This is a genomic window from Arthrobacter sp. 210 2, assembly GCF_059093025.1.
Genome location: NZ_JBNHIE010000003.1, coordinates 1 through 54,643, shown reverse-complemented (window position 1 = coordinate 54,643; position 54,643 = coordinate 1). Strand labels below are relative to the sequence as shown.

The 54,643-nt window shown below is 66.1% G+C and carries 57 protein-coding genes (1 of these 57 cut by a window edge); 33 read left to right on the top strand and 24 right to left on the bottom strand.

The window, feature by feature from the left end:
- The 7 genes from AC5RWA_RS07530 to AC5RWA_RS07500 all read left to right on the top strand — a co-directional run.
- Positions 1–827, top strand: partial view of an MFS transporter gene (locus AC5RWA_RS07530; protein ID WP_494057125.1) — the 3' portion only. The gene continues 460 nt to the left of window position 1, outside the view; only the last 827 of its 1,287 coding nucleotides appear in the window; its start codon lies off the left edge, out of view; it ends in the stop codon at positions 825–827.
- Positions 828–964: 137 nt separating this feature from the next.
- Positions 965–1,573, top strand: coding sequence for a TetR/AcrR family transcriptional regulator (locus AC5RWA_RS07525; protein ID WP_494057124.1), 609 nt, complete (start codon positions 965–967; stop codon positions 1,571–1,573).
- A gap of 288 nt (positions 1,574–1,861) precedes the next feature.
- Positions 1,862–3,061, top strand: coding sequence for an NAD(P)-dependent malic enzyme (locus AC5RWA_RS07520; protein WP_494057123.1), 1,200 nt, complete (start codon positions 1,862–1,864; stop codon positions 3,059–3,061).
- A 97-nt stretch (positions 3,062–3,158) separates the two neighbouring features.
- Positions 3,159–3,662, top strand: coding sequence for a DUF456 domain-containing protein (locus AC5RWA_RS07515; RefSeq protein WP_079597996.1), 504 nt, complete (start codon positions 3,159–3,161; stop codon positions 3,660–3,662).
- Positions 3,663–3,701: 39 nt separating this feature from the next.
- Entirely contained in the window at positions 3,702–4,076 is a 375-nt protein-coding gene (locus tag AC5RWA_RS07510) for a nuclear transport factor 2 family protein (protein WP_494057122.1), read from the top strand.
- Between the two features lie 49 nt (positions 4,077–4,125).
- Entirely contained in the window at positions 4,126–5,208 is a 1,083-nt protein-coding gene (locus tag AC5RWA_RS07505; RefSeq protein ID WP_494057121.1) for a permease, read from the top strand.
- A 25-nt stretch (positions 5,209–5,233) separates the two neighbouring features.
- The gene (locus AC5RWA_RS07500; RefSeq protein WP_494057120.1) at positions 5,234–6,001 is read left to right on the top strand and encodes a TIGR03943 family putative permease subunit; all 768 of its coding nucleotides are present in this window, start codon (positions 5,234–5,236) and stop codon (positions 5,999–6,001) included.
- A gap of 8 nt (positions 6,002–6,009) precedes the next feature.
- Here the strand turns inward: AC5RWA_RS07500 and AC5RWA_RS07495 are convergent, their stop codons facing one another.
- On the bottom strand, positions 6,010–6,216 hold the full coding sequence (locus AC5RWA_RS07495) for a hypothetical protein (protein WP_494057119.1): 207 nt from the start codon (positions 6,214–6,216) through the stop codon (positions 6,010–6,012).
- A 155-nt stretch (positions 6,217–6,371) separates the two neighbouring features.
- Here AC5RWA_RS07495 and AC5RWA_RS07490 point away from each other — a divergent pair, with 155 nt between their 5' ends.
- Complete coding sequence (locus tag AC5RWA_RS07490; protein WP_494057118.1) at positions 6,372–7,349, top strand: hypothetical protein; 978 nt, start codon at positions 6,372–6,374, stop codon at positions 7,347–7,349.
- On the opposite strand, the gene AC5RWA_RS07485 is transcribed toward AC5RWA_RS07490, so the two are convergent.
- Positions 7,346–7,993: a LysE family translocator gene (locus AC5RWA_RS07485; RefSeq protein WP_079597990.1), complete on the bottom strand. Its 648-nt coding sequence runs from the start codon at positions 7,991–7,993 to the stop codon at positions 7,346–7,348. The genes AC5RWA_RS07490 and AC5RWA_RS07485 overlap by 4 nt on opposite strands.
- 107 nt (positions 7,994–8,100) lie before the next feature.
- On the opposite strand from AC5RWA_RS07485, the gene AC5RWA_RS07480 reads away from it, so the two are divergent.
- Complete coding sequence (locus tag AC5RWA_RS07480) at positions 8,101–8,556, top strand: Lrp/AsnC family transcriptional regulator (RefSeq protein ID WP_079597989.1); 456 nt, start codon at positions 8,101–8,103, stop codon at positions 8,554–8,556.
- 44 nt (positions 8,557–8,600) lie between these two features.
- On the opposite strand, the gene AC5RWA_RS07475 is transcribed toward AC5RWA_RS07480, so the two are convergent.
- A complete protein-coding gene (locus tag AC5RWA_RS07475; protein ID WP_494057117.1) occupies positions 8,601–9,071 on the bottom strand; it encodes an Lrp/AsnC family transcriptional regulator in 471 nt (156 codons plus the stop codon).
- Between the two features lie 317 nt (positions 9,072–9,388).
- On the opposite strand from AC5RWA_RS07475, the gene gluQRS reads away from it, so the two are divergent.
- From gluQRS to AC5RWA_RS07460, 3 genes are all read left to right on the top strand, one after another.
- Positions 9,389–10,267, top strand: coding sequence for a tRNA glutamyl-Q(34) synthetase GluQRS (gene gluQRS, locus AC5RWA_RS07470; protein ID WP_494057116.1), 879 nt, complete (start codon positions 9,389–9,391; stop codon positions 10,265–10,267).
- Between the two features lie 77 nt (positions 10,268–10,344).
- Positions 10,345–10,560 (top strand): transcriptional regulator, encoded by a 216-nt coding sequence (locus AC5RWA_RS07465; RefSeq protein WP_079597986.1) that lies wholly within the window; start codon positions 10,345–10,347, stop codon positions 10,558–10,560.
- A 62-nt stretch (positions 10,561–10,622) separates the two neighbouring features.
- A complete protein-coding gene (locus tag AC5RWA_RS07460) occupies positions 10,623–11,276 on the top strand; it encodes an HD domain-containing protein (protein WP_494057115.1) in 654 nt (217 codons plus the stop codon).
- Here AC5RWA_RS07460 and AC5RWA_RS07455 read toward each other — a convergent pair.
- A complete protein-coding gene (locus AC5RWA_RS07455; protein WP_494057114.1) occupies positions 11,254–12,507 on the bottom strand; it encodes a low temperature requirement protein A in 1,254 nt (417 codons plus the stop codon). The genes AC5RWA_RS07460 and AC5RWA_RS07455 overlap by 23 nt on opposite strands.
- A gap of 18 nt (positions 12,508–12,525) precedes the next feature.
- The gene (locus tag AC5RWA_RS07450) at positions 12,526–13,842 is read right to left on the bottom strand and encodes an ATP-binding protein (RefSeq protein WP_079597983.1); all 1,317 of its coding nucleotides are present in this window, start codon (positions 13,840–13,842) and stop codon (positions 12,526–12,528) included.
- A 215-nt stretch (positions 13,843–14,057) separates the two neighbouring features.
- On the opposite strand from AC5RWA_RS07450, the gene ggt reads away from it, so the two are divergent.
- The gene (gene ggt, locus AC5RWA_RS07445; protein WP_494057113.1) at positions 14,058–15,926 is read left to right on the top strand and encodes a gamma-glutamyltransferase; all 1,869 of its coding nucleotides are present in this window, start codon (positions 14,058–14,060) and stop codon (positions 15,924–15,926) included.
- A gap of 107 nt (positions 15,927–16,033) precedes the next feature.
- On the opposite strand, the gene AC5RWA_RS07440 is transcribed toward ggt, so the two are convergent.
- The 4 genes from AC5RWA_RS07440 to AC5RWA_RS07425 are packed head-to-tail and all read right to left on the bottom strand — an operon-like array spanning position 16,034 to position 20,809.
- Entirely contained in the window at positions 16,034–17,545 is a 1,512-nt protein-coding gene (locus tag AC5RWA_RS07440) for an amino acid permease (protein ID WP_494057112.1), read from the bottom strand.
- Positions 17,546–17,555: 10 nt separating this feature from the next.
- Positions 17,556–18,971 (bottom strand): aspartate ammonia-lyase, encoded by a 1,416-nt coding sequence (locus tag AC5RWA_RS07435; RefSeq protein ID WP_494057111.1) that lies wholly within the window; start codon positions 18,969–18,971, stop codon positions 17,556–17,558.
- Positions 18,972–18,977: 6 nt separating this feature from the next.
- The gene (locus AC5RWA_RS07430) at positions 18,978–20,036 is read right to left on the bottom strand and encodes an asparaginase (protein ID WP_494057110.1); all 1,059 of its coding nucleotides are present in this window, start codon (positions 20,034–20,036) and stop codon (positions 18,978–18,980) included.
- Between the two features lie 23 nt (positions 20,037–20,059).
- Complete coding sequence (locus AC5RWA_RS07425; protein WP_494057109.1) at positions 20,060–20,809, bottom strand: FadR/GntR family transcriptional regulator; 750 nt, start codon at positions 20,807–20,809, stop codon at positions 20,060–20,062.
- A gap of 172 nt (positions 20,810–20,981) precedes the next feature.
- Here AC5RWA_RS07425 and AC5RWA_RS07420 point away from each other — a divergent pair, with 172 nt between their 5' ends.
- On the top strand, positions 20,982–21,248 hold the full coding sequence (locus AC5RWA_RS07420; protein ID WP_494057108.1) for a helix-turn-helix transcriptional regulator: 267 nt from the start codon (positions 20,982–20,984) through the stop codon (positions 21,246–21,248).
- Entirely contained in the window at positions 21,245–22,489 is a 1,245-nt protein-coding gene (locus AC5RWA_RS07415; protein ID WP_494057107.1) for a type II toxin-antitoxin system HipA family toxin, read from the top strand. The genes AC5RWA_RS07420 and AC5RWA_RS07415 overlap by 4 nt, the downstream gene beginning before the upstream one ends.
- Positions 22,490–22,498: 9 nt before the next feature.
- On the opposite strand, the gene AC5RWA_RS07410 is transcribed toward AC5RWA_RS07415, so the two are convergent.
- The 3 genes from AC5RWA_RS07410 to AC5RWA_RS07400 form a co-directional block, all read right to left on the bottom strand.
- Positions 22,499–23,449 (bottom strand): hypothetical protein, encoded by a 951-nt coding sequence (locus AC5RWA_RS07410; protein ID WP_494057106.1) that lies wholly within the window; start codon positions 23,447–23,449, stop codon positions 22,499–22,501.
- Between the two features lie 9 nt (positions 23,450–23,458).
- A complete protein-coding gene (locus AC5RWA_RS07405) occupies positions 23,459–24,076 on the bottom strand; it encodes a uracil-DNA glycosylase family protein (protein ID WP_079595033.1) in 618 nt (205 codons plus the stop codon).
- 153 nt (positions 24,077–24,229) lie between these two features.
- Positions 24,230–25,867: an HNH endonuclease gene (locus tag AC5RWA_RS07400; protein WP_494057105.1), complete on the bottom strand. Its 1,638-nt coding sequence runs from the start codon at positions 25,865–25,867 to the stop codon at positions 24,230–24,232.
- Between the two features lie 314 nt (positions 25,868–26,181).
- Between AC5RWA_RS07400 and AC5RWA_RS07395 the strand changes: the two genes are divergently transcribed.
- Positions 26,182–26,694, top strand: coding sequence for a hypothetical protein (locus AC5RWA_RS07395; RefSeq protein WP_494057104.1), 513 nt, complete (start codon positions 26,182–26,184; stop codon positions 26,692–26,694).
- Positions 26,695–26,733: 39 nt separating this feature from the next.
- Here the strand turns inward: AC5RWA_RS07395 and AC5RWA_RS07390 are convergent, their stop codons facing one another.
- The 6 genes from AC5RWA_RS07390 to AC5RWA_RS07365 all read right to left on the bottom strand — a co-directional run bounded on the left by AC5RWA_RS07390 (position 26,734) and on the right by AC5RWA_RS07365 (position 32,586).
- Positions 26,734–28,212 carry an amidohydrolase gene (locus AC5RWA_RS07390; RefSeq protein ID WP_494057103.1) on the bottom strand — a complete coding sequence of 493 codons (1,479 nt, stop codon included), beginning with the start codon at positions 28,210–28,212 and terminating at the stop codon, positions 26,734–26,736.
- Entirely contained in the window at positions 28,209–28,592 is a 384-nt protein-coding gene (locus AC5RWA_RS07385; RefSeq protein ID WP_494057102.1) for an RNA-binding S4 domain-containing protein, read from the bottom strand. The genes AC5RWA_RS07390 and AC5RWA_RS07385 overlap by 4 nt, the downstream gene beginning before the upstream one ends.
- Positions 28,593–28,639: 47 nt before the next feature.
- A complete protein-coding gene (locus AC5RWA_RS07380) occupies positions 28,640–29,767 on the bottom strand; it encodes a sulfite oxidase (RefSeq protein WP_494057101.1) in 1,128 nt (375 codons plus the stop codon).
- A 121-nt stretch (positions 29,768–29,888) separates the two neighbouring features.
- Positions 29,889–30,749 (bottom strand): SDR family oxidoreductase, encoded by an 861-nt coding sequence (locus AC5RWA_RS07375; RefSeq protein WP_494057100.1) that lies wholly within the window; start codon positions 30,747–30,749, stop codon positions 29,889–29,891.
- A gap of 4 nt (positions 30,750–30,753) precedes the next feature.
- A complete protein-coding gene (locus tag AC5RWA_RS07370; RefSeq protein WP_494057099.1) occupies positions 30,754–31,758 on the bottom strand; it encodes an aldo/keto reductase family protein in 1,005 nt (334 codons plus the stop codon).
- 27 nt (positions 31,759–31,785) lie between these two features.
- Entirely contained in the window at positions 31,786–32,586 is an 801-nt protein-coding gene (locus AC5RWA_RS07365; RefSeq protein WP_494057098.1) for a hypothetical protein, read from the bottom strand.
- Positions 32,587–32,716: 130 nt separating this feature from the next.
- On the opposite strand from AC5RWA_RS07365, the gene AC5RWA_RS07360 reads away from it, so the two are divergent.
- Entirely contained in the window at positions 32,717–33,115 is a 399-nt protein-coding gene (locus AC5RWA_RS07360) for a YchJ family protein (protein WP_494057097.1), read from the top strand.
- 42 nt (positions 33,116–33,157) lie between these two features.
- Here AC5RWA_RS07360 and AC5RWA_RS07355 read toward each other — a convergent pair whose 3' ends face one another.
- From AC5RWA_RS07355 to AC5RWA_RS07345, 3 genes are all read right to left on the bottom strand, one after another.
- Entirely contained in the window at positions 33,158–33,979 is an 822-nt protein-coding gene (locus tag AC5RWA_RS07355) for a hypothetical protein (protein WP_494057096.1), read from the bottom strand.
- A 64-nt stretch (positions 33,980–34,043) separates the two neighbouring features.
- The gene (locus tag AC5RWA_RS07350; RefSeq protein ID WP_494057095.1) at positions 34,044–36,059 is read right to left on the bottom strand and encodes an acyl-CoA dehydrogenase family protein; all 2,016 of its coding nucleotides are present in this window, start codon (positions 36,057–36,059) and stop codon (positions 34,044–34,046) included.
- Between the two features lie 61 nt (positions 36,060–36,120).
- Positions 36,121–36,423, bottom strand: a complete 303-nt coding sequence (locus AC5RWA_RS07345; protein ID WP_494057094.1) for a hypothetical protein — start codon at positions 36,421–36,423, stop codon at positions 36,121–36,123.
- A gap of 230 nt (positions 36,424–36,653) precedes the next feature.
- Between AC5RWA_RS07345 and AC5RWA_RS07340 the strand changes: the two genes are divergently transcribed.
- The 5 genes from AC5RWA_RS07340 (at position 36,654) to AC5RWA_RS07320 (ending at position 44,344) form a co-directional block, all read left to right on the top strand.
- A complete protein-coding gene (locus AC5RWA_RS07340) occupies positions 36,654–38,111 on the top strand; it encodes a DUF3375 family protein (RefSeq protein ID WP_494057093.1) in 1,458 nt (485 codons plus the stop codon).
- Complete coding sequence (locus tag AC5RWA_RS07335) at positions 38,104–39,102, top strand: DUF4194 domain-containing protein (protein WP_494057092.1); 999 nt, start codon at positions 38,104–38,106, stop codon at positions 39,100–39,102. Before AC5RWA_RS07340 ends, AC5RWA_RS07335 begins: the two co-directional genes overlap by 8 nt.
- Positions 39,099–42,560, top strand: coding sequence for an ATP-binding protein (locus AC5RWA_RS07330; protein ID WP_494057091.1), 3,462 nt, complete (start codon positions 39,099–39,101; stop codon positions 42,558–42,560). Before AC5RWA_RS07335 ends, AC5RWA_RS07330 begins: the two co-directional genes overlap by 4 nt.
- Positions 42,561–43,019: 459 nt before the next feature.
- Positions 43,020–43,511 carry a hypothetical protein gene (locus AC5RWA_RS07325; RefSeq protein WP_494057090.1) on the top strand — a complete coding sequence of 164 codons (492 nt, stop codon included), beginning with the start codon at positions 43,020–43,022 and terminating at the stop codon, positions 43,509–43,511.
- Positions 43,512–43,645: 134 nt separating this feature from the next.
- Positions 43,646–44,344, top strand: a complete 699-nt coding sequence (locus tag AC5RWA_RS07320) for a hypothetical protein (protein WP_494057089.1) — start codon at positions 43,646–43,648, stop codon at positions 44,342–44,344.
- 69 nt (positions 44,345–44,413) lie between these two features.
- Here AC5RWA_RS07320 and AC5RWA_RS07315 read toward each other — a convergent pair whose 3' ends face one another.
- Positions 44,414–44,908: an FBP domain-containing protein gene (locus tag AC5RWA_RS07315; protein WP_494057088.1), complete on the bottom strand. Its 495-nt coding sequence runs from the start codon at positions 44,906–44,908 to the stop codon at positions 44,414–44,416.
- A gap of 350 nt (positions 44,909–45,258) precedes the next feature.
- Between AC5RWA_RS07315 and AC5RWA_RS07310 the strand changes: the two genes are divergently transcribed.
- From AC5RWA_RS07310 to AC5RWA_RS07285, 6 genes are all read left to right on the top strand, one after another.
- Entirely contained in the window at positions 45,259–46,350 is a 1,092-nt protein-coding gene (locus tag AC5RWA_RS07310; RefSeq protein WP_115525859.1) for an iron-siderophore ABC transporter substrate-binding protein, read from the top strand.
- 10 nt (positions 46,351–46,360) lie between these two features.
- The gene (locus tag AC5RWA_RS07305; RefSeq protein WP_079599111.1) at positions 46,361–47,440 is read left to right on the top strand and encodes a FecCD family ABC transporter permease; all 1,080 of its coding nucleotides are present in this window, start codon (positions 46,361–46,363) and stop codon (positions 47,438–47,440) included.
- A 23-nt stretch (positions 47,441–47,463) separates the two neighbouring features.
- Positions 47,464–48,537, top strand: coding sequence for a FecCD family ABC transporter permease (locus AC5RWA_RS07300; RefSeq protein WP_494057406.1), 1,074 nt, complete (start codon positions 47,464–47,466; stop codon positions 48,535–48,537).
- 1 nt (position 48,538) lies between these two features.
- A complete protein-coding gene (locus tag AC5RWA_RS07295) occupies positions 48,539–49,354 on the top strand; it encodes an ABC transporter ATP-binding protein (RefSeq protein WP_494057087.1) in 816 nt (271 codons plus the stop codon).
- A complete protein-coding gene (locus AC5RWA_RS07290; protein ID WP_494057086.1) occupies positions 49,351–50,391 on the top strand; it encodes a siderophore-interacting protein in 1,041 nt (346 codons plus the stop codon). Before AC5RWA_RS07295 ends, AC5RWA_RS07290 begins: the two co-directional genes overlap by 4 nt.
- Before the next feature lie 262 nt (positions 50,392–50,653).
- Positions 50,654–51,499, top strand: a complete 846-nt coding sequence (locus AC5RWA_RS07285) for an SGNH/GDSL hydrolase family protein (RefSeq protein ID WP_494057085.1) — start codon at positions 50,654–50,656, stop codon at positions 51,497–51,499.
- On the opposite strand, the gene AC5RWA_RS07280 is transcribed toward AC5RWA_RS07285, so the two are convergent.
- Positions 51,496–51,783, bottom strand: a complete 288-nt coding sequence (locus AC5RWA_RS07280) for a YciI family protein (protein WP_079599115.1) — start codon at positions 51,781–51,783, stop codon at positions 51,496–51,498. The two genes, AC5RWA_RS07285 and AC5RWA_RS07280, sit on opposite strands and share 4 nt — an antisense overlap.
- 58 nt (positions 51,784–51,841) lie before the next feature.
- On the opposite strand from AC5RWA_RS07280, the gene AC5RWA_RS07275 reads away from it, so the two are divergent.
- The 5 genes from AC5RWA_RS07275 (at position 51,842) to rpsN (ending at position 54,132) form a co-directional block, all read left to right on the top strand.
- Positions 51,842–52,321 (top strand): MarR family winged helix-turn-helix transcriptional regulator, encoded by a 480-nt coding sequence (locus tag AC5RWA_RS07275; protein ID WP_079599116.1) that lies wholly within the window; start codon positions 51,842–51,844, stop codon positions 52,319–52,321.
- 45 nt (positions 52,322–52,366) lie between these two features.
- Entirely contained in the window at positions 52,367–53,155 is a 789-nt protein-coding gene (locus AC5RWA_RS07270; RefSeq protein ID WP_494057084.1) for an SGNH/GDSL hydrolase family protein, read from the top strand.
- Positions 53,156–53,420: 265 nt separating this feature from the next.
- Entirely contained in the window at positions 53,421–53,657 is a 237-nt protein-coding gene (gene rpmB / locus AC5RWA_RS07265) for a 50S ribosomal protein L28 (protein WP_015938871.1), read from the top strand.
- Positions 53,657–53,824, top strand: coding sequence for a 50S ribosomal protein L33 (gene rpmG, locus AC5RWA_RS07260; protein ID WP_013602737.1), 168 nt, complete (start codon positions 53,657–53,659; stop codon positions 53,822–53,824). The genes rpmB and rpmG overlap by 1 nt, the downstream gene beginning before the upstream one ends.
- Positions 53,825–53,826: 2 nt before the next feature.
- A complete protein-coding gene (gene rpsN, locus AC5RWA_RS07255; protein WP_009358853.1) occupies positions 53,827–54,132 on the top strand; it encodes a 30S ribosomal protein S14 in 306 nt (101 codons plus the stop codon).
- A 252-nt stretch (positions 54,133–54,384) separates the two neighbouring features.
- On the opposite strand, the gene AC5RWA_RS07250 is transcribed toward rpsN, so the two are convergent.
- The coding region (locus AC5RWA_RS07250) for a hypothetical protein (RefSeq protein WP_494057083.1) at positions 54,385–54,643 on the bottom strand (259 nt) is incomplete at its 5' end.

Below are 54,643 nucleotides of genomic sequence, written 5' to 3'. Positions count from 1 at the left end.
TCCCGGACCGGGTGCCGGTGCTGCAGCGCGGCGGAGTGGGGGGACTTGCGGCCCTGGGTCAAACAGCGGGCATCCTCCTGGGCGCAGTCTTCGGGGCGGTGGTGTCGGGAAACTATATGGTGGGGTACGCCCTGTGTGCTGCCGCCCTGGTGTTCTCGGTGCTGCCGTACTTGTTCCACCGGAATGATCCGCCACTGCCCAGGGAGCTCCGGCCGGCTTTCTCATGGGGCAGTTTCCTGCGCGGCTTCTGGATCAGCCCGGCCCGTCATCCGGACTTCGCGTGGGCATGGCTCACCCGCTTCCTGGTTAACGTCTGCAACCAGCTGACCATTGTGTACCTGATCTTTTTCCTCAGGGACGTCCTCAAGCTTGAGAACCCGGCGCTGGGAGTCCTGATCCTGACCGGCATTTATGCGGCGTTGGTGATGGTTACTGCGGTGATCGCGGGGCCATGGAGCGACCGGCTAGGCCGGCGGAAGCCGTTTGTGATCGGATCCTCAGTCCTCATTGCCCTCGCGGGCCTCACTATGGCGTTTTTCCCGGTCTGGACCGGCGCCCTGGTTGGCGCCGCCATCCTCGGCGTGGGGTTCGGCGCCTACCAGGCCGTTGACTTTGCGCTGCTGACGCAGGTGCTGCCGCAGGCCGCCGACCGCGGCAAGGATATGGGGGTCATTAACGTGGCCGCCTCGCTGCCGCAGGTGTTCGCGACCGGCCTCGCGTTCCTCGCGGTGACGTACTTCGGGGGGTACTTCACGCTGTTCATTACTGCGGCTGTCATGGGCATCCTGGGTGCGGTGTTTGTGGTCAAAATCAAGGGCGTCCGCTAAGCCTCCCGGAGGGGAAGCTAAGCCCGCTGACTAATTACGGCACGCTACTGTGCCGTATAGTTGAACCGGACTGCAGGCGGTTCGGGATGGGGACGCTCCTGGCTGCTGCACCATAGGAACACAACCCCGGAATGCTGATGCCCGAGACCATTTCAGACCATCCGCCCATGGCCGCAAGGCCGTCCGCTCCGCGCCAGCGGCTCCGCTATACCCGCATCCTGGAGTCGGCTGCAGGGTTCGCCCGCAAGGGACTGGACTCGGTGGAACTCTCGGAAGTGGCGGCGAAAGCTGATGTGCCGCTGGGCACCCTTTACCGGTATTTTCCTTCCCCCACCCACCTCATGCTTGCCCTCTACCGCCAGCAGCTCGACGAACTGCAGGCCGGTTCGCGGGGCGCCTCGGCCCGCTTCCGCGGCCGGGCCCTGGCGGGGCTGGTGATGGAAATTTTCCACATGCGCGTCATGCAGCCGGCAGTGGAGCAGTGTCTGAGCCGCGGCGTCTATGTTCAGGACCGCGACACCACTGCGCTGCTGCGCGAGATCGACGCCCTCAGCGAGAAAGTAGTGGCCACCGCATCCGGGGACGCTGTTGCAGCGCGTGTTCTGCTGCTGACCGTCACTGGTCTGGTCCAGTCCGTCCGGAACCGCCGGCTGTCCCTCTTCGAAGCCGAAGAAGACCTCAAAAAGGCCTGCGCACGGCTTTCCCCCGGTGCCCAGGCAGGGTTCACACTCCATCAGACTGCGTAACCGGTCTAGTCCAATCCGGCAATAAGTACGCCATAATGGCGTGACGTACGTCACACTATCGCCTGGATAAACGTTTAGGCGCAGCTTCTGACGGTCAAATCGGCCGATCACCTGCCGAGCGCCTGCCTACCATGGGTCCACCGGAGCAACAGGGAGTGAACATCCCCGACGTTCCCACGGACCCGCCACCCCTGGGTTTCCTGTCGCACCATTTCCATTGCCTTGAGTCCGCCCGGGCTTGGGTCCCCATGTGCCGTGCGCGCACGGCGAGCACCAGGAGACAACGACGTGTCCATTGACGCAGCCACAGTTACTGACAATTCAGCAGCCACCGCCCTGACAGAAGCCGAGATTTTCGACGCCCACAAGGGCGGCAAGCTGTCCATCACCAGCACGGTCCCGCTGTCCAACAAGCGCGACCTCTCCATCGCCTACACCCCGGGCGTGGCCGAAGTCAGCCGCGCCATCCACAAGCAGCCCGAACTTGCCCGCACCCTGACCTGGGCCGAGCGCCTGGTGGTCGTGGTCAGCGACGGCACCGCCGTCCTGGGCCTGGGCAACATCGGCGCCAGCGCCTCCCTGCCCGTTATGGAGGGCAAGTCCGCCCTCTTCAAGACCTTCGGCGACCTCGACTCCATCCCCCTGGTCCTGAACACCAGCGACGTGGACGAGATCGTGGAAACCCTGGTCCGCCTGCGCCCCAGCTTCGGCGCCGTCAACCTCGAGGACATCGCCGCCCCGCGCTGCTTCGAGCTCGAGGAAAAGCTCATCGAAGCCCTGGACTGCCCCGTCATGCACGATGACCAGCACGGCACCGCAGTTGTTGCCCTGGCCGCCTTGACCAACGCCGCCAAAGTCACCGGACGCCCCCTGGAAGGCCTCCGCGTGGTGGTCTCCGGTGCCGGTGCCGCCGGCATCGCCGTCGCGGAGATCCTGCTCGCCGCCGGCATCACCGACGTTGTCCTGCTGGACTCACGCGGCGTCATCAACAGCAGCCGCGCGGACCTTGCCGCGGACACCACCAGCAAAAAGGCCGACATCGCCCTGCGCAGCAACCCCCGCGGCATCACCGGCGGGCCGGCCGAGGCCCTCACGGGCGCCGACGTCTTCATCGGCGTCTCCTCCTCGAAGCTGGACGAGGAGCACCTGGCGCTGATGAACCAGGACTCGATCGTGTTCGCCCTCTCCAACCCGGACCCCGAAGTGCTGCCCGAGGTGGCCGTGAAGTACGCCGCCGTCGTGGCCACCGGCCGCAGCGACTTCCCGAACCAGATCAACAACGTCCTGGCCTTCCCCGGCATCTTCCGGGGTGCGCTGGATGCCGGCGCCCGCCGCATCACCCCGGCCATGAAGCTCGCGGCAGCGCGGGCCATCGCCGACCTTGCGGCGGAGGACCTGTCGGCGGACTACATCGTCCCCAGCCCGCTGGATCCGCGCGTCGCGCCCGCCGTCACCGCGGCTGTTGCGGCCGCGGTGGAAGCGGAGTAAGCGCCCCTTCCAGCCTGGAAAATTACGACGGCGGCGCCTCCTCGCACAGGAGGCGCCGCCGTCGGGCGTTAAGAGGCTTCCCCCTAAACTGGGGACCATGAATTCCGAGACGGCGGTGACCATCCTGTGCGGCCTGGCCATCCTGGTGGGGGTGGCGGGGACGGTTATCCCGGTCCTGCCGGGCAGCATCCTGATCGGCGCCAGCCTGCTGGCGTGGGCCATCTGGGGCGGGGCAGGGACGGCCGGCTGGGTGGTCTTCGCGGTCGCCATGCTGTTCGTGGCAGCAGGCATGGCCGCCAGCGCCGTGCTCACGGGCAGGAAGCTGAAGCAGCACGCCATTCCCAGCCGCAGCATCGTTGTTGCCCTGGTGGCCGGCGTGGCGGGCATGTTCATCATCCCCGTGGTGGGACTCTTCGTCGGCTTTGCCGCCGGCCTGCTGCTCAGCGAAGTCCTCCGCACCCGGAACATCGGCACCGCCGCCACATCCAGCTGGGCAGCCCTCAAAGCCACCGGGCTGGGGATGCTCGCCGAATTTGGACTCGCCTGCCTGGCCGCCAGCACCTGGGTCATCGGGGTGTGGATCGCGGCCGTCAGCGGCTGAGCGCTTGCAGCCCGCCCGGCATCGGCGTAGAACGGGGAGATGACCGAGCCGGCTTCAGCCCGGGACTACGTTCCGGAGTGGATGGAAAGGTACCAGGCCGCCTGGACGAGCAACGAGCCTGATGATATCCGCGCCTTGTTCACGCCGGACGCGCGCTATGAGACCCGGCCTGGCGACCCGCACCCCTGGCTGGGGCACGACGGGATTGTCGAGGGCTGGCTGGCCGCCCGGGACCAGCCCGCGGACTGGACATTCAGCTGGGAATTGCTGGGGAGCGACGGCGATACGGCCTTCGTCCAGGGCGTCACCATCTATTCGGGGGACAATCCTTCATACGACAACCTCTGGGTGGTGCGGTTCGACGGCTCGGGCCGTGCCAGCTCCTTCACCGAATGGTTCATGGAACGGGTCTGACCCCGCCCTCCTCCTTGCGCCGTGTGGGCAGTGCCCCTAGCATTCCTGCATGAGCCAGCCCCGACGGGAGCCCCGGGCGACAAAGCCGTCGCCGCCCGCCGTGGAAACGCGCCCGGCCCCGCCTGAGCCGGCTGCCGGGGCCAGGGAACTGGGCTGGCGCCGGCTCAACATCCTGCTGGCCCTGGCCATCGTGGCTCTACTGGGGTTCGCCGTCCGTTCCCTGGCCCCGGGCGCATTTGCCGGCCTCGAGGGTGCGGCGAGGGACTTCTTCACCCTCTCCATCAGTGTGGTGATCGAGTCCCTGCCGTTCGTCTTCCTGGGCATCCTGGTCTCGGTTCTGGTGCAGGTGTGGCTGCCGCCCGACGTCCTGTACCGCAGGCTTCCCGCGAATCCGGTGCTGCGCCGCCTGGTCCTGTCCTTCCTGGGCATGCTGATGCCGGTGTGCGAATGCGGGAACGTTCCGATGGCCCGCGGGCTCATGCTGAAGGGCCTGAGCGTCGGCGAGTCGATGACGTTCCTGTTCGCGGCGCCCATCCTGAACCCCGTCACCATCATCACCACCCACCAGGCCTTCGGCTGGGATAACGGAATCCTCGCCGGGCGGCTTGCCGGCGGTTTGCTGATCGCCAACCTGGTGGGCTGGCTTTACAGCCGCCGTGGGCCGGCCGGGGTCCTGAAGCCCAGCTTCAAGGAAGCGTGCGCCGTGGAGGTCGGCCGGCACGAGTCCGGGGGCAAGGTGCGGCGCAGCCTGCAGCTGTTCTCGCGGGAAAGCAACGCCATGATGCCGGCCCTGTTCGCCGGTTCCGCCCTGGCGGGGCTGATCCAGGTGGCGGTGCCCAGGGAGGTCCTGGTCAGGCTCGGGAGTGATCCCGTGTGGTCTGTGCTGGCACTGATGGCACTGGCGTTCATCATCTCCATCTGCTCCACGGTGGACGCTTTCTTCATCCTGTCCTTTGGGGCCACGTTCCTGCCCGGGTCGATCGTGGCGTTCCTGGTCCTCGGGCCCATGCTGGACGTCAAGATGCTGGCACTGCTCCGCACCACGTTCACGGCCGCAACCCTGCTGCGCCTGGTGCTGGTAATCGGTACCTGTTCGGCCGTCCTGGGGGTGGTGATGAATCTTGCTGGCTAAGGGCTTTGCGGGCCGGCAGGGCGTCATGCTGAGCCTGACCGGGATCGCCGCCACACTCGGGCTTGCGCTCACCGGAAAACTCGAGCTGTACATCCATCCCCGCTACGTTCCCTTCACCGTGGGCATGGCAGTGCTGGCCGCCGCGGCATCGGTTGCTGCCTTCATCCTTGTGCCGCCGGAGGGCGCGGAGGGCGCCGCAGACGGCCACAGCCATGCCGACGGCGGTGGCCACAGCCACACTCACGGTCACCTGGGTGCGGGGACGGGAAGTCCCGGCCGCCTCCGTGCCGCGGGCAGCCTCCTGGCCGTCCTCGCCGCCGTGGTGGGGCTGCTGGTCCTGCCACCGGCCACCCTGTCCTCCGAGGCCGCCCGGCAACGGGACCTCAACCTCTCAGGCACGCTGGGGCCGGCCATGACCAGCAGGCTCTCGGAGGAGGACCCGTCGTCGTTCGGTGTCAGGGAATGGGCATCCCTGCTCCGGCGCAGCCCCGGGGACGACTACTTCACCGGCAAGACCGCAACCGTCACCGGGTTCGTCACCGCGGCAAAGGACGATCCGCAGAACGTCTTCTACGTCACCCGGTTCGTGGTCACCTGCTGCACCGTGGATGCCCAGCCCGTGGGCGTCCCCGTGTACCGTCCCGGCTGGCAGGAACAGCACGCAGCGGACAGCTGGGTCACGGCAACAGGGGAGTTCACCCGCAACCCGGACGGTGACAGCAAGGTTGAGCTGCTGCTGTCACCGTCCGCGGTCACGGCAACCACGGAACCCGACCGGCCGTACGTCCACTGAGGCGCTTTCTAGAATCCCAGGCCGCCGAGCTTGTCGCCCAGCCCGCCGGGTAGCTTGCCGAGCAGGTCCGCAGGATTGATGCCCAGCTTGGACATGAGCCCCGCGTGCTGGTCGGTGTCCACCTGGTCCGGCAGTTCTGTCTCGGCCTGTGCGGCCTTATCGGTGTCGCCCTGGGACCTGAGGAGCTCGAGGATCTGGGCCTTATCGATGTGCATGGCATTCTCCTTGGATAGTCTAAAACTGCTAAGGGTGCTTACTACCTTCGCCGATAGCGGGCTGTTGAACAAGGCCCAACGGAAGTTTCCGGCCGTTCTTCTGCACACAGCTGCAGCCGCCAACGCCTGGGCATTGTCCCGGTTAGCATGGAAAGATGACCGCCGGGGATACTGCACCGATCTACTGGGACAGGCGCGACCTCACCCCCTTTGGCCATGCCCAGCTGCGCACGCCGGTCCATGACCTTGCGGGGGGAGTGGGAGGCCTGCTCACGGGCGTGCTGGGCGGACGGAACCCGGCACTGCTGTCCGTAGACGGGGACGTCCCGCGCCTGAAGATGCTCCTGCCCAAGCCGGCCAAGGCAGTCCACGAAGCCGTCTTCACCAGCCGGGAACCCGAGCGGCTGATCACGCTGGCCCGCGCCTATCCCGGATGGGCGGGGCTGTGCTACCTGATGGCCGGGCTGCTGGTCTACAAGCACGGCGGGTACCTGCGTGCCTCAGAGCTCCTGCAGCGCGGACTGACCACCAGGAACGAGGACGAAGCGAACCGCTACTCGTCCACGTACCTCACCAGGATCGTCACCCAGATCGAACTGGCCGAACGGGTGGAGATCCCCGTCCTCTTCAGTGAGGAGTCGGTGTTCCTGGCACTGTCCCACTCGTTCCGGGAAACCGGCCGCACGGAGGCGGCGCTGGACGCCCTCACCGGCCTACCGCCGTCGCTCCCCATGGCGCTTGCCCGCTGCTCCATTGCCTTGACGCTGGGCCGCAGCCGCACGGTGATCGACTGGACCGAAGGCCTGCTGAACGCTGATGACCTGTCCGCCGCGCTGCTGCTGGTCCGGGCGCGCGCCCTCCGCATGGAAGGCCGCTATGAGGCGGCCCACCAGGCCATCGCCGAGGTCCTGCGGCGGCGCAAGACGCACCTCGCGCTGCGGAACGACGCCTTGACTGACAGGGCGCTGCTGCTCCTGGAGTCCAGCCGGCGCTCGCTGAATCCCCGTGACTGGGGCCGCCGCCGCCCCGACCCCGAGCCGCAGCGGGAGATCGCGGCGCCCGTTCCCATTCGAAAGGACGAAGAGATGCGCCGGATCTGGGAACAGGACTGGAAGAAGCTCAGCGAGGATTAAACCGCGGATGCAAGCAGTGGCAGGAGCTGCTCGCTGACCAGGACCACCCCCAGGACCACCATGATGATGCCGCTGGCCAGGGTAACAGCCCGGGCCGCACCCGGCCGGCTCTGCAGCAGGGTGCGTGAAAGCAGTGCCACGGCCGTGTAGACGGCGCCTGCCAGCGCAACGAAAGTCATGCCGAGGAGGCCGGACTGGACAGGGACCGGCAGGGAGGCCTCCGCGCTGACGAACTGCGGGATCAGCGCCACGTAGAACAGCAGGCCCTTGGGGTTGATCCCGCTGGTGCCCATGCCCTGCAGGAACGTTCGAAGCTGGGTGGCGGCAGGGCGGCCGACGGCGTCTGCCGCGCTGAAGGAGGCGCCGCGCCAGGAGCGGAGCGTGCTGATGCCAAGCCACATGAGGTACGCGGCGCCGGCCAAGGTGATCCAGCCCAGGACGCCCGGCATACCGGTCAGGACGGCGGCCAGCCCGGCCACCAGCAGGACGGTGTGCAGGACGTACCCGCCGCAAAGCCCGGCAACGGCGGGGACGAAACTGCGTTGACGGAGGCCTGCGGTGATGGAGTACGCCCAGTCCACGCCGGGCGTGCAGGCCAGGGCGGCGGCCACCAGCACAAAGGCCAGGAACAGCTCCGGATTCATGGGTTTCTCCTGTCAGCGGATGTCTCAGGAGAAACCTTAGGGACTTTCGGCGCAGAAGTGCTGTCCCTTTTTCGCCCGCCCCACTATTCAGGCAGTAGGATTCTTGCGTGCTGGACCATATTGATAGAAATATTTTGCGCCACCTCAAGGAGGACGGCCGCATGACCGCCACGGCGCTTGCCGCCAAGGTGGGACTGACCGTGGCGCCGTGCCACCGGCGGCTGCGGGACCTGGAGCAATCGGGGGTGATCCGCGGATACAAGGCGGACATCGACCCCGCGGCCGTGGGGCTGGGCTTTGAGGCAATTGTGTTCGTCACGCTGCGGCAGGTGGACCGTCCCACCATGGAGATCTTCGAGACCAGGGTGGCGGACAATCCCAACATCGTGGAGGCGCAGCGGCTGTTCGGGTCGCCGGACTACCTGCTGAAGGTCATCGCGGAGGACCTGCCGTCCTACCAGCGCTTCTACGACGCCGAGCTGACGTCCTTGCCGGGTGTGGAGCGCCTGACGTCCACGCTGGTGATGAAGAACCTGAAATCCAACGCGGGACCACCCGTGTAGGCAGCGCCCCGGAGCAGCAGCGGGTGCGGGGCGTGGCCGCCCCGTCAGTCGGCCGCCAGCAGCCCCGTGGTGCGGTAGGGGATGACCTCCCGCAGGAACATGCTGGTGGACGTGCGCACGATGCCCGGGCACAGCCGGATCTCCTCGGATACCCGGTAAAGGTCGTCCGGGCTGGTGGCCACCACGCGGATCAGCAGGTCCGTATCCCCGGCAGGTGCGTGGCATTCGAGGACTTCCGGGATCTCCCGAAGCGCGGCGATGGCCTCGTTGAGGTGGCTCTGGTCCAGTTCAGCACTGACCGCCGCCGCCACCCCACGCCCCAGCGCCGAGGGGAGCACCCTGCTGCTGTTGGGCCGCAGCGCACCCGACGCCGCCATCCGCTCCAGCCGCGACTGCACCGTTCCGCGGGCCAGGCCCAGCCGCTGGGCCAGGACCATGATGGGAACGCGAGGATCCTCGTCGAGTGCCCGAAGGATCCGCTTATCGGTCGTGTCCAGTTGCTGCAATCTGATCATTTCCCGTCTGATGAGCGCCCAGGGGTTAGTCAGAGTGATCAACAAAATCCCGGGCAGTTGCACCAACTGTAGGTCTGCTGCTCAAATGATGGCAACAGGGCAAAGGCTACCGCCGGATCCCGCAGGCTACAGGCTTTCCGGCACACCACCCGGGCGCTGCACCCCGCTTCCCGCAAAGAAGCCGCCGCTGATTGACTCTTGTTCACGCATCGTCATTCCGCACCCCACGGCAAGAGCCCCTGAGCCACCGATCGTCGGATTTTCCGAAGGCATCGGTAGCTGAGGGGCTCTTGTGCTGTTCCCCTTAGGCTGGATCCATGACCTCCGCCGGCCGATTCGCCCCCAGTCCGTCCGGCGAGCTGCATGTGGGCAACCTGCGGACGGCCATCCTGGCATGGCTCTTCGCCCGTTCCACAGGCCGCACCTTCCTGCTGCGGGTTGAGGACCTGGACCGGGCACGGGCGGGGGCGGAAGCGGAACAGTTGCGGGACCTGGAAGCCATCGGCGTGACCTGGGACGGTGAAGTGGTTCGGCAAACTGGCCGCGGCCGGCTCTACGCTGACGCCATTACACGCCTGCACAACGCCGGCCTCACGTATGAATGCTTCTGCACACGCCGGGAAATCCAGGAGGCGCCGTCCGCTCCGCACGCACCCCAGGGGGCGTATCCGGGGACCTGCCGGAACCTCGATCAGGCCGAGTTGGAGTTCAAGCGTGCCGCCCGGCCGGCCGCCGTCCGGCTGCGGTCTGCCGTGCAGGAGTACTCCGTGCAGGACCGCCTGCACGGCACATTCACCGGGGTTGTGGATGACTTCGTGCTGCGGCGCAATGACGGTGTCACCGCCTACAACTTGGCTGTGGTGGTGGACGACGCCGAGCAGGGCGTTGACCAGGTGGTCCGCGGCGATGACCTCCTCCCGTCCACGCCGCGGCAGGCATATCTCGCATCGCTCCTGCATATTCCCGTTCCGGAATATGTCCACGTTCCCCTGGTGGTTAATGCCGACGGCGTGCGCCTGGCCAAGCGCGATGGCGCGATGACGCTGGGCGACCTTTCCCGCGCAGGCACCCCTGTTGCCGCCGTCCGGGACCGGCTGCTCACATCGCTCGGACTGCCGGCCGGAACGCTTGAGCAGGCGCTGAATTCGTTCGATCCCAATGTGCTCCCCCGGCAGCCGTGGATCTGGTCCGCCTAAAGCGGACCGCACCTAAACCAGGATCCGGCGTCAACCTTTGTTGACGCCAGGATCGGTCGTCAACTAATGTTGACGGCATGGAGGTGGACCGGATGAAGACACTGGTCGGATCGATGGATGGAATGGGGCCCGCGGAAGCGCTGCAGGCAATCGCCGAGCTGCAGAAGGAAGTCCACCGGACGGAATCCTCGCTGGTACGGAGCGCCCGGCAGGCCGGCCTCTCGTGGGAGGCCATCGCACTCTGCCTGGGAGTCAGCAAGCAGGCCGTCCATCGCAAGTACGGCAAGAAGTAGCATCGCGCGGAACCTTTGGTGCTGTGTGAGCCTCGGCGGCCGGTTCAGCCTAGGCTTAGGACATGTCAGACCAGCATGCCGCGGAGCAGAGCCCGGCGCCCAGATTCACGGTTGAGACCGCAAAGGTCCTCGCCGAGGTGGCCCACAACCGGCAAAAGGACAAGCTCAAGCGCCCGTACAAGGACCACGTCCTCGCCGTCGGTGACGCGCTTGCCGATTTCGACGACGACATCCGGATTGCGGGATATCTGCACGACATCGCCGAGGACACCCCGATAACACGGCAGGCGCTGCTGGACATGGGCGTGTCCGAGCGGTCCGTGGAGATTATCGAACGCGTCACCAACCGGCTGCACGAGAACCCGGACGACTACCAGGCCGGAATCCGCGAGATCGCTGAGCACCACGATGCCGCCCTGGTCAAGATTGCGGACAACGCCCACAACTCACTGCCCGAACGGGTCCAGGCACTGGCCGAGAAGTGGCCGGACAAGCCGCCGGTCACGAAGTACCGGGATGCCCGTCCCGTGCTGTACGCGGCCGTGGAGGTGGAGGAGGTCCGGAAGATCCTGGCGCGCGTGAACCCGTGGCTGCTCGAGGAGCTGGACGACCAGTTGGATGAGGAAGACACCACGGACTACGAGAACCTGTCCTACGGGGAGCAGGATGCCGCCGGTGGCGCGGCGCTGGACGCTAGGACGGGCGGTGAGCAGTAGTCTCCAGCTTCTCCAGCGCGTGATGCAGCCGGTCGGAACCGCGGCGCTCATCGATGACGATCGACATGCCGAGCGCCAGCACGATCACCAGCAGGCAGACCGGGACGGAAACTCCTGCCGCCGCCATGCCAACTGAAGCGGCCAGCGCCGCCAGCACACCTGCTGCCACGGTGATGACCGTCCGGTCCGGGCCCACCATCACGCTGTACAGCCAGGTCAGTGAACCTTTGAACAGTGCCACGGGAACTGCGATGCTGGCCACCGCCACGGCGCCGCTGATGTGTGCCTCGTGGTCGATGAAGTACGCCGCCACGTGCAGCCCGGCGCCGGTGGCGGCAATCGCAGCGAAGATTGGGATGTGGCCGTAACCGAACAGGAATGACCGGTGGCGCCGCAGGTGCAGCGCGCGTCCGGCGGGAAGCATGAAGTAGATCCACCACATGCCGAAAGCCAGGGCTGTGCCGCCAAAGCCAACAAGCGCGGCGTCCACGCTCCAGCCGTGGTTGGCCACAATGGCGCGGAGCGTCTCGATCGCACCGATAAGGCATTCACCCAAAGCGATGATGGCCAGCAGCCCGTACCGCTCGGCAATGTGGTGGGCGTGCCATGGGGTCCGGGCTTTTCGCTCCGCGGCATACGGGGTGGACATCTCCAGGACGATCAGGGGCACAATCATGAAGAATGTGGTGGGAACGTCCGCCTCGATGATCAGCACCGCGATCCAGCCGAGCTGCACCAGCGCAAGGTATTTCGCGTAGCGCAGGCACGTGTCGCGGCGGGCAGGATCCTGCCTGGCCGCCCGCAGCCATTGGGCAACCAGTGCCAGCCGCATGATCACGTAGCCGGCCACGATCACCGCGTTGTCCACATGCCTGCCTTCCACCAGGGAATGGAACATGGGCTCGATCCCCATGGCAAGGATCAGGACGCCAACGATCTGGACCATCGTGACCACGCGGAAGATCCAGTCATCGGTGTCATAGGCGCTGGCGAACCACGTGAAGTTAATCCACGCCCAGATGACGGCGAACATCGCGAAGGAGAACCCCATCAGGCCGGCAACGAAATGCGCTTCGGCGATTTCGTGGGCGAACTGGCTGCCGGCAACGCCGAAGGCGATCACGAAGGTCAGGTCGAAAAAGAGTTCAAGCGGTGTGGCCGCGCGGTGCTTTTCATGCGGATCGCGGCCGCCCATGCGCGCCATGGCATGCCGGAGGGGGTTGGAGGACATGCTTCAAACGTTACTGCCTTACACGCGGCCCAGGGCGTCGATGTCTTCGAGGAAGTCCTGGTGGACTTCCTCGCTGACGGTGGTGCGGGTTTCGGCGATGGCGTCGAGGTAATCCTGGGTGGCGGGGCCCTTCCGGACCGCCTCCCGGACGGAAAGCTGCCCTCCGGAGGCCAGCCCGCCGTCGTCGTACACTGCTTTTTCCAGGGCGCGCTGGGAGGCGCTGCGGGCGGCATACTCGATGTCGGCGGGAGAGAAGCCCTGGGTGCGCTCCACCAGCAGGTCAACATCAACGGCGTCCACCACGGGAGCGGGGATGAACCGCTGCCACATCGCTTCTCGGGCCTGCCGGTCCGGCAGGCCGATGGGGATGACGTAGTCGAATCGGCCGTGGCGCAGGAAGGCGGTGTCCAGGGCGCGGATGAAGTTGGTGGCGCAGACCAGCAGGCGGCCTGGCTGTTCGCGGAAGGCCGGGATGATCTTGAGCAGTTCGTTGGTGACGCCCTGCAGCGGGGACGGCGGCTCACCCGAGCGCTGTGACGCAATTTCCTCCACCTCGTCGATGAACACCACGGCGTGTTCCAGCTCGGCGATCTCCAGGAAGGTCTCGCGGAGGGCGCCGGCCAGACCCTGCGGGTCCGCGGCGAGCCGGGAGGGGAAGACTTCCACGAAGGGCCACTCGAGGCGGGAGGCGATGGCCTTGGCGAAGGTGGTCTTGCCGGTGCCGGGCGGGCCGAAAAGTACGACGGCGCGGGGCGGAACCACACCGAATTCGTCGGCGAGGTCGGCCTCGGCCAGGGGGAGTACCAGGCGGCGTTCGAGCAGTTCCTTCTCCTTGCGCATGCCGGCCACGTTTTCCCAGAGGTCGCGGGCAAGGACGCGGCCGCCCAGCTGGCCCAGGGCGCCGAGCTCCTGGCGCTGGACGGGAATGGTCCGTTCGAAGTAGCGCAGGTTCTTCTTCAGGGCGAAGCCGCGGCCGAGGAATGCCTCCACCCGGGTTTCCGATTCCGGCATCAGCGCGGAGAGCTTGTTGAGGCCGTGCGGTGCCATGCGGTTTTCGACGGCGGCCAGCAGCGAGGTGCCGATTCCCCGGCCCCGGTACTCAGGCAGGGTTGCGAGGAAAACGATCCAGCCCTGGTCGTGCGCGGCGCGTCCGACGGCGGCACCCACCACCTGGTCGCCCTGCACCGCCACCACGGCGTGGTCCTTCTCGCAGGATGCCAGGACCTCGGAAAGGGCGTAGACGGGTTCCACATTGCTTGCCTTCAGGGTCTCCCAGAGGTGCAGGATCCCGTCAAGGTCCGAGGAGTGGAAGTCCCTGATCCGCCAGTTGGTCATGCTGTTTCTCCCGAGTGGTTCGACGTTGAACTGCGTGCTGGAGCCCCTGTGATGACCCGCACAGGAAGCATAAGCGATCTCCGCCCAAACGCAGGTTGCCGGCCCGTTGCATGACGCTTACCCGGCCGGGTTTTGGGGTAGGCGAAGCCGTTGAGAGGCCCATGGCCGAGGAGTAGTGTGATGCGCACCTCACCCGAACCCAATCAGGAGCAACCATGCCATATCTGGGACGCCGGCTCGGAGCCGTAACGGCGGCGCTGGCGATGAGCGTGACCACTGGAGCACTGGCGAGCCCGGCCTCTGCCCATCCGCGGCAGGCCGACAACGTCGAAAAAAGGCCTACAGCAACCGGCTACGGAGGCGCCGTCAGCACCGTTGACCCCGACGCCTCCGCCGCCGCCATCGAAATCCTCCGCAAGGGTGGCAACGCCGTCGACGCCGCTGTCGCCGCAGCAGCCACCCTGGGCGTCACCGAACCCTACAGCGCCGGCATCGGCGGTGGCGGCTACTTTGTGTTCTACGACGCGAAGAGGGGCAAGGTCAGCACAATCGACGGCCGCGAGACCGCACCGGCCGCGATGCCCAGAACCGCGTTCATCGATCCGGCCAGTCCCGCGGATAAACCCGTTGCCTACCCGTTCCGCAAGCAGGCTACAAGTGGCATGTCCGTTGGTGTGCCGGGGACTCCAGCAACCTGGGAACGCGCGTTGGACCGCTGGGGCAGCATGGACCTTGCAGAAACGCTGGAACCTGCCATTGACGTTGCCGAAGAAGGTTTTGTGGTGGACGAGACCTTCCGCCTGCAGACCGCGGAAAACCAGGACCGCTTTGCTCCGTTTGCCGCTACCAGGGAGCTGTTCCTGCCCGGAGGTGCTCCTCCCGCTGTTGGAACTGTCTTCACAAATCCGGACCTTGCCGAGACGTACCGGATTCTGGGGCACAAGGGCGTGGATGAGTTCTATGAAGGTCCGATCGCCGAGGAAATCGTCTCCACTGTCCGGAATGCACCCTCATCCGTGGATGCCAACGTTCCGGTTCCCGGACCCGCAGGCGTCATGACAACTGAAGACCTGGATGATTACGAGGCCCTGGACCAGGACCCCACCCATGTTGAGTACCGCGGCTATGACGTTTACGGCATGGCACCTTCCAGCAGCGGTGGGACCACAGTGGGCGAGGCCTTGAACATCCTGGAGGTGTTCGACCTTCCCGCTCTTGCCAACGACAAGCCAAAAGTCCTGCACCACTACCTTGAAGCCAGCGCCCTCGCGTTCGCCGACCGCGGCAAGTATGTTGGCGATCCTGCCTTCGTGGACGTTCCTACGGAAGAACTCCTTGACCCGGTCTTCGGCAAGGAGCGGGCCTGCGAGATCAATCCCAACCGCGCGGCAACCAAGCCTGTGGCCGCAGGCGACGTGGCGTCGTACGACGGCGTGTGCCCGGCAAAACCGGCGGCGCTTAGTGACGCCTCGGATACGGAGAACATCAATACCACCAACCTCACCGTTTCCGACAAGTGGGGCAACGTGGTGGAGTACACCCTCACCATCGAGCAGACCGGCGGGTCCGGCATCGTGGTTCCCGGGCGCGGCTTCATCCTGAACAACGAGCTCACGGACTTCTCGCCGGTGTACAGCGAAACCGACCCCAACCGCATCGAGCCGGGCAAGCGGCCGCGCTCGTCCATGTCGCCCACCATCGTGCTCAAGGACGGCGAACCGTTCGTGGCGCTTGGTTCCCCGGGCGGTTCCACCATCATCACCACCGTCCTGCAGACGCTCATTAACAGGATTGACCTGGGCATGAACATCCAGGACGCCCTTGCCGCCCCGCGCGCCTCGCAGCGCAATACGGCCAATGTAAGCGCTGAGCAGGCCTTCATCGACGCGCCGTACGGCAAGGACCTTGCCACACGGTACGGCCACACGTTTACCGCTGCGGGTGCGCCAGGCACCTCTGCGGCGGAAATCGGCGCCGCCACGGCCATTGAGTTCCTGCCGGACGGGCGTAATGTCGCTGCAGCCGAACCAACAAGGCGCGGCGGCGGTTCGGCGATGGTGGTAGAGCCGTCATGGCATAAGTAGCGATAACAGCGATTCCTGTTAAAACCCCGACGGCGGCACCTGAGGTTCTGTAGCTCCAGAACCAAAGGTGCCGCCGTCGGGCGTTGCGGCGTGTTAGCCGGCGTGCACTACTTCTTGAACGTCTCCGCCGGCGGGTTGGCGACCACCGGGGAGATACCGGTGAAGCCTTCGCGGGTTTCGGCGATGTCGTTGATGCGTTTGCGGCAGGCGTACCAGCCGAAGACCATGAGGATGGAGGCGATGGCGGTGACGAGCATGGTCAGGGGCGATTCGATGAAGACCATGATCAGGACCCCGAGGAGGAAGAGGAGGGAGAGGTAGCCGGTGTAGGGGGCGCCGAACATGCGGAAGGTGGGGCGTTTGAGCCAGCCTTTGTTTGACCAGCGGTGGAGTTGGATCTGGCACAGGACGATGGTGGCCCAGGTCATGATGATGCCGACGGAGGCGACGTTGAGGACGATTTCGAAGGCATCGGCGGGGACGAGGTAGTTCAGCGGGACGCCCAGGAGGGAGACGCCGGCGGTGATGGCGATGCCGCCGTAGGGGACGCCTGCTTTGTTCATCCGGGACGCGAACTTGGGGGCGGAGCCGTTGACGGACATGGAGCGCAGGATCCGGCCGGTGGAGTAGAGCCCGGCGTTGAGGGAGGACAGGGCGGCGGTGAGGACGACGAGGTTCATGATGACGTCCACGCCCTGGATGCCGATGGAGCCGAAGAAGGTCACGAAGGGGCTGACGCCTTTTTCGTAGGAGGTGTAGGGCAGCAGCAGGGCCAGGAGGATGACGGAGCCGACGTAGAACACTGCGATGCGGAAGACCACGGAGTTGATGGCCTTGGGCATGATTTTTTCGGGGTTTTCGGTTTCGCCGGCGGCGGTGCCGACCAGTTCGATGGAGGCGTAGGCGAACAGGACGCCCTGCATGAGGATGATCATAGGCAGCAGGCCGTTGGGGAAGATCCCGCCGTTATCGGAGATGAGGCTGAAGCCGACTTGTTGGCCGTCCACGGGGGTGCCGAAGATGACGAAGTAGGTGCCGACGATGAGGAAGATGACCAGGGCGGCGACCTTGATCAGGGCGAACCAGAATTCCATTTCGCCAAAGACCTTGACCGAGACCAGGTTCAGGGCCAGGACCACGACCAGGGCGATCAGTGCCCAGGCCCATTGTGGCACTGCTGCCATCCAGGGGATGTAGTTGCCGAAGAAGTTCATGTACAGGGCCGCGGCGGTGATGTCCACGATGGTGGTGGTGGCCCAGTTGATCCAGTAGAACCAGCCGGAGACGAACGCGGCTTTTTCGCCGAAGAATTCCCGGGCGTAGGAGACGAAGGAGCCCGAGGAGGGCCGGTGCAGGACCAGTTCGCCCAGGGCCCGCAGGATCAGGAACGCGAAGAACCCGCAGACCGCGTACGCGATGACCAGCGACGGACCCGCGGCGTTCAGCCGCCCGCCGGCGCCCAGGAACAGGCCGGTACCGATCGCGCCGCCGATCGCGATCATCTGGATCTGCCGCGGCTTGAGGTTCTTGTGGTAACCCTTGTCCTCGGCATGCAACGCCGACTCGGAAGCATGGGCCTGCGGCGGGACGGTGTGGTCCGTGATGGGGGGATTTGTCATGGGGGATGTCCTATTTGCTGAGGTTGGCAAGGCGTTCGGGGCTAAGGAGTTCCTGGAGCTGGGTGTTGGTGAGGAGCCCGTGTTCGAGGACGAGCTCGGCCACGCCCTTGCCGGTGGCAAGTGCTTCCTGGGCGATGGCGGTTGCGGTGGCGTAGCCCAGGTGGGGATTCAGGGCGGTGACCAGGCCGATGGACTGCTCCACGGTGAGGCGGAGGTGTTCGGTGTTTGCGGTGATGCCCCGGATGCAGCGGGCCGTGAGGGTGCGGCAGGCTGCTTCCAGGTGGGAGATGCTCTTGTGGAGGCTGTGGACAATCACCGGTTCAAAGGCGTTGAGCTGGAGCTGCCCGGCTTCGGCCGCCATGGTGATTGTGACGTCGTTGCCGATGACTTCGTAAGCCACCTGGGAGACCACTTCCGGGATCACCGGATTGATCTTGCCGGGCATGATGGAGGACCCGGACTGCACTGCCGGCAGGTTGATTTCGCCGAAGCCGGCGCGGGGGCCGGAGGAAAGCAGGCGGAGGTCGTTGCAGATCTTGGAGAGCTTGACGGCAACGCGCTTGAGCACGCCGGACAGGTGCACAAACGCCCCTACGTCCTGGGTTGCCTCGATCAGGTCCGGGGCGGTGACCAGGGGCAGGCCGGTGATCTCGGCAAGGTGCCGGCAGGCTGCCGCGGCGTAGCCGGCGGGGGCGTTCAGTCCGGTTCCGATGGCGGTGGCCCCGAGGTTGATTTCGTGGATCAGCAGTTCGGCTTCGGCCAGGCGCAGCCGGTCTTCACCGATGGTGATGGCGTAGGTGCCGAATTCCTGTCCCAGGGTCATGGGCACGGCGTCCTGCAGCTGGGTGCGGCCCATCTTCACCACGGTGCGGAACTCGAGGGCCTTGGAGGCGCAGGCTTCCTCGAGTTCGGCCAGGGCGTCCAGCAGTTCCCGTGCGGCGAAGATCGTTCCGAGCTTCACGGCGGTGGGGTAGACGTCGTTGGTGGACTGGCTGAGGTTGACGTGGTCGTTGGGGTGCAGCCGGGCGTAGTCGCCCTTGGGGTGGCCGAGGATTTCGAGCGCGCGGTTGGCAATGACTTCGTTGGCGTTCATGTTCGACGACGTCCCGGCACCGCCCTGGATGACGTCGACGACGAACTGGTCGGCGAGGCGGCCGTCCAGGATGTCCTGGCATGCCTGTTCGATGGCCGCCGACCGTTCTGCGTCCAGCAGTCCAAGCTCCCGGTTGGTGCGGGCGGCGGCGAGTTTCACCGCCGCGAGGCCGCGGACCAGGTGCATGTTGGAGGAGAGCTCCTGGCCGGTGATGGGGAAGTTCTCCACAGCGCGGAGGGTGTGCACGCCCCAGTAGGCGGCGGCGGGGACGTCGCGGTCGCCGAGCAGGTCGTGCTCGGAGCGGATGTCCGCGGCGGTTTCGATGATAGTCATGGGTCCTTACGGGGCTTCGTTGACGGGTTTGGACAGGAAATCGGTGGCTTGAAGCTGGCCGACCTGGTGGCCGCCGCCCAGCACGGGCGCCGTTGCAATGGCGGCGAGCGGCGCGGTGTCCACACCGAGTGCTTCCAGCAGTTTGACGGTGGCGGGCATCCGGGCGCGGTCGCCGCCGTCGGAAATCTTGACGGCCACGGCGCTGCCGTCAGGCAGGCCCACCAGCTGGACGCCTTCGAAACCGTCCTTTGCGACAGCGCCGGGGAGCAGCCGCATGAGCCCGGTGACGTCGCGGCCTTCGCCGGCCACCATCTGCGGGTGCTGCTGCATGGCGAGTCCGACGGCGGCTTCCGCGCCAGGTGCATCAGGCGAGGCGCCGCCGTCGGACGCGTTCCCAAGGGGACCGGCCGCCCGGGCGAGGCGGCCGAAGGCGCGGGCCATGCCGCGGAGGGTCAGTGCGAACAGCGGGGTGCCGCAGCCGTCCGTGCTGATGGCAAGGGGCTGCTCGCCGGCCAGGTCGGTGACGGTTTGGGCAACGAGTTGCTGCAGCGGGTGGGTGGGGTCAAGGTAGCCGCGGACCGGCCAGCCGTTGATCACGCAGGTGGCGGCCATGGCGGCGTGCTTGCCGGAGCAGTTCTGGGTGAGCTGGGTGGCCCGGCCGCCGGTGCGGAGCCATTCCTCGCGCTCGGCCACGCCGTAGGGCAGGTCCGTGCTGTTCTCGAGGTCGGTGATGGCCAGGCCGTGCAGTTCGAGGATGCGCAGCGCGCCGTCCCGGTGTTCGGCTGCGCCGGAGTGGCTTGCCGCGGCCAGTGCCAGGAGGTCCGCGGGGAGTTCGAGTCCTGCCCGGATCATGGCGACGGCCTGGAGCGGCTTCAGGGAGGACCGGGGGTAGAACGCAGCCAACGGATCGCCTGCTGCTGCCTGGATTGAGCCGTTTGCGGCGAGGGCGATGGCCGAGCCGTAATGGACGCTTTCCACGAGGCCGTCGCGGATGGCGGCGACCAGGGGCTGGTGCTGCGGCAGGGCGGCAGCAGTGTGGGCAGCAGAAAGCGCAGGGGAGAGCATGAATTCCTTGAAGGTTGCTGGAGTTACTTGTTCAGGATGGAGTCGAGGGCAACGCCCACGGCGTGCAGGTGGTGGGCCATGGCGGCGCGGGCTTCTTCCGCGGAGCCGGCCTCGATGGCGGCAAGGATCTGCTGGTGTTCGACGTCGGAGGCGTGCTGCCGGTCTGCCACCATGTTCAGGGTTTCCGACTGGTGCGCCAGGGCGTCACGGATATCGGCCACTACGCTGGCGAACACCTTGTTGCCGCTGGCGCGTGCGATGGCAGCGTGGAAGCTGGAGTCCAGGGCAACCCAGGATTCCGGATCTGTTTCGGTGGCCATGGCGGCCACGATGTGGCGGAGGGTTTCCAGTTCCTCGTCGGTACGGCGCTCGGCCGCCAGCCCCGCTGCCGGAACCTCGATGTGCGGTCTGGCCTCCGTGAGGTCCCGGGCTGAGTACTGGCCGAGGGTGAGGTCATTGGCCACCTTGTTGGCCACGACGAAGGTGCCCTTGCCCGTCTTGGTGACCGTGAGGCCCAACGCGGTGCAGGACCTCAGGGCTTCCCGGATCACCGAGCGGCTGACCCCGTACTGCTGCGAAAGCGTGGCCTCCGAGCTGAGCTTGCTGCCCACGGCTACCAGCCCGGACTCAATGTCCTCGCGGAGGGCGTTGAATACGGCCTCGGCAGCACTCAGCCGCGCCAAGGGGCGGGCCGAGGCGCGGCTTGCGGCCATTCCGCGGGCGGCTGCTCCGGCTGCAGGCTGTCCTGCTGTCCGGCTGTCTGACAGGTTCACGCTTTAAATATGGCACCGGTCACACGAGGTGTCAATGCGGGGTGTCAGCGGAGGCAAGCTCGGGGCTTGGCGAAAGGTACGTTCGTGCCGCTTTCCCCTTTTCTTCCAGGATGCCCGGGCGTATCCTCTCCAATAAGAAGAAAGATCGGCACGATCGTACCGTCGGAGGGCTATGATTCAGGAGCTTCCCCGGATCCTGGCCGCGGAAGTCAGGTCGCGCCGCACTTCGCTCGGCCTCACGCAGCGGGATCTGGCTGACATGGCCGGCGTTTCTGAGCGGTTTGTCCGTTTCGTGGAGCAGGCAAAGCCGAGCGTCCAGCTCGATTCGCTTCTTGCCGTCCTCAACACCCTCGGGCTCGAGCTTCAGGTTGCAACCAAAACCAGCCAGGCCCGCCACGCTGAAGCCGGTCCGGGGGCCCGGGAAGCGGCCGTGCCATGAGGCACCGCATCGCTGACATCTACAAGGCCGGTGTGTTGGCCGCCCGGCTGGAAAGGCACGACGGCGGAACCCGCTTCAGCTACCTCCCGGCGTATCTCGCATCCGGGGGACCCGCCGTCGCAACATCCCTGCCGCCCACCAGCGAGCCGGTCCTGTCTGCTGCGGGCGCCGCTCCGCCCTATTTCACCGGCCTCCTCCCGGAGGGCCGCCGGCTCAATGCCCTGCGGCGGTCCATCAAAACCAGTGCCGACGACGACCTGTCCCTCCTCATCGCGGCGGGGGGAAACCCTGTGGGCGACGTCCAGATCGTGGGTCACGGGGAGCCGCTGGACCCCGATGAGCATGCGGTCCAGCTGGATCCGAAGCTTCCGGTGGACTTCGACCAACTGCTCGGTGACCCGGATCTGATCGACCCCGTTGCGCTGGCCGGTGTCCAGGACAAGCTGTCCGCCGGGATGATTTCCCTGCCCGTGGCAAGCGCCGGGAAGAGATTCATCCTGAAGCTCAACGCTCCCGAGTTCCCGCACGTGGTCGAGAACGAACTGGCGATGTTCCGCTACGCTGCCAAGCTCCGGATCCCGCTGAGCCGGGTCCAGCTGATCAGGGATGTTGCGGGCAGGCCGGGGCTGCTGGTGGAACGCTTCGACCGAGTGCCCGTCCCCAATGGCGGCCCTGACGACGTGTTGCGCCTCGCGGTGGAGGACGGCGCGCAGGTGCTCAAGCTGTATCCGGCGGACAAGTACAACGTCGGCTACGGGCAGGTCTGCCACGCGCTGGCGGACCATTGCTCCGCGCCCCTTCCGGCGCTTCGGAACCTCGCCATCCAGGGGGCGTTTGCCTGGCTGACCGGCAACGGGGATCTACACGCCAAGAATGTGTCCATGGTCCAGCATCCTTCCGGCGAATGGGCCATCGCACCGGTGTACGACATTCCCTCCACGGTCGTTTACGGCGACAAGACCCTGGCTCTGACCATCAACGGCAAACGGACGGGCATCTCGCGCCGCCATTTCCTGGGGTGGGCCACGGAGCTCGGACTTCCCGAGCGCGCTGCCGTCCAGGTGCTTGAGCTCGCGCTGAAAGCGTCGGGACCGCTGGTGGCCGACCTGGAGGCAGGGACCGCCTTCGCCGCCGTCACCATCCAGAAAGACAACGACGACGGCGCCTCGCCCTTCCCCGACATGGTCACCAGGGCGTGGGTCAAGGAGCTCAAGCACCGGCGCCGCCTGCTCGAAGGATAGCGGTCCGCCTCACGCGTCCTGTTGTCGGGACCCGTCATACCAGCGCAGGACCCGGAGTGCTCGCAGCGTATTCCAGCGGCTGGGCAGCCCGTCTCCATCCTCCAGCGCGAAGTGGACCTTGCCGGGGTGGGTGTTCTCCAGCAGCCAGGTGCCGTCCGGCTGCTGCTTGGAGCGGACTAATTCCACCGCTTCAACGAGGCGTTGGTCCGGCGCGGCTCCAGTTGCCCGGAAGTAGTCCAAGCCGCGGAGGACGTCGTAGAACCAGCGCGTGGGATAGGAGAAGAGCAGCCAGTCCCCGCTGATCAGTTCGCCGTTGGATTTCCGCCGCAGCAGCCGGCGCTCCAGCAGATACTCCTCGGCGGTTCTCCGGGCGGCGCGGGACTCTAGCGTCCCGCCGGTGACGAGCTCGAACTCCAGCAGCCCTTCCAGGACGCAGATTGTGCTGTGAAACGAGGAACGCGTGGAGCCGCGTTCGGCCTCGCAGTTCCAGCCGCCGTCGGCCAGCTGTTCCTTGGTGAGGCGCTCAACCCCGCTTTCCACGGTCTCGCCGAAATATGCTCCCAGCGCGACGGTCATGCCGTTGATGCAGGGTTCCGCCTCGCCCTCGAAAAAGGGCTGGTCCCCTTCCTCCCAACGGCTGTTCTCCCGTACCAGGGAGACCGCGTGGCGGGCCTCCGGGCTGTCAGGAAGCAGGCCAAAGTCGCGCAGTAGCAGGAGGCTGTAGGTGGTGGCGGTCCAGGGCTGGTTGTCGGGGTCGTCGTCCTGGGCCGGCCAGTACGTGCCGCCTGCCCATTGGCCGTCCGCTCCCTGCAGGGCGAGCAGCCGGGCGCCCCAGCCCTGGGTCGCGACGCGATTCCGCTCGGCCAGGACTTCATGTTCCGAAGCATCGGTAAGGTCGCAGAGGGCCTGCCAGCGGACGGCCGGGTCGGAGTCGAGCAGCCAGTCAAGCACTTTCTGCATGACGGCGTGTCAGAGGTGCTGGATGCCTGCCCGCTGCATGGCGTCCTTGTAGATCTCCACGTTCTTGGCCAGGAGTTCCTCCTGTTTGGCTTCGGAGACGGCGAACGCCCGCCCGCCGAGCGCCGTGGCCTTGTAGACCTTGATGCCGCTGTTCTTCAAGGACGAGTGGTACGTCTTTTCAAAGAGGGTGAGGAAGCTGGAGGCGTCGGTACCGTGGGCGATGATCGCCGAAACGCGGGAGTTGATTTTGAGGAACTGCCGGAAGGGGCGGAGGCCGTCGGTCTTTTCCTGCACGCTCAGCGCTGATGGGCTGCCGGGGTCGCGGACCCACGGGTAGGCGTTCCACGGCATCACGTAGCGGGGATCGAGCTCGGCTAGTTCGTAGATCTGGGTGGCGCGGCGGGCAGCTTCATCATCGTTGTAGTGGGAGACAAATCCGGACTCGGTGCCCTTTCCCGGGCTGACCTGCAGGCTGACTATCCGGCATTCGTCCTCGTCGTGCACCGGATCGATATAGGGGACGGTGGAGCCCGGCTTCTTTTCCATCAGTTCGTCGCAAAGCTGGGTTACCTTCGCGATGTTCGGTTCCTGTAGCAGGGCCTTTTTTTCGTCCCAATCAATCGTCACGATTTCTCCCTCAGCAGCAAGGCGTCCAGAATCAGGCGTCTTAGGCCACTCTACGCTTCCCCGGATGAGGGTGGGCAGGGGAAATTCAGCGGCGACCTCTGTCGCGGCACAAGTGGGAGCCGAGTGGCGGTTGCTGGCTGCCGGATGCCCAAGCTACCACTGCCCCTTCCAACCCGCTGGCCCCGCCCTGCCCAGCACGTGGACAGCGTGCTTCATCGCTTCCTGGCGCCGAACCGGTTCCCGGAGTGGGTCGTGGCCGATACGACGGCGGATGGCCGGCTCAGTTCCAGCTCTCGCCTGCGTGCCGAGCACCGCTTTTCGATCGGCCGACACTGGCGGCAGCGGCGCCTGATAGTGAGGAGCCTCGGGCAGAGGGGCCACATCCCGTGAAGTCCCTGGCAGTGGGGGCGCGGTGGAGTGGTAAGTGTGGCCCGTTGGGGTTCGGGTTTCGACGGTGTGGCGACCCCCGGCGATGGGTGTGGCGGTCCAGCCGGGGTTTTCCTTGGTGTGGTTGCAGGCTTCGCAGAGCCCTTGGCCGTTGGTGCTGCTGGTTGGTCCGTCGTTGTGCCAGGGGATGATGTGGTCGTCGTGGCGGATGGGCGCGTCGCAGTAGGGGGTCCGGCAGGTGTCGTCCCGGACCTGGAGGAAGCGGCGGAGCCCGGGCGGGAAGAACCTGGCTTTTGAGTCCATCGCGACCAGCTCACCGGTGCCGGGGGCTGTGTAGAGCCTGCGGACCCAGACGGACAATTCATGCTGATCAGAAGTGCCAGCAATAGCACCATAGCCAACACCAACAGCAGTGCCAGAGCCAGAACCAGAACCGGAACCGGGACCAGAACCGGAACCAGAACCGGAGCCAGAACCGGAACCGGGACCAGAACCAGAACCAGAACCGGAGCCAGAACCGGAACCAGAACCGGAACCAGAACCAACACCAACAGCAGTGCCAGAACCAGCGTCCGGGGCGGCCATCCCCGCTGAACCGGTGCCGGTTGTCCGGTTCAGGATGGTTTCGCGTGCCCAGTGTCCGGGCACGGTGCCGTAGCCGGTGAGCCGCGCGGGTTCGCTGTCGCCCTGGAAAAGGGTTCGGTCGGTCATGACCAGCTGGATGTCGATCCCGGCGATCCCGCCCGGGGTGCCGGTGACGCGTTCGACCAGGAAATCGGCCATAACCTGGCCGCGTGACCGTTCATCACCGCGGGACCGAGCGGCATCAGCGTCCCGGGTGAGGGACGCGTAGGCCGCGACGCCTTGGGCGACCGGAAGGAGTGCTGTCAGATAGGTCATGGTGTCCGGGGCCGGGCGAAGACTCACATTGCGTTCGGTCACGGCACGGCTGGCCCGCCGCGCCACGGACTTCGGGTCCCGCCGGTAGGCCGCGGCGCGGACAGCGGAAACGATAGCCCGGTCCCCGAACCCGTCAAGGGTGCCGGTGTCCGCGGCGATTTCCTCGTCCACAGCCTGCCGGTCCTCCACGGACAGGCAGGCTGTTTCCCGCACGACCAGCGTAGAGCGCCATTCATTCAACTGCCCGTTCTGCAGGGCGGCGAACGTTCGCGGCATCTCGGTGACCAGGGCTTTGCCCAGGCCCAGCAGCCTCCCTCCGCGCGCCGGGGACTCCCGCCGCGCCAACGCGATCTGCGGACCAACGCCGGCACCTTGCTCATCGGCAGGGACCCCGGCGGCAGCCTGCTCCCGGCGCTGGAACAGGTCGAAAGCAACAGCAATATCGGCCTGCTTCGCTGCCGCAGCCGACTTCAAATCCTCAAGCTCCCGCAGCTGATCAATCATGCCCGCACCATCAGCACAAACCCGCACCGCATCCAGGGCCTCCCGGACAGCGGCAATCGACGTGACAGCCGCCAGAGCCTCCAAGGCTCCGCTGACAGACGGGACAGTAACACGGGCCTCCCGAACATCAGTGACCGACGGCTGAGCAGGAACCGGCGGCACACCAAGAATCCCCGCCCCGCTTACCCCTGCCAAAGCCCCAACCGCTTCCATAAACAAAGTCTTCCAGCAGGGACTGACAACCGCCGGGAGCCAAAGTTCCTATGTGGATAACGTGGCCCGGACACCCGGAAGGGATCCTGTTCAATGGGAGTATGCAATTCACCAGGAAGGGCCTGAAAGCCGAGGGCTTCACCGGGTTCCGGCCCATCCAGGACCTCGACATCATGAGGATCCCGCAAACCACCGGACTGTTCGCCGTCCTACGCCCGGAAAACTTCCAGCCCTACTACCTCAAGAAGAGCACCGCCGGCATCTTCAAGAAAAAGGACCCGACCCTGCCGGAATCAACGATCACGGCGGAATGGGTAGATGACGCAGCCGTTCTCTACATCGGCAAGGCGGGCCCGGGCAGCAAAGGCAACCGCGGCCTCCGCCGTCAGATCCAGGAATTTGTGGACTTCGGCCAGGGAAAGCCGCCGGGGCACTGGGATGGCCGACTGATCTGGCAGCTTGCAGACGCGGGCAGCCTCCTGATTGCGTGGAAGGAACTGCCTGCAGGGCAACTCAGTACCGCAGAAGCGGCTTACCACGCAGCCTTTGTAGAGGAATTCGGGAAACTTCCGTTCGCGAACCTGGTCCAGGCGCGGACCAAAGCCGGAAGCTGACGCGCGGACGAACCTGACAACAACGAAGGGTGCGGAGACTCAGAAACCAGCCAGGCCGCCGTCGTACGTAAAACGCCCGCCAAGCAGGGTGGCGGCCACAGGCATCGACGCGAGGCCAGGGTCCGCAACCGACAGCGGGTCGGCGTCGAGCAGCACCAGGTCAGCCGGGTCGCCCATCCGGACCACGCCGCGCCCTCGTGTAGAGGCAAGGAGCGCCTGCTCCCGCGTTACGGCCTCCTGCGGCTGCCAGGGTTCCTGGCCGTCGAAGGCCGAGCGCGTGGTGGCGGCCGACATGGCGGCCCACGGATCAAGCGGAGCCACCGGAGCGTCGGAGCCAAGAACCAGCGAAGCGCCGGCATCCAGCAGCGAACCCAGCGGAAACGCCCGGTCAGTCCGGCCAGGCCAGTTGGACTCCGCAGCGTCCCGGTCATCCAACGCGTGAACGGGCTGGACACTCGCCACCACGCCCAAGGCTCCGAACCGCGGTAAGTCCTCCCGGCGGATGAACTGGGCATGCTCGATCCGGCCGCTCACGCCGGCCCGCTCAAAGGCGTCGAGAGCCACCCTGTTGGCGGCATCGCCGATTGCATGGACGGCCGGAACGAACCCGGTGTCCCGCGCCCGCTCCAACAAAGCCTGCAATTCCGGCTCGCCCACCGTCAGTAACCCGTGCCCACCGAAGGGGTAAGGGTCCACGCAGAAGGCAGTCCGCGTGTTGAGCGAACCGTCGATCAGCACCTTGAGCGGCCCGGCATGGAGCAGCCCGTTTCCGCCGTCCAGCTCCTTGCCCGTCTTCATGCCCGCTGCAGCGGCCCGCTCAAGATCCGCCGGATAGACCCCGGCCTCAATCCGCAGGGAATCGAAGCCCGCAAAAATCCGGCGCAGCCACGGGTCCCGGTTCCACGTCATTTCAAAATCGACCACGCCCACCACGCCCCTGGCGGCGGCAGCATGCCCGGCCTTGTTGACCCACTCGTCCACCGCGGAATCGGGCAGCCGGCCCAGCTCGCGCGTCAGCAGAAACGCGGGTTCCTCGCGCAGCAACCCGGAAGCGTCCACTTCGAGCGCATACAGCCGGGCGGCAGCCGTGTTCACCCAGACGCAGTGCAGGTCGTGGCTGATGAGGGCAACGGGCCGTTCGCCGGTGGCGGCGTCAAGCATGTCCCGCGCAGGGGCGTCCGGCCACAAGGCATCGCGGAATCCCACCCCCACTGTGACCCCCGCCCCGCCGGGCCTTTCTGCCACAAGACAGCGGCCGACGGCGGCAGCAGCCTCGCCTGCCGACGTCGCCTTGGAGAGGTCAAGCCTGTTGGCGTGCATGGCCCATTGCGTGAAGTGGACGTGCTCGTCCCAAAGTCCGGGAATGACGTACCGTCCGCCGCAGTCCACCCTTGGAACATTGCGGGGCAGGCCCAGTGGGTCTGCACCAATCGCGGCGACCACACCGTCCCGAAGGTGAATGTCGGCAACCGTATCGGAACCCGGTTGGCGCACGGACGCGAGGACCAGGTCCGTCATGCAGGGCCGCGGAGCCGTTCCATCTCGCGGCGGTCCTTCTTGGTGGGCCTGCCGGTGCCCCTGTCCCGCTGCGGCAGGCCAAGCGCCGGTGCGATGGGCCGCGGCGGGGTGTGGTCGGTAAAACAGTGCGAGGCCGCCTCCGCACCGACCCGTTTGGCGATGAGCCTCCGCACTTCCAGGATCCGCTCGTAGCCGGGCATCCGCACTGTCACGGTATCGCCGGTCACCAAGGTGGCAGACGCCTTGGACGGGCTGCCGTTCAGCCGGACATGCCCCGCACGGCAGGCCGCCGTCGCGGCGGAGCGGGTCTTGTAGGCGCGGATGGCCCACAGCCACGCATCAATACGGACGCTGGCGGGGGAGGCAGGAAGGCTGGTCATGGCTGGCACCGAGTATAACCCGGCACCTTTTGATATTCAGCGCAAGCTCATTCGACCGTCACACTGACGCGCTGAACCATGTTGTTGCCCAGCCCCTGGTAGTTCCAGTTCTGTTCCAGCGGCTGGGTGGCGCCGGTGGCATCCGTCGCCCTGCAGGAGAGCTCATGCACGCCCGGATCCGCCACCCACGGCAGCGTCCACTTGCGCCACGCGAATCCGCCGGCTGGCTTGTCCAGCTGGGCGGGAAGCCATGTACCGTCGATGCCCACTTCGACGCCCGTCACCGCACCCTCGCCGGACCATGCCCTGCCCTGCAGCAGCACCGGTCCCGGTGTCAGGATCCGCTTCCGCGTGAAGAAGTCCGGGACGCCCGGCGGGACCATCAGCGACCGCACCCTGATCCGCGAAACCGGTGTGCCGGCGTCGTCCGCGGAGTCCTGGAAGCGGTAGGCGACCCGCTGCTGGTAGCCGGCAAATGGAGTCGTGACCACCTCGATGGACTGCAGCCATTTCACGCTGGCCATGCCGTACCAGCCGGGGACCACCAAGCGCAGCGGATAGCCGTGCTGGGGCGGCAGTTCGGTGCCGTTCATTTTGTAGGCAAGGACGACGTCGGCGCGCAGCGCTTCGCGGATCGGCAGGCTCCGCGCGTAATGGTGGGGGACGCCGCCCTGGACCCCGGCATCGGCCCCGGTGAAGACCACCTCCACAGCGTTCTCCAGCACTCCCGCCTTTCCCAGGAGGTAGGCGAGGGGAACGCCCGTCCAATGCGCGGTGCCCACTCCTTCCATGACCCAGGGCTGGCTCATCGGCCGGGGCGTGAGGAGGGATCGGCCGTTGCCGGCGCATTCGAGGGTGACAGGCACGGTGATCGCGGGGTCCTTGCGGAGCGCGGCCATGCTCAGTTCCAGCGCCCGCTCCACCGCCCCGCTGATCCGGAGGTGCCAGGAGGCGGAATCGATGTCCGGAATGTCAAAGTGGGTGAGGACGTAGTGCAGTCCCGGGGGAGTGACGTCCCGGCGCAGCGCCTCCAGCGGCATGGAATGGTTCCGCGCGGAAAGCTGCAGCTCCTCCGGTGTCAGGGGACCCGTAGTGGGACCGGCCGGAAGCGCGGCCGGTTCCCCACGACTTTCGGTTGGAGACGCGGACTGCAGGTTGTCGTGGATCTGCTTCATGGCGGGTGCGATTCTGCTCGGCGGGACGCTCTTGGGGCTCGATGATGCCTTGCCACAGGTTTACGCCCGCCCCCGCCGGCCCGTCAACGCCTTCCTGAGGCTTCCCCGGCGGTGGCGCCAGCTACAGAACCGGACGGGTCAGGAACTCCGCCAGGCTGATGGGGTCCTGGCCAGTGAGCCCGTGGACATCCGGGGAGACGCCGGCCATTTCCCCTGCCGCCATGGTCGTGTAGGTGCTGACCCAGGCGTCCAGTTGCCACTGCGGTACGCCGTACGGTGCCCGCGATGCATAAGCCTCGTCCACCGTTTCCGGTTGGAAGCTGACGGTCCGCCCGGTCCCTTCCGTGATAACTTCGGCGGCCCGCGCCAGGGTCAATTCCTCGGGGCCGGTGAGGTTGTACGTCTTGCCCTGGTGGATGGCGGGATCGCGCAGGACGGCCAGGGCGCAGCGCGCAATGTCTTCCCGGGCGACGCCGGCAAAGGCGCCCTCGCCGGCAGGGCCGCGGATCACGCCGTCCTCCCCGGCCAGGCGCGGGAGGAAGTCGAGGTAGAAGTTGTCCCGCAGGAACGTGTACTTCATGCCCGACGTCCGGATGTGCTCCTCCGTGGCATAGTGGTCGCGGGCCAGCGTGAAAGTGGCATCCGGCGCCGCCCCGTACAGCGAGGTGTAGACGACGTGCTCCACCCCTGCTGCGGCAGCTGCGTCCACGAAGGCGGCATGCTGCTGCACCCGGTCCTCGGTCTCCGCGGCGGACACCATGAACAGCACCTTGGCGCCGTCCAGGGCCCGGCGCGCTGCGTCGGAATCCGAGTACGAGCACACCACGGATGTTGCGTTGTCCAGTTGCGGGGCGCGGCCGGCGTCCCGCACCAGCAGGCGCTGGGCGGAACCGGCCGCGGCAAGCTGCCGGGCCACCATCCCGCCCAGTCCGCCGGTGGAGCCGGTAACGGCGAGCCCGGGCAGATCCGAAGCGGACGCCATGGGCTTAAGCCTCCCGCTTGGCCGGCGACTTGGTCTGCGCCGGGTCACGCTCGGCCAGCGACCCGATGGCATCGTCAATCTTCTTGAGGACCTCGGGCTCCAGCTTCACGCCGGCGGCCGCCACGCTGTCCGCGATCTGCTCCGGCCGTGACGCACCCACGATGGCCGAGGCCACGTTGGGGTTCTGCAGCACCCAGGCAACCGCCAACTGCGGCATGGAGAGGCCGGCGTCCTCAGCGATGGGCTTGAGTTCCTGCACTCCTGACAGGACGTCGTCGCGCATCCAGCGCTCGATCATCCTGGCCCCGCCCTTCTCGTCCGTGGCCCGGCTGCCCTCGGGGGCGGGCTCGCCAGGAAGGTACTTTCCGCTGAGGACACCCTGGGCCATGGGCGACCAGACGATCTGGGACACACCCAGTTCCTCCGACGCCGGCACCACCTCGGCCTCGATGACCCGCCACAGCATGGAGTACTGCGGCTGGTTGGAGATGAGCTGGAAGCCCAGCTCCTTGGACAGTGCGTGGCCGTCCCGGAGCTGCTTGGCGGTCCACTCGCTGACACCGATGTAGAGCGCCTTGCCCTGCCGGACGATGTCCGCGAACGCCTGCATGGTCTCTTCGAGCGGCGTCTCGTAGTCGTAGCGGTGGGCCTGGTAGAGGTCCACGTAGTCGGTCTGCAGCCGGCGCAGTGAGCCGTTGATGGACTCCATGATGTGCTTGCGGGAGAGGCCAAGATCGTTCTTGCCCTTGGGGCCGGTAGGCCCGTAGACCTTGGTGAAGATTTCCAGGGACTCGCGGCGCTCGCTCTTCAACGCTTCGCCGAGGACTGTTTCCGCTGCGGTGTTGGCGTAAACGTCTGCCGTATCAAAGGTGCTGATGCCTGCGTCGAGGGCTGCCCGGACACACTGGGTGGCGACGTCGTTTTCCACCTGCGAGCCGTGGGTGAGCCAGTTGCCGAACGTGATTTCCGAGACTTTGAAACCGCTGTTTCCGAGGTATCTGAATTCCATGGGTTTCACGCTAGCCCAGATGGTTGCTCAGGGTAAGGGCTGTTTGCCCTTCTCGGGAGTACCCGCGGGGGCTGACCTTTTCTGGCCGGGCGCCGAACCTTTCAGTACCTGCGGGCCGGTGAGCGACACGAGCGATCCGGTGTCCAGCGGTGCCAGCGGCTCGGGGTGCTGAGGTTTCTTGAAGGAGCGCGGAACCTCCCGGAGAGGGCGGTGGTTATGCAGGGACGACTCCACGAGCGGGGCCACCTCCACCACTTTCTCGGCCGGGACCTGTGGATCCGGCAGGTCCCGCACCGACAGTTTGATCTCCGGCGCCGCTGCGCGCGCCCTGGCCATGGCCCGGGAATCCGCCTCGGCAACGGCCGAGGCCCAGTCCTCAGCCAGGACCGGTGGTTCGCGACGCGCGGCCGTCAGGGCGGGATGATGGACGACGGCGGTGCGCAGCGCCGACTTCAGGTGTGCCGGCTTCAGGGCGGCGCGCCAGTCGCGCGGCTTCCCTGCGGCAGTCCTGCCGAAGGTCCTTGATAGCAGCCCTGCCCGTGCCGGGCCGGACGGGGGTGCGGCGGCAGCACCGTCGTCGGACGCGTCCTTTTGGTCCGCGCCCCTTTGGTCCGCGAGCCGCGTTCCGTACAGCTGGACGAGCGGGATGGAGTCCTTACGGACGCGCCTGCCGAACAGGCCCATCAGAACGGCCGCGGCCAGGCGGCCGACGCCGGCAAGCACCAGGGTGATGACCCCCAGCAGGAAGAGGACAAAAAACATCAGGAATGCGACGCCCACCGTGCCCAGGAAAGTCAGGTTGAGGATGAGCGTATCCGGATTGTCCACGTCATCTCTCCTCTCCGCCAGGGCAGCAGTCCTTCTCCACCATACGGATTTTTGCCGGAGCATGCCGCCGCGCGCAGCGGCGGGTCCGAGGTTGTATCGAAGCTGTTACCGGATATGACAACATCGGGATATGGCTGAAAATCGGGGACAGGAACGCTGCATGTGCCTGTCCGGAGAGCAATATGGACAGTGCTGCGGGCGGTTCCATTCCGGTGCAGCGGAGGCCGGCACAGCCGAACAGCTCATGCGGTCCCGCTACAGCGCATTTTTCCTGCTGGACGCCGGCTATCTGCTGCGCACCTGGCATCCGGAAACCGCGCCGGCCGAGCTTCCCCTGGACCCGGCCATGGAGTGGCGGCGCCTGGATATTCTGTCGGCCACCCGTGGCGGTCCGTTCGATACCCAGGGAACGGTGGAGTTCAAGGCCTACTACCGTGACGGGAACGTGCGCGGCGTCCTGCACGAGGTGAGCAGGTTCGCCAGGGAAAGCGGCCGCTGGTACTACCTGGACGGAGAGGTCTTCGCCTGACGGGCGGGACAGAACCGAAGAAGCCATGGCTCGCCCACCGGGTTACTCGTCGTGGTCGTTGTCCGGCGTGAACCCGGCCCGGTCCACTTTGCGGTGGAACCTCATCCCGGCGAGCCCGCCAAGCACGGCACCCACCAGGGCGACAGCCGCTACCACGACGGCGGCGATGATGCTGGTGGTGGTCAGCTGCCCCTCGTTGATCGGGATGCGGGGGAAGCTGTTCAGGTTGGCCAGCACATTGAACTGCTGGCCTGCCACCATTCCGAGGACGGCGATGACGATGGCGGCGATCAGCGCCCAGATCCACACCATCAGGCCCTGCTTGGCGCCGTTGAAGCGCGCCATGCGCCCTGCAACGTAACCGCCGCAGTAGTAGGAGAGGAAGAGGATCACGAGCAGGATGATGATGCCCACCAGGCCTACCGTGCCCTGGTTCTGGGCGGCCTGGTTCACGGCTTCATTGACGTCCGTGTTGCTCGCCAGGCCCACTGCGGTCCCGGCCGCAGCCACCAGGGCTGTCAGCAGGACCGCCATACCGGTGGCCGTCAGCCAGCCAAAGAAGGCCGAGCCCACCTTGATGCCGCCGAACTGCTCCTTTTCCCGCGCGACGGCGGTTTGCCGGTCGGTCAGGCCGGGGTCAACAACGGGCGCCGGGGCAGTCGCTGCAGGAGTGTAGTCCCGCTCGGCGTACGGCGCGGACCGCTCTGTATAGGTGGAGGCCGGTTCCGCATCTGCTGCCGGCACCTGCTCATAGGAGCGGGTGCTCTGGCTGTCCGAATCTGCGGCACGGTAGCTTCCGCTCCGGTTGTCATCCTCCCGGGCTCGCCGCGGGGGCAGGTTCTCTGGGTCGGTTGAGCTGCTCATGGCTCAACTCAACCACCCAGTTACAGGGATAGCAAGCGTGCTTACTATTTTGTGACCTGCGGTTTTACCTGTAGTTCCTGTGCATATTGTCTTTTTTTGAGGGGCCGGGGGAAGCGTCGGCGATCCACGGGCCGGTCCCCTCGGACTGGTCCAGGATGCCCTCCTCCAGCCAGGTGTAATCCCCGGCGAGGACTTTGCGCGTCAGCCCGCGGTCGCCGTCGTCCGTGTTCCGCCAGAGCTGATCGAAGTACTCGTCCACGCGCACCCGCGCCTGCTCGCAGAATGCCTCGGCCAGCTCGTAGGCGCTCGCTGCCCGTTCCGGAGCCGTGCGGAGCATCATCTCGGCGCGGGAACAGCACGCGGCCATCGCGAACAACTCGGCACCGATGTCCACCACCCGGCCCAGGAATGCCTGCTTGTACGCCAGGTTGGCCTGCCAGCGCCCCATGCCATAGAAAGTCTGGCGGGCCAGCCTGCGCGAGGACCTTTCGACGAACCGCAGCTGCTTGGCCAGCCGCCCGAATTCGCTGTAGGAGCGGGGGTCCATTCCGGCCCCGGCCACCAGTTTGGGCAGCCACTTGGCGTAAAAACCCGAGGCCCCGACGGCTGCCTTCGCCTTGTCCTGCAAGCTTGCCGTGACCGACGCGAGGTCGCCGGCGGCGGCGAGGTGGGCGTCCACGGCTTCGCGGGCAATGAGAAGCTTCATGATCTCCGACGAACCTTCGAAAATCCGGTTGATGCGAAGATCCCGCAGCTGCTGTTCAGCCGGAACGGCGCGCTCGCCGCGGGCTTCCAGGGACTCGGCCGTCTCGAAACCGCGGCCGCCGCGGATCTGCACCAGCTCGTCGGCGATCCGGCAGCTGGTCTCCGTGGACCACAGCTTGGCCAGTGCCGCCTCGATCCGTACGTCCTTCTGCCCGGCGTCAGCAAGTTCGGCGGAAAGTTCGAAGACTGCGTCCAGGGCAAAGGCGGAGGCGGCGATGAAGGCGATCTTCTTGCTGACTGCCTCGTGCTTGCCGACGGACTGCCCCCACTGGACGCGCGCATTGGACCACTCGCGGGCGATCTTCAGGCTCCAGCGGCCGGAAGCCACGCACAGCGCCGGGATGGAAAGCCGGCCGGTGTTCAGCGTGGTGAGGGCGATTTTCAGGCCCTGGCCTTCGCGTCCCAGCCGGTTCGCCGCGGGCACCCGTACCTGGTGGAACCGCGTGACGCCGTTTTCGATGCCGCGCAGGCCCATGAAGGTATTGCGGTTCTCCACGGTGATGCCGGGGGAATCCATTTCCACCACAAAGGCGCTGATGCCGCCTTTGTGCTCGGTTCCGTCAGCGTCGGTGTGCGCGGGAACCACTGCCATCACCACCACCAGCTCTGCGATGACGCCGTTGGTGGTCCAGAGCTTTACGCCGTCAAGGATGTAGGCCTGGCCGTCCTCGGTGGGAACTGCCGTGCTGCCCATGCGGGCGGGATCGCTGCCCACGTCCGGTTCCGTCAGCAGGTAGGCGGTGACGGCCCCGGCTGCGCACCGTGGCAGGTACTCGCGCTTTTGTTCGGGGGTCCCGAACACCTTCACGGGTTCCGGCACGCCGATGGACTGGTGCGCAGAGAGCAGGGCGCCAAGGCTCGGATGGACGCTGCCCAGCAGCGCCAGGGCGCGGCCGTAGTACACCAGTGAGAGCCCCAGGCCGCCGTATTCCCGCGGGATCTTCATGCCGAAGACGCCCAGTTCGGCGAGGCCCCGAAGGTATTCGTCCGGGATCTTGGCGTCCCGCTCAATGACCCTTCCTGACAGGGTCCGGGCGTACTCGGCCAGGCGGGCCATGAACGCTTCGCCGCGTTCCACGTCTTCATCCCTGGCAGCAGGCCAGGGATGAATGAGGCTGAGGTCGAAGCTGCCCAGGTAGAGGCCCTTTGCAAAACTGGGCCTGTCCCAGCCGGTCTCGCGCGAAGCCTCGGCCAGCGCGCGGGCATCCTCGGCGGTGGCATCGGACCCGAGGCTGCTTGACGCGACGGGAACCTCTGCGGCCGGCGCGTCGGTGCCGGGAGCTTGGGTGGAGGGGGAGTCAGTTGCGGAGGTCATGGGTCATCTCCTTGGCCGGATCGGCCGGTGTAGCCATGGATCCGCCGGGTTGGAGAACCCTTTAGCTGTCTCTCAATATTACCCGCGGGTAAGTTCCGGTGCTAGGGGAGGCCTGGGCCTGGAAGTCCCCGGCAGCTTCGGCGGCGGAGGCGCTGTGCACCAGCCGGTCCCATCCTGCGTTGATGCCATGGACGACGCCCAGGAGCGTATTGACCACCACCATCCAGGTCAGCTTTCCCGCGCCGAGCAGCACCAGGGCAATCAGCCCGGCCACCACCACGAATGCTGCCAGGATGAAGGCGAACACCAGCGTTCCAATAAAGACCAGAGTGCTGGTTTCCACTGCGCTTAGATCGAACTGCATGAGTCCCCCTGCTGCCACGTTGCTTTTGGTGAAGATCAGTAGCAGAAGCGTAGGGGTACGCTCGCGTGGCCAGCCAGAGCCGCGGCAGCCTGGGGCAGCTGTTGATATGGGATCGAAACACTACGGCTAAGTAGGTCACGGAGTGGTCGCGGCGCCTGCGTTAACCTTGTAGTTGGCAGTTTTCCGTTCCTGCCGCCGCCCCCGCCCCGCAAACAGCCCAAGGAGAGTGTGTGCCCCGCTCCGCCAGGTCATCCGCTGACGCCATCAGCGCCCGGCTTCGGGACCTCGAACTCCTCACCAAGGGACCTGCCTGGGCACTGACGCGTTCGGCCCCCTGGGTGATCGCGGTGCTGCAGGCTTCCTTTACCCGCACCCGTCCGCAACTGCCGCTCGAGGAGTTCCACGCCGACGTCGACTCCTTCCTTGAGGAACTGCGGCGGCAGGATCCGGGGCTGGGCGGCGGAGCCAACGGGAAGTCCTTCGGTGATGAATGGACGCGCCGGCAGTTCTTGACCCGCCGGAACCAGTCCGGCCAGATTGTCTACGAAGTCACCGAACCCGCCGCCCGCGTGCTCGCCTTTTTGGACAGCCTTTCCAGCGAACGCTCCACATTAAACGGGTCGCGGCTGGGCACACTGCTGGGCGACGTGGAAAAGCTCGCCAACGAGACCAACCCGGACCAAAGCGCACGCCTTGAGTCCTTGGAAGAGGAGATCGAAGAGCGCCAGCAGCTGATCCAGGACATCGCCAGCGGCGAGTTCGACGGTTTGCTGGACGACGAGGAAGCGGTGGAAGCCGCAGGAAACATCCTTGATCTTGCCGCCAGCCTCCCCGCCGACTACAAGAAGATGCGTGACCGGATCGAGGAACTGGTGGGAGAACTCCGCAACCAGATCATCGAGGAATCGCTCAGCAAGGGTGCCACCATGGCCCAGGTGCTGGAGGCGGACAAGCGGCTCCGGCAAAGCCCAGAAGGCAGGACCTTCCGATCCTTCACGGCCTTCCTGGAGGACCCGCAGCAGCAACTGAGGTTCCGGTCCGCCATCGGGGAGGTCCTCAGCCGGCAGTTCGCGGACGACCTGAGCCCCGAGGACCGTGAAACCCTGAAGAACCTGGTGGCTGAACTGCGCCAGCAGCACAGCCAGATCCAGCGTATCTACGGCAAACTCAGCGAAAGCCTCAACACCTACGTCCAAAGCGACGACTTCCGCCAGTCCGTCCGGCTCCGCCAGGTCCTGCGCGAAGCGGAGCAGGCTATCCGCTCCCTCCCGTACGAGCGCGACCGGCCCGGCCTGGTGCCCGGCCCGGTCCTCTACAACGCCGGCTTCGAGTCCCTGTCCATGGTGAAGCTCTTCGACCCCGACGAGTTCGCCGCCCCGCCAAAACTCGCGGACCCCATCGCCTTCAGCGACTCCGACCGGGTGCGCTCGCCGAGGACCGGCAAGGCCAAACCCGAGGTCATCCGCTCCGCCATGGCCGGAGCCGCGACGCTCGCGGACGCGTGGCAGCAGCTTCCGCCCGAGGAGCAGCACATCAACACCATCCGCGCCCTCCTCTCGCAGGCCCTGCACGCCGGGGCGGACTTCAACCGCGGCGCCTGGGACGGCCTGGACTTCGAACAGATAGACGGCACCACACGCAGGGCCTACCTGCCCATGGTCACGCTCGCAAAGGATTTTGATGACTGAAGAAATGACGACGGCGGATGAGACCGCGGCAGCCGAGCCGGCGGTTGAGCCTGACATTCCGGTGGTTGAGCCTGTCGAAACCCAGGACGCCTGGACCCCCGCAACCACCGGAGGAGTCACGCCCCGCGACACCTTCATCGACGGCGCTGCCCTCTTCCCGGGGGACACCGGGGTGCTGTCCATGAAGGTCCGGCAGGCGCTGGTGAAGCTGCTCAAAGGTCCGTACATTGACGGCGGCCGCGACGAGAAGCTGTGGACTGTGCTGCTGGACAACCAGGTGATCCTGCGCAGCCGCCTGTCCGAGCTCTTCCTTGCCATGCAGCTGGACCACGAACGGAAGATCGCCGTCCTGCGCCCCGTGGACCCCGACGCCATCGGCGGCAGCACCCGCTCCAGCATCCTCAGGCAGCAGCGCGCACTGAGCCGCGTGGAGACCATCGTGCTCCTCCGGCTGCGCCTGCTCCTGGACCGGCACGTCACCGCCCAGACCGACCCCACCATCACCCGCGAGGAAATCGCGGACCTGGTCACCCATTACCAGCCCGCCGGCCAACAGGACGCCCTCCGCGACTCGGACGTGGTCACCCGGGCCATCACCAAGCTCCTGGCCCGCCAACTCCTCCTGCCCACGGGCCTGGATGACGTCTACACCATTTCCAACGCCCTGCCCCTGGCCCTGCCCTTCGAGAACATCGGCGACATCCCGGCCCACATTGAGGCCCTGGTTGCAGCCTCCACCGACCAGTCAGGAACAGAACCCCTCCTGGACCTCGACAGCGACCCGCAGGAAGTGGACGACGACGCTGCGGAAGGTGAGCTACCCCAAGGCGCAGCAGCCGATGCCGCCCAGGGAGTGGCATCGGGCCTATCGGAGCCGGGCGCATCGTCCGCAGGACGAATGCTGCCCGGCGAAGGGGCGGGGGCGGCATCGGCTGTGGAGCCGAACCCGGCAACGGCTAACGCAACCACCGCGAAGGAAGCAGCAGAATGAGTATCGCGAGCATGCTCCCGATCGGAGAAGTTACGAACCCCGGCCAGATGCGGCTTGCGTTGGTGCAGGTGGTCAACTGGGGAACGTTCCACGGGGCGCACACAATACACGTGGACCGGAACGGAACGCTGCTGACGGGTAACTCGGGCGTTGGTAAGTCCACGTTGTTCGACGCGATGCTGCGGGTTTTCGATGCCCGTCCGCGGTCCAACGAGGCTGCTGCGCAGCGGTCGGGCGGGGCTGTGGAGGACAAGCGGACCACGTTCACGTACATGCGCGGCAAGGTGGGCGATAAGGCCGTGGGCGAGGGGTCGGCGAGTGCCTTCCAGCGGCCGGGTGCCACCTGGTCCGCCGTCGCCCTGACGTTCGACAACGCCGCCGGCACCAAGGTGACGGTTTCGGCCCTGTTCGACCTGCCGAAAAACGGTACGGAGTCGAGCGTTGGCCGGTTCTACCTGATCGACACCGTGCCCCTGGACCTGGAAGCGGTCGAGGGCATCGCGGACAAGAGGTTCACGAAGGCTGCGCTGGAAACAGTGTTCCCGCACGCGCAGGTTTTCGACGTCCACAAGGCCTTCGCCGAGCGGTTCCGCCGCCTGCTGGGAATCAACTCGGACCAGGCGCTTCCGCTCCTGCGCGTGATCCAGGCGGGCAAGGGCCTGGGCGGCAGCGTCAACACCTTCTTCCGGGACCAGGTCCTGGACGCCCCGGCCACCCTCGCCGCCGCGGATGACGTGGTGGAGGAATTCAGCAACCTGATGTCAATCCGGCAGCGGCTGGAGGATGTCCGGCAGCAGCGGGACCAGCTTGCCCCCGTCCCGGGCCTGAACCGGGAGTACGCGCAGTCGCTCCTCGACGCCAACCGGCTCCGCGAGCTGGCGGGCGGTGAGTTTGAGGCCTACAGGCAGCGGCTGGCGGTCACGGTCCACCAGAAAACGCTGGCCCGGTTCAAGGAGCTGGCCCAGGCGAAGGCCAAAGAGCTCGGCGCCGAGCGTTCCGTCCGCGACGGGCTGGCCAAGGAACTGCGCGAGCTGGAGACCGACTACAACAGCCAGGGCGGCAACGCGATTTCAGCCATCGAGCAGTCGCTGGAGAACGCGCGGGTGGGGCTGAAGCTCCGCCGGCAGGTGGAGGAGGCGGCGCAGCAGGCCCTGGCCGACGCCGGGTTGCAGCTTGAGTGGACGGCGGAGGGCTGGGAGCAGGCGCACGAGCAGGCGGCGGCCCGTTCCGCCGAATTGAAGGACGATTCGCAGGCGCTGCAGGAGCTGCGGTTCGAGGCCTTTGACGCCCACGCGACGAAGAAGCGCGAGCTGGCAGCGGCTGAGCAGGAGCTCGTGTCCCTGAGGACGCGCAAGTCCCTGCTGCCGCCGTCGAGCATTGAAAACCGTGCCGCAATTGCTGCCGCCACCGGCATCCCCGAGGACCGGATGCCGTTCGCGGGTGAGCTGATGGACTTGGCCGAGGGCGAGGAGCGCTGGCGGCCCGCCGCCGAACGCGCCCTCCGCAGCCTCGCCACCACCCTCCTGGTTCCCGGCGAGCATTTTGGAGCCGTAACCCGGTACCTGAACGGCCACAACGTCCGCGGTGCGCTGCGGGCGGTGGACGTGTCCAAGCCCCTGGCCGGCGGCGCGCTTGCCGTGGAGGACGTGCGGGACGGCGACCTGCTGACCAAGCTGGACATCCTCGCCACAGGCACGGCTGCTGAGCCGGGTGCATGGATCCGCGAGCGGATCGCCCTCGACTTCGCCTTCCCGTGCGTGGAGGATCCGGACGAACTGGCCGCGCTGGACAAGGGCCTGAGCCTGGGCGGCGTGGTCAAGCGCAACCGCCACACGGTGGAGAAGGATGACCGCTTCACCAGCCGCCAGGACTACGTTCTGGGGTTCGACAACGCCGCCAAGCTGGAACTCGTGGCCGGCCAGGTGGAGGACCTCCGGCAGGAAGTTGCCAAGGCAGCCGAGTTAGCCCAAAGCCGCGAGGATTCGCATCAGGGCATGAGCCGGCAGCTTGACGCCCTGCGGCGGATCGCTGAGGACCACCGGCCTTGGGAGCAGGTGTCCGCGGCGGTTGCAGCGGACGAACTGGCCAGGATCGAGCAGCGGCTGAAGGACGCATTGGCTGCGCAGGCGGACCTGGAGCCCCTGCGTGCCACCATCGAGGAGGTGCGGCAGAAGCACCAGTCCAGCACCGAGGCGGCCGCGGTCCTGCAAAGCGAGTACAAGGCGCTGGACAAGCAGCTCACCACCGCCGATTCGCTGCTGGAAGGGGCCCGGGAACGCCTGGCCCAGGCGCCGCCGTCGGACGCCACGGTCACGGCTCTGGACCCCTACTTCGCCGAGTTTGGCGACGTGGCGGAAATGCACGAGCTGGACAACCTGGCGAACCGGGTGCGGACTGCCCTCCTGGGCGAACTGCACGCGGCGGAGTCCCGCGGGCAGGCCACAGCGGAACGACTCACCCGCATTTTCGAGGGTTTCGTGCGGGAATGGGGCAGCGCCATTTCCGCAGACCATGGAACCACCATCGGTGCTGCCAGCGACTTCGAGAGCCGCTACCATGCGATCGTCAGCGACGGCCTGCCCGCCCAGGAGTCCGAGTTCCGGCAGTTCTTCAACCAGCGGACCCATGAGTCCTTCAGCACACTGCTGCACCTGCTCGATGAGGAACGGCGCTCCATCACCAGCCGCATCCTCCCGCTGAACGGAATTCTTTCCCAGGTGAACTTCCACGAGGGCAGCTTCCTGGAGCTGGACATCAAGCAGACCCTGCCGCCTACTGCCAAGCAGTTCAAGGACGCGATCCAGAACGCTCTCAAGGCCAGGCACTCCAGGCCAGCCAGGACGGAGGACGGCAAGGACAACGCGGCCCCGGAGCGGGACGACGACGCCGAGCTCACCGCACGCTACAAGTCGCTGGAAACCTTGGTTAAGCGGTTGGGTTCGCAGGCCCCGGAGGACCGTCGCTGGCGGGCCGAGGTGCTGGACGTCCGCGGGCACCTGTTCATCCAGTGCAAGGAGCACCGCGAGGTGACGGGGCCGCGTGGCGGCAAGAAGACCGAGGTCTTTATGCATGCCGATACCGGGTCAATGTCCGGCGGTGAGCGGCAGCGCTTCACGGCGTTCATCATGGCGGCGGCACTGAGCTACCAGCTCGGCATTGCCGAACAGGGCTTCACCACGTACGGCACCGTGATGATGGATGAGGCGTTTGTGCTGGCCTCTGAAGAGTTCGCGGGCGCCGGCATCAAGGCGTTGCACGAATTCGGCTTCCAGCTGCTGCTCGCAGCTCCGGAGAACGTGATCGACCTGTCCCGGCACCTCGGCTCCGTGACCGAGATTCTCCGGGACAGGCGCACCAACCGGTCCGGCGTCCTCACCGCTCCCGTGATCCGGCCGCGCCCCGGCAAAGAGGGAGCGTGGCGGTCGGAGGCTAATCCGGTGGACATCGTGCTGCGCTGACACGCCATCTGCAAGCAACGCGGGGTCACTCCCTGCCCGCTCAAACGCCAAGATCGGGCCGGATGTGGCTCCGCGTTACTGTATATAACAAATTGATGGATTTATTGTGATTGCTCTGGTGTGCGGTGATTTTGCTGTGCCACTCTTGGTCCATCACATCACCCCGCCTGAATGATCCCCCTGGGCGCTGCGGAACGCTGGGTCCCGCACCAACCCCAAGAGACCAAAGGCGCTCTCTTGAAAGGCACTCCGATGCGCCCAGCCCACCGCGCAAACTTCTTCCTCGCAGCCACCGCTGCTGCCGCTCTTTCCCTCGCGGGCTGCGCAACAGGCACCCCTGCCGGGAGCGGGGCTCCCTCCACGGCGCCTGCCACCCAGCCGGTTACGCAGACGGCTACGCAGAGTCCGGCTCCAACCATCGTTCCCGCTGCTACCTCGTCACCCGTTCCCAAAGGGCCGGTGACCTTCACCTTCGCAGACGGCCGCCTGTCCTTCGCCCACCCGGAGGGCTGGAGCGTGGAGCATGAACAGGTTTCAGCCTCCCCCGCAGTGGAGACGGCGACCGTCCTGGATGCCGGCGGCAAGGAGCAGATCAACATCTACTACAGCCAGGTTGGCGATGCTACGGCCGGCAATGTCTCCAGGAACATCATTGAGACTGATCCGGTACCTGGACTGATCGGAGCTTCTGTTCCCACGCCCAGTTCTTCGTTCTTCATTGATCGAGCTGATGGCGTTACTCATTACCGGATGGGGCTGACACCGGGATCGCCAGTCTCGCCGGACGGGCAGGTGCAATACGGTCTTGTAAGGATCGGCGACCGTATTTTGACTGCGGACGTGCTGTTTACTGAACCGCGGTTTGAAGGTGATGACGCAGCGCAAACCTGGTACTGGAGTGATGAGGGCCGGGCCCTGAAGTCGGTGCTGATGAGCTTCTCCTACCGCTGACCCCCGTTGATGTGGTGTGCCACCCCGTGGCGCACCACATCACTATCTCGAAAGGCACTCCCATGCGTTCGCCACGGCATGTGATTTTTTCCCTCTCGGTTACGGCATCAGCCGCGCTCTTCCTGAGTGGCTGCATGGTCAACGCGTCGGTCGACAACCGGGACGCGGCAACGGCCCCGGCCACCCAGCCGCCCTCCGCCAGCGCTCCGCCAGCCATCTCTCCGGAAAAGCCGACGACGACCGGCGCGCCGCCGCCCATTACTGCGCCGGCGGAGCCGCTCCCGTCAGCCGCCCCGCCGTCGTCGTCCGATCCGGCACCCGCTCCCGCCGAGCCCGTCACCTTTACCTTTCCCGACGGCCGGCTGTCGTTTACCCATCCGGCCGGCTGGCGGGTGGAGCACAGCCAGGGTGGGGCGTCACCCTCTGTTGAAAACGCGACTGTGTATGACGCCAGCGGGAACGAGCAGATCGGGATCTTCTACAGCGAGGTGGGGGGTGGTGTTGCCGGTCCCCACACCAGGACAGCGTTCTTCTCAGAGCCGGTACCGGGATTGCAGGGGCATTCAGGTCCTGAGACCGCCCACGCCTCCTTCTATGTCGACCGTATCGACGGCGCCCCCCATTACCGGCTGTCGCTAACGCACAGGGCAGCCGTCTCGCCGGATGGCACGGAAGGCGCTGACGTTGTCATCGTCGGCGGCAACCGAGTGCTGGCTGCAAACGTCGTATTCACGGGAGGGCCATTTGCCAGTGACGAGGCGGCCAAGGCCTGGTTCGCCGGGTCTGAAGGCCAGGCGCTGACGGCGATTCTGATGAGCTTTTCCTACCGCTGACCCGCCGTTAAGGAAGCCCGCCCCCGCATCGTGAGGGCGGGCTTCCTTGTATCCGGCCGGCCGGGAACGTTACTTGGCCTGGACGCGGCGCAGGAACTGGGCGGTCCGGTCCTTGAGGCCTTCGATTTGGCGGAGGACGACGGCGGCCGGGTCCGGGTTGATTTCGTTGGCCGGCGGTTCCTTGCGGACGTTGCCGCAGCACAGGAAGTCGGCGCAGATGAGGGTGCCCACCGTGTTGCCGTCGCGGCCGGACTGGCCGGCGCGCCTGGCCACCCACAGCAGCACGTCCTCCTTCGAGAAGACGTCGCGGCAGAGTTCGCAGAGGACTGCCCGGTTTTTCCGGGCGCCGCCCTCGGGGGCGCGCAGCATGATGCCGGTTAAGCCTTGAAGGCCTGGGACTACAAGGTAGCCGCGCAGGGGCATCTTCTCGTCGCGCCAGCCCAGGAAGTCGAGGTTATCCCAATCAAGGGAGTCGAAATCCTTGGGCAGGCTGAGTTTGGCGGCTTCTGAACGGCTGGCATTGATGAACGAGGATCGGATTTGTTGGGGCGTGACTGATTGCATGCCTGAACTTTCGTAAGAGATGGGACCCGAAAAGGGTGAGGAAACGAGGAGTCAGTCATTCCCCGCGGAGCAGGCCGCAACGGCCGCCCCGCTTTCCATGGCAACGGCGGCGCTGAAGGCCGGGCGCGTGCACATCGCTCTGATTCCCATCTTTTCTGCCAGCTGGTTGGTCCGTATATGGAACCAGCACTGTCATCCTGCCAAAAGGGGCATCGCCTGTCCAAGGCAGCGACACGCACCCGGTCCTGTGTCCTTCGTCACCTTGGGGAATAAGTTACGAAAACCTTGCGTAATGGAGCGGAGGCTAGGCTAGCCTTACTTAGGTTCGCTTCATTCACCTAAGGAGTTCCGTGACTTCCCCCCTCTTCACCGGCCTCAGTGCCACCCGTCGCACGCTGTTCTCATCAGCCGGCAAGGCGACGGCCGTTCTGGCCGCAGCGGCGCTCTCCCTCTCGGCATGCGCCACTGGCCCCGCGTCCTCCACCACAGACGCCAGCGCTTCGAGCTCCAGCAGCGCGCAGTTCCCGGTCACCATCGAGCACGTCTTTGGCAAAACCACCATCGAAAAGCAGCCCACTCGGGTAGCCACCGTTTCCTGGGTCAATGACGACGTCGCCATTGCCCTGGGTGTAGTGCCCGTGGGTGTCCCCAAGAACGAGTGGGGCGGTAACGACCAGGGCTCCACCCCCTGGAAGGACGCAGCCCTTGAGGAGCTCGGCGCCGGGTTCGGTTCCGACAAGGCTCCGGCCCAGTACTCGGAGGCTGACGGCATCAACTTCACCGAGATCGCCAAGCTCACCCCGGACGTCATCCTGGCCGCCTACTCAGGACTGACTGAAGAGGACTATAAGAAGCTCAGCGAGATCGCCCCCGTGGTGGCCCACCCGGAGCTTGCTTACGGCACTTCCTGGCAGGACTCCACGTCCATCATCGGCAAGGCCCTGGGCAAGGATGCCGAAGCCACCAAACTCATCTCCGACACCGAGGCCACGATCAAGGAGGAAGCTGCGAAGTACCCGCAGATCGCCGGCAAGACCTTCATCTACGGCTACGCCCTTCCCTCAGACCCCACCCAGACGGGTATTTACACGGCCAATGACAACCGGCCCAAATTCCTTTCCGCCATCGGGATGAAGCTCGCCCCGGTCGCCGAGCAGGCCTCCGAAGGCTCCAAGGAATTCTTCGTGCCATGGTCTGCCGAGAAGGTCAACGAGCTGGAGTCGGACATCTTCCTCAGCTCCGTCGAGGACGCCAGCGAGGCGGACGCCATCAAGAATGATCCCCTGTTCGGCCAGATTCCGGCCGTCAAGAACGGGGCCTTCGTCGCAGACGCGAACAAGAGCCTGGTCCTGGCGATCTCCGCATCCTCCCCACTGAGCCTGCCCTGGGCACTGGACACCTTCCTGCCGCAGCTGGCCACCGCAGCGGACGCAGTGAAGTAAGCACCGTTCCATGACGCACAGTACAACGACGGCGGCCTCCCGGGAGGGGGACGCGGGCACCCCGGTGCCGGCGAAAGGATCCCGCCACCCCGCTTCCGGGGGAAAGCGGGCTGCCTGGCTGCTGGCCGCCGTCGTTGTACTTGCGCTCCTGGCCGCGGCCTCGCTGGCCGTCGGCGCCCGCGGTCTTCCCCTCGGCACCGTCTGGGATGCGCTCACGCAGTTCGATCCCGCCAACGGCGACCATGCGGTGGTCCACGCCCGCATCCCGCGCACCGTCCTTGGCCTGCTGGCCGGCGGAGCCCTGGGCCTTGCCGGTGCTGCCATGCAGGGTGTGGCCCGCAATCCGCTCGCCGATCCCGGCATCATGGGCGTCAACGCGGGCGCCGCGCTGGCCGTCGTCACCGGCATTTATGTTTTCGGTGTGGCCACTCTCTCCGGCTACATCTGGTTCGCCTTCATCGGGGCGGCAATCGCCGCCGTCGTGGTCTACCTCATCGCCTCCCTCGGCAGGGAGGGTGCCACCCCCGTGAAGCTGGCCCTCGCCGGCGCCGCGCTGAGCGCAGGCCTGTACTCCCTGATGAACGTCATCCTGGTCTCCAGCCAGGACACCCTTGACCGTTTCCGCTTCTGGCAGGTGGGCGGCGTGGCCGGCCGCGACTGGTCAGTGGTCCTGCCCGGGGTTCCCTTCCTGGCCGTCGGTGCCGTCATCGTGCTCCTGACCGGCCGTATCCTCAACAGCCTGGCGCTCGGCGACGACATCGCCCGCGGCCTCGGCCAGCGGGTTGGCCTGGTCCGGGCCGTGACCGCCCTGGGAATCGTGCTGCTGTGCGGGACAGCCACCGCGCTGGCCGGTCCCATCGGGTTCGTGGGTCTTGTTATTCCGCACGCCGTGCGCTTCCTCACCGGCCCCGACTACCGGTGGATCCTGCCGTTCTCCCTGGTGGCGGCTCCCGTGCTGCTCCTGGGTGCGGACATCATCGGCCGCGTGGTGCTCCTCCCCGGTGAAGTTCCCGCCGGCATCATGACCGCCCTCGTCGGCGCACCCGTGTTCGTCTGGCTGATTCGCCGCGGCAAGGGGGCCGGACTGTGAGCATCACCCAGGCTCCCCGCGAGATGGCACTTGACGGCAGTCCGAGAGGGAAACACCCCCGTTATCTGCCATCTCGGGTACTGAACCGGACCGCGATGCTGGCCGCCGCCGTCGTCATCCTCTTCGCCGTGTCCGTCCTGCTGGGCAGCTACACCGTGACCATCCCCGACTTCTTCAAGATCGTGATCGCCCACCTCACCGGCGGCGACAAGATCCCGGGGACCAGCTTCATCGTGATGGAAAACAAGCTGCCGCGGGCGGTCATCGGCACCATGATCGGCGTCGCCTTCGGCTTGGCCGGCGCGCTGTTCCAGACCATGCTCCGCAACCCGCTGGCCAGCCCCGACATCATCGGCATCAGCTACGGCGCCAGTGCCGCCGCCGTCATCGCCATCGTCATCTTCGGCGCGTCCGGTGCCGTGGTTTCCGGGGCAGCCCTGGCTGGTGCCCTCGCCGTGGCCGCCCTGATCTACGCCATCTCGACAGGCGGCGCGATCCGGGGAACCAGCCGCGGGAACGCGGCCGGCAACCGCCTGGTCCTGGCCGGCGTCGGCATCGCCGCGGCCCTGCACGCGGTGGTCAACTTCCTGATGACCCGCGCAGACATCCGCACCGCCGCCGACGCCCTGGTCTGGCTCAACGGATCCCTGAACTCCGCCAACTGGGACCGCGCCGGCGTTCTGTTCCTCGCCCTCGTGGTCCTGGTCCCCGCGGTGGCCGTCATTGCCGGGCCGCTGCGGATCCTGGAGTTGGGCGACGACGCCGCTGCCGGCCTGGGCATCCGGGTCAACGCGGCACGCCTTTCGCTGGTGATCATCGCCGTGACGCTTGCGGCAGTGGCGACGGCGGCGGCAGGCCCGGTCTCGTTCGTCGCCTTCCTGGCCGGGCCCATCGCACGCCGCTTCACCGGCAAAGCCAGCCTCCCGGCGTCGGCCCTGGTAGGCGCCCTGATTGTCCTCGCGGCAGACTACTTCGCCGCCAACCTTGCCCCACTGCTGCTGGACGGCACGGTCCTGCCGGTGGGCGTCATCACCGGTGCGCTTGGTGCCCCGTTCCTGCTGTGGCTCCTGGTCACGGCCAACCGAAAGGATGCCTGACGTGGCTGTTCTCAACGCCAAGGACCTGACGCTGAAATACGATCAGCGCTGCGTGGTGGACGGCCTCAGCGCCGAGATCCCCGAGGGCAAGGTCACCATGATCGTGGGCGCCAACGCGTGCGGGAAATCCACCCTGCTCCGGGGCCTTTCCCGGCTCCTCAAGCCTGCGACCGGTACCGTGACGCTGGACGGCAAGGACATCCACGCCCGCCCGGCGCGGGAACTGGCACGCACGCTGGGCCTCCTGCCGCAGCACCCCACCGCCCCCGACGGCATCACCGTCCGCGACCTGGTGGGCCGCGGACGCTACCCGCACCAGGGCTTCTTCCGCAGCTGGAGCGACAAGGACGACGCCGCCGTGCAGCGTGCGCTGGAAGCCACCGAGACGCTGGCCCTCGCCGGGCGCGACGTGGACGAACTCTCCGGCGGCCAGCGGCAGCGGGTCTGGATCGCGATGGCCCTCGCCCAGGAAACCGACGTCCTGCTCCTCGACGAACCCACCACCTACCTGGACCTCGCGCACCAGGTGGAAGTCCTGGACCTCGTGACGGACCTGAACCGTAAGCGCGGCACCACGGTGGCCATCGTCCTGCACGACCTCAACCTTGCCGCCCGCTACGCGGACAACGTCATCGCCATGAAAGGCGGCGCCGTAGTGGCCGTGGGCAACCCCCTCGAGGTGGTCACCGAAGACCTGGTGCGCAACGTCTTCAACCTTGAATCCCGTGTCATTCCGGATCCTGTATCCGGAACCCCCCTGATCATTCCCATCGGCCGCCACCACGTCCCCGCCACTGAACTGGAGCTTGTTGCATGAAGACCCGAGAAGTTGCCTCCACCGAGCCGATGACCCTCGCGTTCGAGGTCACCGTATCCTCCGTCCAGGAACTCAGCCCCAACTTCCGCCGGATCACGTTCGGCGGCTACTCGCTCCGTGATTTCGGCGTCCACGGGGAAACCCTTGACCTGCGGGTCAAGCTCATGATCCCGTCGCTCGCCGCTGACGGCACCGCGCTGCCGGTTCCGGCCTTCGAGATGAGCCAGGCCGGCTGGTACCGCGAATGGCTGGAGATGGACCCGGCTGTGCGCGGGTCAATGCGAACCTACACTGTCCGGCAGGCCCGGCTGGATGCGGTCTACCCTGAAATCGACGTCGACTTTGTGATGCACTTCGATGACCACGGCAACGGCGGCCCTGCGGCCAACTGGGCCCTCAACGCCAAGCCCGGCGACGCCATCACCATCATCGGCCCCAACAACCGTGCCGCCCACTGCGTCACTGCCGAAATCTACTCCGGCATTGAGTGGCGGCCGGGCCTCGCCCAGCGTGTCCTCCTCGCGGGCGACGAAACAGCCATTCCGGCCATCTCCGCCATCCTGGAAAGCCTGCCGGAGTACATGACCGGGCACGCGTTCCTCGAAGTTCCGGAGGCCGGCGATTTCCTGGAGCTCAGCTCACCTGCCAACGTCGAGATCACCTGGCTGGCCCGCGGCGCCTCGATCGGCCGGTCCCGCCCGCACGGCCAGTTGCTCCAGGACGCTGTCCGCAAAGCCGTTCCCGTGCCCGGCTGGGTGGGGCTCAAAGAGGTCGACGGCGGCGCCGGCCCCGAGCCCGAAGACGTCAACGTGGACGAGGACATCCTCTGGGAGACCCCCACCCGGATGGAAACCGCCGAGATCCAGGCAACCAAGAACCCGGACATGCCCGCCGGTGCCATGCCCTTCTACGCCTGGATCGCAGGCGAAGCGGCAGTCATCAAGGACATGCGCCGCTACTTGGTCCGCGACGTCGGGATTGACCGGAAGCAGGTGGCCTTCATGGGGTACTGGCGGCAGGGCAAGGCCGAGGGCTAACCCCGGCGGTTGCAGGCTGCGCCGCAACCGCCGGCTTGCCGTCGCTTAGCGGTTGGACCCTTCCCAAACTTCGCAAGCTCAGTTCGGGGCCCTCGGGTCCGCCCTTCCTCCCTGCGCTCCGTTCCGGCCGCGGGCGGCCTTCACTGCGCTCCAGTCGGCGATGCGCTCCTACGCAAGCCACCGGCCGCGGCTACGTGTGTTCGTCACCTTTGCTTCACCTTGCCTTTCCCTGCGCTCTTCTTCTTCTGGCTAGGTTGGGCTGGTGTCTGCTCAACCTTTGCTTCCTGAGTCCGGGCGGCGGGTCTTTGTTGCTCTTGGGGACTCTTTTACCGAGGGCGTGGGGGACCGGGATGAGAGGTTGCCCAACGGGGTCCGGGGGTGGGCCGACAGGGTGGCCGAGAAGCTGGCCAAGGCGCAGCCTGGGTGGAAGTACGCGAACCTGGCGATCCGCAGCAAGCGGCTCCGGCACATTATCGACGAGCAGCTGGAACCTGCGCTGCAGATGAAGCCCACTTTGGTCACGTTGTATGCCGGCGGCAATGACATCCTGGACCTGAAAACGGATATGACCGCCCTCATGGCCAGCTACGAGCAACTTGTGGCGCAACTGGCCGGAATCGGAGCCACCGTGGTCCTGTTCACCGGCTTCGACGTGAAGGTCTCCGCGCTGCTCGAGCCGCTCAAGAGACGCAACGCGTTCTACAACCAGCAAGTGCGGGCCATCGCCGCCAAGTACGGTGCCGTGCTGGTGGACTATTGGTGCCTGGACGCGTTCCATGACCGGCGGATGTGGGACTCGGATCGGCTGCACATGTCAAAGGCCGGGCACAAGTACTTGGCCGGGCAGGTGCTGGACCAATTGGGAGTCCCCCACAAAATCACACTCAAGGACTGGGAACCGCCAACGCGGCTCACCCTGAGGGAGTGGGAACAGCGGCAACGGCGCTGGATCCATGACTGGGTCCTGCCACTCTTCGGCCGGAAGCTGCGGGGTGTCACCCTGGGTGACGAACTTACGGCGCGCTGGCCGAAACCGGTCAAGGTGCCCCGGAAGGGCGGGCTGAAGAAACTGGTGGCAGAAGACCCTGCCGGCGTGGCTGAAGGCTAGCTGTCCAGGAGGATTTCGTAGCCCGGCGCCACCCGGGCCGCATGGAACTCCACTACCTCGAAGTCCGCCACCCCATTCGTATAGAACGGGTCCAGCTTCAGGGAGGCGTCCAACGTGGCCCGGTCCGCCTGTGAGAGCAGCAGGCCACCCGTGCGGGGGACCTTCCGGCCGGCAGCGATAAAAACGCCGTCGTCAAAAGCCTTCTGGAGCCAGCTTATGTGGGCGTCATTGTGGAAATCGACGATGTCCTGCGGAACCCGATAAGTCAGGGAGACAACATACATCCGCCCAGCCTACCGGCACGGTCATCGTCGGTTGAAGGATCAATCGTAGAATAGGGACATGACCGAACCGCGCTGGCTGAACGCCGACGAACGACGTGCCTGGCTGGCCCTGGTGAGCATCAACACCCTGCTGCCGGCAGCCCTCGACACCAAGCTTCATGCCGAAGGCAAGTTATCGCTCTTCGACTACACGGTCCTGGCCATGCTCTCCGAGGCGGACGAGCGGTTCCTGCCCATGAGCGAACTCGCCGCCCGCAGCAGCGCGTCCCTTTCCCGGCTCTCGCACGTGGTGACGAAGCTGCAGAAGCGGGGCTGGGTGGAGCGCCAGCCCCACCCCCACGATGCCCGTGTCACCATCGCCCACCTTACGGAGGAGGGCATGGCCACCATCGTTGGCTTGGCGCCCGGCCACGTCGAAGCGGTACGGGACCTCTTCCTGGACGCCTTGTCAGAGCAGGACGTCCTCGATCTGGCGCGGATCGGTGAAAAAGTGGTGGGACGCCTGGACTCCGACCATTGGATCCTGCGCGAAAGCTAGCCCAGCCGGTTGGTTGCTTCCAGCAACGGGTGGCAAACTAGCCGGATGGATTTCACTTCCCGGTTCGTGGCACTCGGCGATTCCTTTACTGAAGGCGTGGGCGACGACGACTTCACCCGCCCCAACGGTGTCCGTGGCTGGGCCGACCGTGTTGCCGAGCAGCTTGGCGAGGCCGACCCCGGCTTCGGCTACGCCAACCTCGCCATCCGCGGAAGAAAACTCCGGCAGATCCTCGCTGAGCAGGTGGACGCCGCCGTCGACCTTAAACCCACCTTGGTGAGCATCTACGCAGGTGCCAACGACATTCTCCGCCCGCGGATCGACATCGATGACCTCCTTGCGGAGTACGACGACGGCATCCGCAAGTTGGCTGCCACGGGCGCAACCGTGGTGATGTTCACCGGATTCGACGCCAGGGGCTCCAAAGTGTTCGGCACCATGCGCGGCCGCACCGCGATCTACAACGAACTGGTCCGCGGCATTGCCGGGGACCACGGCGCCCTGCTCGTGGATTACTGGCGCTTCAGCGAGTACTACGACTGGGGCATGTGGGCGCGAGACCGGATGCACATGTCCGCAGCCGGGCACGCGAACATGGCCAAGCGCGTCATGGAGGTCCTCAAGTATGACCACACCATCGACATCCCGCCCATGACCCCGGTGCCGGAACTGCGCGGTGCCGAGGCCCTGCGCGCCAACGCCCAATGGTTCCGGGAGTACGCCGGTCCCTGGGTTGTCCGCCGCGTTACCGGCAAGTCCTCCGGCGACAACCTGTCGGCCAAGTACCCGCAGCTCACACGCCTCAAGCCGGACCCGGTCAGCGGAAGCCGCTGACTCGGCTGTTTCCGGTGCCGTGCTTATACACCCATTCGTCCCGGATTGGTCTTTAATTGCGCGAACTCGTACACTTGGTAGGCGCTAAGTGCGCGGAGCGTGCGCAATTGCTCCGGTTGCCCGGTAATTTCTCCAGGGTGGCCGGTAGTTAGGGGCTCAAGTTGCGCGACTAACCGTTCGCCCTTCTTTATTTTTGGGTCGCCCTTAGCAGCATGGTCCAGCAGCAGATATGCGGATCATTACTTTCAATTCTTGAGGAGAAGTCATGGCAGCACACTGCCAAGTGACCGGGGCCGAGCCGGGCTTTGGGCACAGCATTTCGCACTCGCACCGCCGCAACAAGCGTCGGTTCGATCCGAACATTCAGAAGAAGCGCTACTGGGTTCCGTCCCTGCGCCGTAACGTCACGCTGCAGGTCTCTGCACGTGGCATCAAGACCATCGACGTACGCGGCATCGACGCAGTCGTCGCCTCTATCCTGGCTCGTGGGGTGAAGCTCTAGTGGCTAAGGACAAGGACGTACGTCCGATCATCAAGCTCAAGTCGACCGCGGGCACGGGTTACACCTACGTAACCCGCAAGAACCGTCGTAACGACCCGGACCGTATGGTTCTGAAGAAGTACGACCCCAAGATCCGCCAGCACGTCGAATTCCGAGAGGAGCGCTAAACATGGCTAAGAAGTCCAAGATTGCTCGCAACGAGCAGCGCAAGGTCATCGTTGAGCGTTACGCTGCAAAGCGCCTCGAGCTGAAGAAGACCCTGGTTGACGAAAACGCAACCGACGAAGCACGCGAAGCAGCCCGCCTGGGCCTGCAGAAGCTGCCCCGCAACGCGTCCCCGATCCGTCTGCGTAACCGCGACATCATCGACGGCCGTCCCCGCGGTACCTTCCAGAAGTTCGGCATCTCCCGTGTCCGCTTCCGCGACATGGCCCACAAGGGCGAACTTCCGGGCATCACCAAGTCTTCCTGGTAATCCCGCGCAGCTGACTCCAGCTGTTTGAGAAGGGCCGGCAACCATCATGGTTGCCGGCCCTTCTTTGCTTTAACTCCGCATGGCTCCCGGTGATTGGACCTGTGTACCACCTGTGCTGCAGCACACACGAACCAATTACGAGGGCGGGTGCTCGTCCAGGTGCCTCCGCGGCCCGTTCTGCCGCGGAACCGCGCGGATTTTCACCCTTTGGAAGGGGGGTTTGCGGTGGGGCCGGAGTGCGTGTATTGTTTTCTAAGTCGCCGCGAGGGAGACAGCGAAGAGCTGATCACCGCGGGCGGCCAAACCCCCAAAATCTAAACCAAAATCTGGTGGCTCTTTAGGGCGCTGGAAAGCGGTGGGGATGGTTTTCCTGCCGGCGTGGATCCTGGAACATGGATTTGCGTCGGGGTGGAGGATCGGGTAAGTTTGGAAAGTTGCTCCGGAGCGAGCCGCGGCCTTGAAAGTGGTTGTGGTGGTGCCGGGTGTGTCTGTTGTTTGAGAACTCAATAGT

Excerpts from the sequence above, each read along its gene's own strand:
- AC5RWA_RS07525 (WP_494057124.1), top strand. The coding sequence starts at position 965 with ATGCCCGAGACCATTTCAGACCATCCGCCCATGGCCGCAAGGCCGTCC.
- AC5RWA_RS07515 (WP_079597996.1), top strand. The coding sequence starts at position 3,159 with ATGAATTCCGAGACGGCGGTGACCATCCTGTGCGGCCTGGCCATCCTG.
- AC5RWA_RS07510 (WP_494057122.1), top strand. The coding sequence starts at position 3,702 with ATGACCGAGCCGGCTTCAGCCCGGGACTACGTTCCGGAGTGGATGGAA.
- AC5RWA_RS07505 (WP_494057121.1), top strand. The coding sequence starts at position 4,126 with ATGAGCCAGCCCCGACGGGAGCCCCGGGCGACAAAGCCGTCGCCGCCC.
- AC5RWA_RS07500 (WP_494057120.1), top strand. The coding sequence starts at position 5,234 with ATGCTGAGCCTGACCGGGATCGCCGCCACACTCGGGCTTGCGCTCACC.
- AC5RWA_RS07495 (WP_494057119.1), bottom strand. The coding sequence starts at position 6,216 with ATGCACATCGATAAGGCCCAGATCCTCGAGCTCCTCAGGTCCCAGGGC.
- AC5RWA_RS07490 (WP_494057118.1), top strand. The coding sequence starts at position 6,372 with ATGACCGCCGGGGATACTGCACCGATCTACTGGGACAGGCGCGACCTC.
- AC5RWA_RS07485 (WP_079597990.1), bottom strand. The coding sequence starts at position 7,993 with ATGAATCCGGAGCTGTTCCTGGCCTTTGTGCTGGTGGCCGCCGCCCTG.
- AC5RWA_RS07475 (WP_494057117.1), bottom strand. The coding sequence starts at position 9,071 with ATGATCAGATTGCAGCAACTGGACACGACCGATAAGCGGATCCTTCGG.
- gluQRS (WP_494057116.1), top strand. The coding sequence starts at position 9,389 with ATGACCTCCGCCGGCCGATTCGCCCCCAGTCCGTCCGGCGAGCTGCAT.
- AC5RWA_RS07465 (WP_079597986.1), top strand. The coding sequence starts at position 10,345 with ATGGAGGTGGACCGGATGAAGACACTGGTCGGATCGATGGATGGAATG.
- AC5RWA_RS07460 (WP_494057115.1), top strand. The coding sequence starts at position 10,623 with ATGTCAGACCAGCATGCCGCGGAGCAGAGCCCGGCGCCCAGATTCACG.
- AC5RWA_RS07455 (WP_494057114.1), bottom strand. The coding sequence starts at position 12,507 with ATGTCCTCCAACCCCCTCCGGCATGCCATGGCGCGCATGGGCGGCCGC.
- AC5RWA_RS07450 (WP_079597983.1), bottom strand. The coding sequence starts at position 13,842 with ATGACCAACTGGCGGATCAGGGACTTCCACTCCTCGGACCTTGACGGG.
- ggt (WP_494057113.1), top strand. The coding sequence starts at position 14,058 with ATGCCATATCTGGGACGCCGGCTCGGAGCCGTAACGGCGGCGCTGGCG.
- AC5RWA_RS07440 (WP_494057112.1), bottom strand. The coding sequence starts at position 17,545 with ATGACAAATCCCCCCATCACGGACCACACCGTCCCGCCGCAGGCCCAT.
- AC5RWA_RS07435 (WP_494057111.1), bottom strand. The coding sequence starts at position 18,971 with ATGACTATCATCGAAACCGCCGCGGACATCCGCTCCGAGCACGACCTG.
- AC5RWA_RS07430 (WP_494057110.1), bottom strand. The coding sequence starts at position 20,036 with ATGCTCTCCCCTGCGCTTTCTGCTGCCCACACTGCTGCCGCCCTGCCG.
- AC5RWA_RS07420 (WP_494057108.1), top strand. The coding sequence starts at position 20,982 with ATGATTCAGGAGCTTCCCCGGATCCTGGCCGCGGAAGTCAGGTCGCGC.
- AC5RWA_RS07415 (WP_494057107.1), top strand. The coding sequence starts at position 21,245 with ATGAGGCACCGCATCGCTGACATCTACAAGGCCGGTGTGTTGGCCGCC.
- AC5RWA_RS07410 (WP_494057106.1), bottom strand. The coding sequence starts at position 23,449 with ATGCAGAAAGTGCTTGACTGGCTGCTCGACTCCGACCCGGCCGTCCGC.
- AC5RWA_RS07400 (WP_494057105.1), bottom strand. The coding sequence starts at position 25,867 with ATGATTGATCAGCTGCGGGAGCTTGAGGATTTGAAGTCGGCTGCGGCA.
- AC5RWA_RS07395 (WP_494057104.1), top strand. The coding sequence starts at position 26,182 with ATGCAATTCACCAGGAAGGGCCTGAAAGCCGAGGGCTTCACCGGGTTC.
- AC5RWA_RS07390 (WP_494057103.1), bottom strand. The coding sequence starts at position 28,212 with ATGACGGACCTGGTCCTCGCGTCCGTGCGCCAACCGGGTTCCGATACG.
- AC5RWA_RS07385 (WP_494057102.1), bottom strand. The coding sequence starts at position 28,592 with ATGACCAGCCTTCCTGCCTCCCCCGCCAGCGTCCGTATTGATGCGTGG.
- AC5RWA_RS07380 (WP_494057101.1), bottom strand. The coding sequence starts at position 29,767 with ATGAAGCAGATCCACGACAACCTGCAGTCCGCGTCTCCAACCGAAAGT.
- AC5RWA_RS07375 (WP_494057100.1), bottom strand. The coding sequence starts at position 30,749 with ATGGCGTCCGCTTCGGATCTGCCCGGGCTCGCCGTTACCGGCTCCACC.
- AC5RWA_RS07370 (WP_494057099.1), bottom strand. The coding sequence starts at position 31,758 with ATGGAATTCAGATACCTCGGAAACAGCGGTTTCAAAGTCTCGGAAATC.
- AC5RWA_RS07360 (WP_494057097.1), top strand. The coding sequence starts at position 32,717 with ATGGCTGAAAATCGGGGACAGGAACGCTGCATGTGCCTGTCCGGAGAG.
- AC5RWA_RS07355 (WP_494057096.1), bottom strand. The coding sequence starts at position 33,979 with ATGAGCAGCTCAACCGACCCAGAGAACCTGCCCCCGCGGCGAGCCCGG.
- AC5RWA_RS07350 (WP_494057095.1), bottom strand. The coding sequence starts at position 36,059 with ATGACCTCCGCAACTGACTCCCCCTCCACCCAAGCTCCCGGCACCGAC.
- AC5RWA_RS07345 (WP_494057094.1), bottom strand. The coding sequence starts at position 36,423 with ATGCAGTTCGATCTAAGCGCAGTGGAAACCAGCACTCTGGTCTTTATT.
- AC5RWA_RS07335 (WP_494057092.1), top strand. The coding sequence starts at position 38,104 with ATGACTGAAGAAATGACGACGGCGGATGAGACCGCGGCAGCCGAGCCG.
- AC5RWA_RS07330 (WP_494057091.1), top strand. The coding sequence starts at position 39,099 with ATGAGTATCGCGAGCATGCTCCCGATCGGAGAAGTTACGAACCCCGGC.
- AC5RWA_RS07320 (WP_494057089.1), top strand. The coding sequence starts at position 43,646 with ATGGTCAACGCGTCGGTCGACAACCGGGACGCGGCAACGGCCCCGGCC.
- AC5RWA_RS07315 (WP_494057088.1), bottom strand. The coding sequence starts at position 44,908 with ATGCAATCAGTCACGCCCCAACAAATCCGATCCTCGTTCATCAATGCC.
- AC5RWA_RS07305 (WP_079599111.1), top strand. The coding sequence starts at position 46,361 with ATGACGCACAGTACAACGACGGCGGCCTCCCGGGAGGGGGACGCGGGC.
- AC5RWA_RS07300 (WP_494057406.1), top strand. The coding sequence starts at position 47,464 with ATGGCACTTGACGGCAGTCCGAGAGGGAAACACCCCCGTTATCTGCCA.
- AC5RWA_RS07290 (WP_494057086.1), top strand. The coding sequence starts at position 49,351 with ATGAAGACCCGAGAAGTTGCCTCCACCGAGCCGATGACCCTCGCGTTC.
- AC5RWA_RS07280 (WP_079599115.1), bottom strand. The coding sequence starts at position 51,783 with ATGTATGTTGTCTCCCTGACTTATCGGGTTCCGCAGGACATCGTCGAT.
- AC5RWA_RS07275 (WP_079599116.1), top strand. The coding sequence starts at position 51,842 with ATGACCGAACCGCGCTGGCTGAACGCCGACGAACGACGTGCCTGGCTG.
- AC5RWA_RS07270 (WP_494057084.1), top strand. The coding sequence starts at position 52,367 with ATGGATTTCACTTCCCGGTTCGTGGCACTCGGCGATTCCTTTACTGAA.
- rpmB (WP_015938871.1), top strand. The coding sequence starts at position 53,421 with ATGGCAGCACACTGCCAAGTGACCGGGGCCGAGCCGGGCTTTGGGCAC.
- rpsN (WP_009358853.1), top strand. The coding sequence starts at position 53,827 with ATGGCTAAGAAGTCCAAGATTGCTCGCAACGAGCAGCGCAAGGTCATC.